Below are 57,671 nucleotides of genomic sequence, written 5' to 3' on the forward strand. Positions count from 1 at the left end.
CCATACCGAACAGAGAAGTTAAGCCCGCCAGAGCCGATGGTACTGCCGTAACAGGTGGGAGAGTAGGTCGGCGCCCAATCTTACAGGAACCCTGTCTCAATTACGAGACAGGGTTTTTTGCTTTTAGACCCTTTTTTGGTGCACATCAATGTCTGTTATGCATAGATCTTAATCTTGAAGAGATTTTAGAACTAAATGTATAATCTTACTCCTGTAAAGTTTTCTCTAAATTCTTTAGGTGTGCAACCCTTTTTCTTTTTAAAGACCCGGTTGAAATATGAAATGTTATTGAAACCACAGGAATAGGCAATCTCTGAAATGCTTTGTGTGGTATCAATAATTAGTCGACTTACCTGGCCAATGCGGATCTCGTTTAGACAGTCTACGAAGCTTTTTCCGGTACGTTTTTTTATAAACCTACTTAGAGAAACTTCGTGCATATTTACCAGACTAGAAATATCTTGAAGACTTATATCGTTTCTGAAGTTTTTGTTCATATAATCAAATACCAGCTTTATTCTTCGACTATTTGCATTCAATGAAGCCTCATGAAAGCCTTCATTGCATAAGGTTTTATAAGGTGAAAGTGATAAAAGGTGCAAAATCTGCATAAAGTTTAATACAGAGGTAAAGCCATGACTGTCTTTTAAAGTAAGAATCAGATTCTGCATATCAGTTATGGTTTCTAAAGGGAATAGAATTCCTTTTTTAGAGTCCTCAAAAAGCTTTCTTAAATAGCTCGATTGATTTTTGCTGAGGAATTGCGTGTTTAATATTTCATTATTAAATTGAATAGTGACTTCCTGAATTTCCTCACTTATACATTGATGGGTAAACCACGCGTGATATAGGTTTGGACCTATAAAGACTAATTCAGAGTCATCTATCGTCTCAACATGATCTCCTATAATTCTTCTCGCACCCTTTGCATTTAATATTAAATTCAATTCATATTCTTCGTGGAAGTGTAAGGGAAAATCAAACTCTGTCTTCTTACGTGAAAATAGGGTGAAGAAATCACTTTCAGTTAGGGGAGTGATTTCCCTAACAATTTTTTGATTCAATTTCATAAGTTTATATTGGCTGCGTGAATTTAACTAATTATTTTGATTTAGTTAAGGATGTGTTAAAATAGTATTACACAATTTGTTCTAATGAAATTAAGTTTGTTTAGCCAATTATAAAATTAATGTAGAGCTCTTACCGAAAGTGTTTTGCGAGTTATGCTCTAAAGGCCTAGCTTCAATATATTCTTTAGGATTGATTTGTATAAGTTAGATTAACAGAATTATATGGAACTTAAATCTTACAGTTGATATGAGCCTCTCGAATATTGATATAATTGTAGTTCTTGTTTATTTAATAACGATGATTCTTTTAGGATTCATCTTAAAAAAAAGAGCTCAGCGTAATAAAGAATCCTATCTCTTGGGTGGTAAGAAAATTCCTTGGTACATGTTAGGAATGTCTAACGCATCTGACATGTTTGATATATCCGGTACCATGTGGATGGTAACACTTGCTTTTGTTTATGGATTGAAGAGTATCTGGATTCCATGGTTGTGGCCTGTGTTTAATCAGATATTTTTAATGATGTACCTGTCCATCTGGTTAAGAAGGTCGAATGCTACTACTGGTGCCGAATGGCTTAGCACCCGTTTTGGTTTGATTGGACAGGGTGTCCGGGCATCGCATGCAATTGTTGTGATATTTGCCTTAATCAGCTGTCTTGGTTTTCTGGCATATGGGTTTATTGGGTTGGGGAAATTTGTTGAAATATTCGTGCCCTGGGAGAGTATCAGTCCATACATTCCATTTACTGTAGCACCTTCCTTTGTCCCTCATTTTTATGGAATTGTATTTTCAGTAATAACCATGATGTATGCAATTATGGGTGGAATGACAAGTATCGTAATCGGAGATGTTGTTAAATACGTCATCATGTCTGTTGCTGCTATTGTCATTGCAGGAATTGCTGCGGATCGTTTAGTTGGACAAGAATTGAGTGTTCCGGAGGGATGGTTAAATCCTTTTTTCGGCTGGAGATTAGATTTGGATTGGACAGCACATATTGCAGAAGTGAATCAGAAGATTAAGGATGATGGATTTACCTTGTTTGGTATTTTCTTTATGATGATGCTCTTTAAAGGTGTTTTTGCCTCTCTTGCTGGTCCGGCCCCAAATTATGATATGCAAAAGATACTTTCTACTAAATCTCCAAAAGATGCTGCAAAGATGAGTGGGTTGGTATCGGTTATTTTATTGCCCATTCGTTATTCAATGATCATGGGTTTTGCTGTTTTGGGAATATTGTATTATGACCAGCTCGATCTATCTTCAGCTACAGGAGTTGATTTTGAGAAAATTTTACCGGCTGCCATCGTGCAATTTGTTCCGGTCGGATTAACCGGGTTATTACTAGCGGGGTTATTAGCAGCTTTTATGGGAACTTTTGCAGGCACTTTAAATGCAGCTCAAGCTTACATCGTAAACGATATTTATCTTAAGTATTTTAAATCTGATGCTTCTAATATTGAGGTTCGAAATATGAATTACCTTTCAGGTATTGTAGTGGCTTTGATGGGTGTAGTTTTAGGTCTTTTTGTAAAGGATGTGAACTCTATTCTGCAATGGATCGTATCAGCCTTGTATGGAGGTTATATTGCAGCCAATGTGCTTAAGTGGCATTGGTGGCGATTTAATGCAAACGGCTTTTTTTGGGGTATGCTCGCTGGAATTGTTCCTGCATTAATATTTCCTGTATTCTTTGATACGCTGGATTTATATTATTTCCCCCTCTTATTTCTTATATCCTTCTTGGGTTGCATCATAGGAACTTATGCGGCTCCGCCTAGCGATATGGAAGTATTAAAGAATTTCTATAGAACTGTAAAGCCGTGGGGTTTATGGAAACCTATTCGCAAAGCTGTAGAAGAAGAAGATGGTATTGAGTTACGTAATAAGAATTTTGGAAGAGACATGTTTAATATAGTATTAGGAATAATAGGCCAATTGTGTTTGACTCTATTACCGATGTATTTGATCTTAAAAGCTCAGATACCTTTATACCTTACAGTATTGATTTTAGTTATAATCATTGCTGTTCTTAAAAAAACATGGTGGGAAAAATTGGAAAATTAGATAAGTTTTACTTTAAATATATATGATTGAAGTGTTTGTACGAAGAAAAGAAGCTATAGTAAACGAATATAAGGCTTTAATAGAAAGGGAAAACCAACCGATTTTGCCTGGAAATGGTATATATACCAGGTATGAAAATCCTGTTTTAACAGCCATGCATGTTCCATTGGAATGGCGTTATGACTTTTATGAAAAGTCTAATCCCTTTTTTATGGAACGTATTAGCGTTAATTCAACCTTTAATGCAGGTGCCATTCGGTGGAAAAATAAATATGTATTAATGGTGCGGGTAGAGGGGGTTGATCGTAAGTCGTTTTTTGCACTTGCAGAAAGTGAGAATGGCCTTGATAATTTTAAGTTTCGCAGTGAGCCAATTTCTTTGCCTCAATTAAGTGAACCTGATGTGAATGTATACGATATACGACTAACAGAACATGAGGATGGATGGATATATGGTATATTTTGTACGGAAAGAAAGGATACGACCGCGACATTAGAGAACCAATCAGCAGCTATTGCGCAATGCGGTATTATCCGTTCTAAGGATCTGGAGGTATGGGAACGATTACCAGATTTAATCACAAAATCTCCGCAACAGCGAAATGTTGTTTTGCATCCTGAATTTGTGAATGGAATGTATGGTTTTTATACCCGTCCACAAGATGGTTTTATCGAGACTGGAGAAGGAGGGGGGATTGCTTTCGGCCTGACAAAAGATATAATGAATGCGGTGATAGATGAAGAGAAAATTATTCATGCAAAAAAGTATCATACGATTTATGAGACTAAGAATGGACAAGGTCCGGCTCCATTGAAGACTCAGGAAGGTTGGTTACACTTGGCTCATGGTGTGCGCAATACTGCTGCAGGCTTGCGTTATGTATTGTATCTGTTTATGACAAGTTTGGAAGACTTGACGAAAATTATTTACCAACCAGCTGGATATTTTCTTGCGCCAGTGGGTGATGAGCTTGTCGGTGATGTCGGGAATGTTGTTTTTACAAACGGTTGGATTAAGGATGAAGACGGCCAAGTGTTTATTTATTATGCATCATCCGATACCAGGATGCATGTTGCTCTTACCTCAATTGACCAATTGCTTGATTATGTCAAGAATACACCTGCAGACGGTTATTATTCAAATCTTTCTGTTGAGAGAGTTAAAAGTCTGATCTCAAAGAATCTGACCTATCATGAATGAAGAAGCCTTAAATCAGGAATTAAATGATATTCTGGATTATTGGTCAAGTGTTTACGATGAGCAAACAGGTTTATTTGTAGGGCGGATTGATAATTCAGGAAGAGTTTATTCGGATGCACCTTTGGGTGGAGTATTATATGCTCGAATCCTTTGGTCCTTTTCAGCTGGGTATTTATATACAAAAAAACCGATCTATAAGGAGCGAGCCCTCCAGGCCTATAAAATAATGAAAGATTATTTTTTTGATAGAGAAGCAGGAGGAATTTATTGGTCGGTTTTACCTGGTGGTGAACCCTTGCAGATGAGGAAGCAAATTTATGCACAGGCTTTTGCAATGTATGGATTGGCAGAATTGTATAAAATTGAGCCCGATCAAAGAATAATAGATGAAGCATTGAGTTTGTTTTATTTAATAGAAAAGCATAGCCACGATCAAGAAAATGGAGGGTATTTAGAAGCATTCAATCAAGACTGGCAGCCTATAGAAGATATGCGCTTAAGTGAGAAAGATTTGAATGCAGTAAAGACGATGAATACCCATTTACATATATTGGAAGCCTATGCTAATTTATATGAGGTAACAAAAGAAAAGAAAATAGAAATATGCATTAAGAAATTGCTGGATGTTTTTGCGACTAAAATAGTTTGTTCAGAGAGCAAGCACCTTAAACTGTTCTTCAATGAAAATTGGGATTCTCTTTCTTCTATTCAGTCTTACGGCCATGATATAGAAGCTTCCTGGTTATTGATGGAAGCTTCAGAATTAGTTTATGGAAAGGAGGTACCCCAACCCCTTATTGAAGTATGTAATGATTTAGCATTAGCAACCGCTCAAGGGTTATTGTCTGATGGGAGTTTGGCAAATGAAAGACATGCTGATATAATAGACAAGCAACGTCATTGGTGGGTTCAGGCAGAAGCTATGGTTGGGTTTTATTATATGGCTTCTCGTACGAATAACCAACAATACTATCAAACTGCGGATCGTATTTGGAAGTATATATATAAAGAGATAAGAGATACAGTTAATGGAGAATGGTTTTGGGGAAGAGACGAAATAGGAAATATTCTTCAAGACGAAGATAAGGTAGGTTTTTGGAAGTGCCCCTATCATAACAGTAGGGCTTGTTTGGAGATACTAAAGAAATTACAAGCAAAACTATAGCTATAATAATTGTATAAAGAAGAAGCCCTACAATCAAAAGATTGTAGGGCTTCTTCTTTATTATGATGTTTTAAGTGCTAAGGTTAATTAGCTTTGAACACCCAGAACCATGCTGTTCCCCAAGCTCCTGCACCAGGTTCAGGATGGGATAACACCATTTTTTCATCGTCTAATGCTAGGATATCATATTCATAAATCTTAATACCGCCTTCGTTAGGTGATATACCATTCAGAATAGTTGTTCCTTTCAAAGTAAGTTTACCTTTGGCCCATACAGCTCCAGCTTCATCCATAGTTTTGCTATTCATATTAAATGAAAATGTACCTGTTTCTGTTGTGCCATCAGATTTTACTTTGGTAAATTTTGCTCCTCTTAATGAGAAGATCATTTTTGCACCGGGACCTTCATTGGCAGATTGTCCATTAATATCTGCTAGAGGAACTAGCCACCAGGCAGGCGCTACATTACCTAAATATCCTCCATTACCCCAAACAGCTGGTGCTGTATCATCCCATGCCCACTCTTTGTCAGTACCGCCAGTTAAGAAACCCCATTCTGGTGGTACAGGAAAACGCAGGTCTTCTACGTTCACTGTTAAGGTTTTAGTAATTTCTGAACCATCCGGGTTTCTACCGGTAAAAATGATTTCATTTTCTCCTTCAACAACCATAAGAACGGTATCTGTTTTCTTTTGGGTTTTGCCTGTTCCAAAATCCCAAGAAGATAGAACGGGACTTGAGTTATTTAGGATTACTTTGTTGGTGGCTTTTCCATCAACAATAACTGGAGTTGCTGTAATATCAAGCTGTTCTGCGCTAATAAAACCTCCAATATCCAACCTGTCTTCAACTGCTTCGCAACTAACTAATGCGAGAGTTGATAGCAGGATCATTATATATGCAGTAAATCGTTTCATAAGTATCTAATTAAATATTTACCATCCTGTGAATTCGGCAGCTGGAGTTCCCCAACCTGCGTTTTGAACTAATACTCCTTCAGAAAGAAGAATTTGAGACTCTGGAATTGGCCAAAATCCTCCTGTTGCTTCAAATCTGGCTTTGTAACCTCCGCCAAATGCTTTCATCTGAGTATCAATACCCTTATTCTTAATAGCAACTCCCTCTTGTGCTGCCAATGCATTAGCAGCATCTCCCCAACGCATTAAGTCAAAATAGCGCAATCCTTCAAATGCCAATTCCCAGCGACGCTCTCTTTTTAGCGCTGTTAATGAATAAGCTACAGATGGAAGATTTACACGTGCACGTACTTTGTTTAAGCCACTAGCATCTTCTTTTAATTCTGATTGCATTAATAATACATCTGCAAAGCGGATTAATACCAAATCTTGTGTATTGCCTAACTGCATATCATTGTTAGCATCATCGGATAGAACAGCATAAGATTTAAGTAAAGCGCCTGACTCGTCGTAAGCCGTTATTGGTATATATTTCTTTTGCCAGAAACCTGTTTCTTCCATTTGAGAATCAGCACCATATATGTAATTCTCTACATCTGTTTCAGCATTCATAATGGATCCTGTACGTCTGATATCATTAGGTTCTAATTGTTTCCAATCATCCCATAATTTACTATTTACCGGACCAGCTCCCCAGCCTTGACCGAATGGGAAAGTATTTTCTAAACCGTTGTTTGATCTTAAACCAAAATGAAGGTTGTATTGATTTGAGTATCCCAGTTGGAAGTTAGCTCCCCAATCCACAGAGGTACCGAACTTTACAGCAAATACTGTTTCCTTGTTACCGTCTCCAGCCCATTGCAATCCGTTGTCTTTAGCATAATCGTAATCTTTTGCTGTATACTGGTTGCTGTACGGCCAAAGGTTGCGGAAATCATCAACCAAACCATGTCCGCTATTTGTGACACATTCGTCTATCCAGGTAATAACCTGCGCTTTATTGATCGATCCACCTTCGTTTGCCACCGGTAATTCTGTTTTGTTATAATACCCGGTATAGAAAAGGAATACGCGAGCCATTAATGCCTGAGCAGCCCATTTGGTAGCATGACCCGACGCCACATTACTATAGGGAGTAGAAGGCATCAATGTAATTGCCTGATTCAGATCGTATGCGATTTGAGCATAGGTCTCATCTGCAGGAGATTTAGGCAAGTTTACTGCTTCTGTTGTAATTACTAAAGGAACTTCACCAAACATTTCTGAAAGTTCAAAGTAAAATAAAGCTCTTAAGAAATGTGCTTCACCTTTTAGCTGGTTCTTTTGAGCATCACTCTCCCAAGCAGTTACTTTGTCTAAATTTTCTAGAGCTGTATTTGCTCGGTATATTCCTTGATAGCGTGCTGTCCAGAATGTTTCGAAACGACTGCTTTTTGTATTCATAAGGTGATCCAGACCCTGCATATCCTTATCATTCTCTCCACCACCGCCAAAGCGATCATCTGAAGCAAGTTCAGCCATATAGAAACTCGTGTTGTGTGAGTTTGAAACGGCAGCACTTAAGGTAGAGTAAATTCCGGTAATCATCTGATTTGCATCAGCCACAGTGGAAGGAAAATTCCCTGTATTTTTCTTGGTATAGTTTTCTGAGTCCAGGTTCTTTTCACAAGCGGAAAAGAAGATAGCCAGGGCTGCTAAACTTAATATTTTTTTCATTTGTCTTCGTTTTAGAATGTAAGATTTAAACCAATCAGATAAGTTCTTGGGGTAGGGTAGAATCCTACATCAATTCCTGAAACCCAAGACTGATCATTACCATATCCAATTTCTGGATCCATTCCAGAGTATCCGGTTATAGTAAACAAGTTTTGACCTGTAACATATAACCTTGCTTGTCCGAAAGGCATTTTTGGAAGCCATGATTTAAGATCATATCCCAATGTAACATTCTGAATTTTCACATAATCACCATCCTCAATATAGATATCTGAGATATACTGGCTATTGGTATGACTTCCCATAGTTAGGCGTGGGAAACGGTTAGAAGTTCCCTCACCATGCCATCTTTGAAATACATCGGTGGTGTAATTCTGAAGAGGACTATCTGCAAAAGAACGGTATGATTTTGCAATCTGTTGGCCAAATGCACCTGTAGCGGTAACCGAAAGATCCAATCCTTTATAACCAAAAGTTAGGTTTAACCCACCGGTAATATCTGGATGAGGGTTACCAAGCATGGTTTTGTCATCATCTAAAATAACACCGTCTTTATTTCGGTCAACAAAAATAACATCTCCTGGCTGTGCGCTGGCTAATACACCAAGGCCTCTATTCCGGTAATCAGCAATCTGTTCTTCCGTTTGGAAAATACCGGCAGTTTCAAATCCGTAGAAATAGCCAATAGGGTAACCTACTTGTGCGCGGTACATTTCTTTTGTTCCCTGACTAAGCACATTTTCAGGTCCATGAATAATTCCTTCTGCATTTGCAATACGGGTTACTTTATTTTTGTTATAAGCGCCGTTTAAGCTGATTCCGTATCGGATATCGCCACGAGTCTCATTCCAGGTTAAACCAACCTCAAAACCTGTATTTTCAATATCTCCACCGTTAATGAAAGGAGCAGATGTTCCATAAGATGCCAATACAGGAGCCTGTACTAACCAGTCTTTTGTTGTTTTTTTATACCAGTCAAGGATTACTCCTAAGCGGTTTGAAGCAAATCTTGAATCTAAACCAATGTTTAATTGCTCAGAAGTTTCCCAAGTAATATTTGGGTTTGGCAAAATATCTGCATATGCGCCAGTTAATAAACTGTTTTTATTATTTCCGAAGTAGTAACCGTTTCTTGTATCAAAGGCAATGGTAGCTAAGTATTGGAAAGGGTCGATGCTTGCATTACCATTTTGTCCCCAACTTGCTCTTAGTTTCATGAAGTTCAACCAGCTGCTAGAGCTTTCCATGAAGGATTCGTTGGTTACTACCCAACCTGCTGCAACTGATGGGAAATAACCCCAACGGTTTCCTTTTGCAAAGTTAGATGACCCATCGGCACGCATAATCAAGGTGGCCATATAGGTTTCATTGTAGTTGTAATTTAATCTACCAAAGTAGGAAGAAAGACCTCCCTCGCCCCATGGTGATCCACCGATAACTGTATTGGTTCCAGATATAGCTGGTGTATTGGTTATCCAAGCATTTTTCCAAGAACCAGGGAATAGAGATCCTGAATTGCTTACATTTAAGCCCTCACCCATTCCCCATGTTTCCATAGATGCCCCAGCCAATGCGTCAAAGTTGTGTACTTCATTAATTGACCATAAATAAGACAAGGTATTTTCAAAAGTATAGCTATAACCACTTGCCTGATTTTGACTAACATCATCTTCTGCATTAGAAGAAGTTGTTGATAAAACAAAAGCAGGTGTATATTGTCTATACGATGATGCGTTCATTTTATATCCAAAGCTACTGCGGAATTTTAGATTCTTGATAGGTTGAACTTCAAGGTAAGCATTCGCAAGTAGTGAGTGATTTTTACTTAAGTTTTGACCACGGCTATAGTCCATACTAGCAATCGGGTTTGCCGTTGCTCCGTCAAATGCCCATCCGTCGGCAACTTTGCTTGCCTGATCGTAATAACCACCATTCTCATTATAAACCGGAAGTAGTGGATTTCCTATTATCATATTATGTATATCATTCCAATATAGGTTTCCAATACCGATACCTGATTTCTCGCTATAAGAATAGGTTAGGTTTTCACCAATTTTAATGATATCGAAATCATCGTTCTTTAAAAGAATATGATCAGAGTTTATGCGGAAGTTATTTCTTGTAAACTTCGGTTCAACCGGTTTTCCGAAGATTCCTTCCTGGTCTGATAACGAATAACTTAAAGAGAACTTCGATTGTTCGTTACCTCCACTTAGATTAAATGCATGGTTTTGTGTTAATGCATCATCGTTTTGAATCTCTTTTAGCCAGTTGGTACCATTCCAAGTACCTGCCTCAATTTGTGCATATTGCTTTGGAATTAAGTTTGCCCAATCGTAAGGAGTTTGTCCTTCATTGAAACGAACTTCGTTCATGATGGTCATATACTCTTTAGCATTTAACAAAGAAGGCAATTTGTAGGCATTCTGCCATCCTGCATAACCGTCGTAGGAAAGAGTTAATTTGCCAGATGTACCTTGTTTGGTAGTTACCAAAACAACACCGTTAGCTGCTCTAGATCCGTAAATAGCGGCCGATGCAGCATCTTTTAAAATGTCAACCGATTGAATATCAGAAGGATTTAATGTGTTGATATCACCTCCTGCAACTCCATCGATTACATATAATGGCGATGAATTTCCAATAGTTCCCAAACCGCGGATCGTTACTTTAAAACCTTCTCCCGGCATTCCTGAACTTTGAGTAATCTGCACACCTGGAGATTGACTCTGCAATGCACCTAATACACTTGATGTGCTTAGTTTCTGTAAGTCTTCTCCTTTTACTTGTACAGTTGCACCTGTGGTAAGCTTTTTCTTTTGAGTTCCATAACCTACAACTACTAGCTCTTCCAATGTATTTATATTCTCTACGAGAGTAACATTGATTGAACTTTGTGTTCCAACAGTAATACTTTGACTTGTATATCCAATAAAAGATATAGTTAGGGTAACGTTGGCATTGTTGGTGTTTAAAGAAAACCGACCGTTAGCATCGGTGCTTATTCCATTTGTTGTTCCTTGTTCAACAACATTTGCACCCTGTAAAGGTTCTCCATTTTCGTCAGAAACGGTACCTGTAATGGTTCTTTGCACGATTTCTGATCGCGCCCGTACATCATTTGCTATGCTCCGAGCATACATTTCGGGCGAAATAGACAAGAATATCAGCTGAATACCTAAGCATTTCAGCGCTAATCTTAAGGTCTTTCCACCGAATCTTTTGTAGAAATTTGATTCCATTTAGATTTAATTATGTTTGAAAATTAGTTTAATGGTGAGCAAAGCTAATGAAATAGTTTAATTTGTATTAGCATTTTTTTAACCGTGTTTAATACTTTCTTGAACAAACATCAAGATAAGGAGCATTTTATAATATAATATGCTGCGTAATAGTTTGCTGATTAGTCGTTTGTTTAAAGGTTGTCAAATTTTGAATTGTTTTTAATTCAGGTATATTTTGATTAAGAACTGCTGTTTTGAGATCTTTGGCATAGTCTTTTCTTAAAATGTCTATACTTGATTAATTAAAAATAAACAATGAATACTATCAGCATTATATACTTAAGCATCATCGGGTTATTTCTAATTTCTCCATTAGCTTGTGATGATGCCAATCCTCCTGCAAATGAAGAACAGAAAACTTTAACATTGACACCAGCAGAAGAGAAGAAAGTTAACCAGGATAATTCTTTTAGTATTGATCTTTTTAGAGCAGCAACTGAAGGGTTGGATCCGAATGATAATATATTGCTTTCTCCGATTAGTGCAAGTATTGCTTTAGCAATGCTTAATAATGGAGCTTTCGGACAAACAAAGGATTCAATAAATAAAGCATTGAAATTTAATGGATTCACTGAAGAGCAAATTAATACCTACTATAAAAAGATTATACAAACTCTGCCTAATCTGGATCCACAAACCAAATTAGAAATAGCTAATTCAATATGGTATCATGAAGGCTATGAAGTAAAACCATCGTTTCTGAAAGCTAATGAGAGTTTTTATCAGGCAAAAATTGGTGCGTTAGATTTTACATCTCAAAATGCTCCTGATGTAATTAATGATTGGGTGAGTGAAAATACTAATAAGAAAATCCCAACTATCGTTGATCAGATATCTCCAGATATGGTTATGTATCTTATCAATGCTATTTATTTTAAAGGTAGCTGGCAAGAAAAGTTTGATTCATCAAAAACAAGCGAAATGCCTTTTACAAAGAATGATGGGTCAGTTATCAATGCTAACTTCATGAATATTAGAAAAAGCTTTAATATAATTGATAATGAAAGACTACAAGGTATTGAATTGCCTTATGGAAACGGACAATTTAGTATGTTCATATTGCTCCCTGGCAAAGACCAATCGGCTACCGATTTTGTTAAAGGATTAAAGGAGCCTGATGACCTGGGCGAAATTTATAGTGAGTTTGTGAAAAGAGAAACCGAACTGTTTTTTCCTAAGTTTAAGTTTAGCTATCAGAATAGACTAAATGATGAATTAAGTAAATTAGGAATGAGGATTGCATTTACAGGACAAGCTGATTTTACTGGAATCTCCAATAATAATCTTCTGGTTGATGAGGTGAAGCAAAAGGCTTTTATTGAAGTAAATGAGGAAGGAACCGAAGCTGCTGCAGTTACATCAGTCGGAGTACGTGTTACCTCCATGCCTATGGTACATAGCTTAAAATTTGACCGACCTTTTGTGTTTTTTATTCGTGAGAATAATTGCGGTTTGATTTTGTTTACAGGTATGATTAATGATCCTATTAAAGAGGAGAGTGGGAGCTAGATCTTACTTGCTGGGCAATTCGTATTTCAGTATAACTATAGTCAGCGCCTAATTTATTTTTTATATCAGCTGTCTTATGAGTAGGATTTTTATGCATGTAATTTAATATTATTTCAAGCTTCCTGGCATCCATAAGCTGTTCCGGTTCTACTTGGGTGCCAATGAAAGATGCTAAATGGTTAACTATTGTTCCTTCAGTGAATCCACGTATTTCCGCAATCTCTTTAATATTTTTACCTTCTTGGAAAAATGCAAGACTAATGTTCTTGGTTTCCCCTTTGCTTGCTTTGGTAACTTTTTCAATCCCCTCGTCGATGGTGATACCAATAGAGTGAAATTCATTTGCCTGCTTTAAAATAGCTGAGATGTCGGCGTCTTTTGCTAAAGCCGTACTAATCTCTTTGCATTTCTTTAAGCGGCTTAGTTTTCTGTAATTGCCTACAAGTAAGCCTTTCAGGGTTTCTATATACTTCTTTGTTCGCTTTTTGGCTGCCCATAGTTTTATATGGTTTTCTAAAGGGTTAATTGTCTGAGATTCCAACTTTTCAATAAACCAATCTGCTGCTTTCTGAGTACGATCTTCAATTTGATTAAAATCGATAATAGTAGAATCTGTAATTAACTTCCGTAATTGATTCTTGAATTTATCAGCAACTTCCTGATGCATATTAATGGCAATTAGGAGCACTTTTAAAAATTCTGAAGCACTATCTTTTTCAGCTATATTACTTGCTTCTAATCCATCAAGAATTGTTCTCGTTTTTTCTACAAGTTCGCTCCAGTCAAAAGTTTCTAACAGCAAATTCATAAGGTAAGCTTGCTGCGACTCTCTGAGTAAACTATCGAACTTATTCTCCGGCAATATATTTTCAGAATAGACCAATACATCTTTATTCGTGAAGATGTTGTTAGCATTAATTCTGGACTTTAATACCAATCCATCGAGACTTCTTACACGACTTAAGGCCACATAAACTTGTCCGGGAGCAAATGCAGAACCTGCATCTATTATTGCGCGATCAAAAGTTAACCCTTGACTTTTATGAATGGTGACCGCCCATGCTAAGCGTAATGGGAATTGACTAAATGTACCTAGAGTCTCCTCCTTGATCTTGTCTTCCGCTGTATTGTAATTGTATTTAATGTTTTTCCATTCTTCCCTACTGACTTCCACATCCGCACTTCCATCGGTAAAACTGACATGAATTGTTTTTTTATCAGAGCTTATACTTTTTATATATCCTATCTTCCCATTGTAATAACGTCTGTCTAAACCTTTGTCGTTTTTTATAAACATTACCTGCGCTCCTTTTTTTAATTGCAAGATGTTTTCAGTTGGATAGGCTGACTCCGAATAGTCGCCCCTAACCAGCGCTTCTACTGCAATTGTACTTCCCGGTAATTCTTGAAGCTTTTTTCTATTAATCTGATCTGCTTGTGTATTGTGTGAACACAAAGTAATGTATGATTCTTGTTCCGTATATTGGAAATCAGGTTGATAGTGACTGTTTAAGAGAGACATTTGTTCATTAGAACAGCGATTGTTTCTGATGCTGTTTAGTAGATTGATGAAGGTATCATCGCTTTGGCGGTAAATCTTTTTAAGTTCAATTTGAATAAGCTGGAGCTCATTCATAACAAGTGCATCAAAGAAAAACGGGCTTCGATAAGCGCTTTGCATCAATGTCCATTCCGAAGGTTTGACTACCGGTGGGAGTTGATATAAGTCTCCAATAAATAAAACCTGTAAACCCCCAAAACGGACGCATATCACGCCTTACAGATTTTAGAATATCATCAATGGCATCTAGCATATCTGCACGCAGCATGGAAACTTCATCAATGATCAGCAAATCCAGTTCTTGGATAAGATTTCTCTTTTCCACAGAGAATTTTATTTTTGATAGTAATCGATGCCTGTTATATACATTGTTGTCACTTTCGTCCCAACGAAGGGCATAATCTTTTAAATAGGTACCAAACGGTAAGTGAAAAAGGGAGTGAAGTGTTGTTCCACCTGCGTTAATTGCTGCTACTCCGGTAGGTGCGGCAATTGCCAGCTTTTTTGGACAATTTTTTTGAATATATTTAAGAAAGGTTGTCTTTCCAGTTCCTGCTTTTCCTGTTAAGAATATCGGTCGGTCGGTATGAATTACGAAGGATGCAGCTTTTAAAAAAGTTTCATTTGGCTCAATATCAATTCTCATGCGGGGTTGTCTCGATGACCAAGCAAACGGTCAAGTATTTCGGATTTATTTTAAAAGTACGGTCTTTTTACCATAAGAAAAAATAACTCATTATCTTAGCACAAAAAACTAGTAACGCTCCGAAAGACAAGATATAATTTTAATAAACAACGCAATGGTAAGTACTTCAAAAGAAGATTTGTTTAAGAATGTTGAGAATACATTAGTGCATCAGGGTTTTGCAATTGTGCAACGAGATGACACAAGACCCTGGGGTGGTTTCTTTGTAATTGATGAAGAGCAAGCTCAACAGTTTGCAGATACTTTTTTCGATGGAATTAATGTTAAAAGCCTGAAAATTTCCGGTAAGCTGAGTCCCAAAATATTAATTGTGGCACCGCATAAAAGACTGTCCTGGCAATACCATAATCGCCGTGCAGAAATATGGCAGGTTTATAGAGGAGAGGTTGGCGTCATTTGCAGTGATACTGATGTTGAGGGCGATGTTGAAAAACTTACACCGGGGGATTTAATCCGATTGGAACAAGGTGAACGCCATCGTTTAGTAGGTCTTAATGACTGGAGCGTTTTAGCTGAAATATGGCAACATACAGATCCTGATCATCCTTCTGACGAAGATGATATTATACGTGTTCAGGATGATTTTGGAAGATAAAAAATAAGATGACAAATTATAACGAGGATAGCATTCGATCTCTTGATTGGAAGGAACATATACGGCTCAGACCTGGAATGTATATTGGAAAATTGGGTGATGGTGCAGCTTACGATGATGGTATTTACGTACTTTTAAAAGAGGTTGTCGATAACTGTATCGATGAGTTTGTGATGGGTGCAGGAAGGACGATTGATATCAATGTTACTGAATCGAAAGTATCAGTACGAGATTACGGTAGAGGAATTCCTCTCGGTAGTGTGGTAGACGTTGTTTCAAAAATAAATACAGGTGGTAAGTACGATAGCAAAGCCTTCCAGAAATCCGTAGGTTTAAATGGTGTTGGTTCAAAAGCAGTAAATGCCTTGTCAAATACGTTTATCGTTCAGTCTTATCGTGGAGGAAAAACCCGTACTGCAGAATTTAGTAAGGGGGTTTTATTGAGTGATCAGGAAAAGGAGACAACTCAAAGAAACGGAACAGCCATCACATTTATCCCCGATGAAAGCATTTTCCGTAACTATAAATACAGAACAGAATTTATAGAGAACATGATCTGGAATTATGTATTCCTTAATTCAGGTCTGACAATAAACTTTAATGGCACCAAGTTCTTTTCTGAGAACGGACTTCGTGATCTATTAGAAAGAAATGTAGAAACTGAGGCAATGCGTTATCCTATTATTCATTTAAAAGGTGAAGATATAGAAATCGCTCTTACACATGGCCAATCTTATGGTGAAGAATATTATTCATTCGTAAATGGCCAACATACCACACAAGGCGGTACCCATCAAGCTGCTTTCAGAGAGGCTGTTGTAAAAACAGTTCGTGAGTTTTTTAAGAAAGAATTTGATGCCTCAGATGTAAGAGCATCATTTATTGCTGCTATTGCAATTAAAGTTCAGGAGCCTGTTTTTGAGTCGCAAACAAAGACCAAACTGGGCTCTCAGAGCATGGGACCGGAAGGACCTACTGTTCGGACTTTTATTAATGACTTTGTAAAGAAGGCACTGGATGATTATTTGCATAAGAACCCAGATACTGCAGATGCTTTATTGAAAAGAATACTTCAGTCGGAGCGTGAGAGAAAAGATATTGCTGGTATTAAAAAGCTGGCAAATGAACGTGCAAAGAAAGCATCGCTTCATAACCGAAAACTAAGAGACTGCAAGATTCATTACGATGATAAGCATGAACGTAATCAGGAAACTACCTTGTTTATCACCGAAGGAGATTCTGCAAGTGGGTCAATCACAAAATCACGTGATGTTCATACGCAAGCGGTATTTAGCTTAAAAGGTAAGCCATTGAATGTATTTGGACTCACTAAAAAAGTGGTCTACGAAAACGAGGAGTTCAATTTGCTGCAGCATGCTATGAACATAGAAGACGGACTGGATGGTTTGCGCTACAATAATATCGTAGTTGCAACCGATGCAGATGTCGATGGTATGCACATTCGGTTACTATTGATGACTTTCTTTTTGCAGTTTTTTCCTGATTTGGTAAAGGCGGGACATGTATCCATCTTGCAAACACCTCTATTCCGCGTAAGAAATAAGAAAGAAACTATTTATTGCTATAGCGAAGAGGAGAGGTTAGATGCTATACAGAAGCTTGGAACAAAGCCAGAAATAACCCGGTTTAAAGGGTTAGGGGAAATTTCTCCTGAAGAGTTCGGCCTCTTTATAGGTAAAGACATCCGTTTAGAACCGGTGATGTTGCAAAAGGATAATAAGATACAGCAGATACTAGGCTACTACATGGGCAAAAATACACCCGACCGTCAGAAGCACATTGTTAATAACCTACGGGTTGAGTTGGATGTAGATTTAGTAAAAGAAGCAATCGTTTAATTACCTATTCTCTCCTGCTTCTTTAAATTCTGAACCATCTCTCCATTTGGGGAAAGTTGTTTCCATGCTTAAAGAATAGCCAATTTGGTAAAATAGCTTTATATCGTTTATAATGCCATCCAATTGCCAATATGCAGCATCGTATTCATCTTTTTGCGTATGGTATCTGCCTTCAAATTGATCTCTTTTACTTTGAGCTTCTGTACTGGTATCGACAAAATCAATTCCTCCGCCAGCATACAGAGCAGGTACTCCAACTTTTGCAAAGTTAAAATGATCCGATCTAAAGAATGAACCGGAAGAAGGGTGAGGGTCAGGCCTAATGGTTCGGTCTTGTAACTCTGCAGCATGCTCTACATAATCATCTAACTCAGATTGCCCATAACCAATAACTGTAATATCCTTTGTAGCACCAAATGCACTCATAGCATCAATATTGATATTGGCAACTGTTTTGGATAAAGGGTAAATAGGATTTTTGGCATAATACTCTGAGCCTAATAAGCCTTGCTCTTCTGCAGTTAGACCAACAAACAATATCGTTCTCTCTGGCGGAACTGTCGCATGTTTAAATGCTTTTGCAATCTCCATAATTGCTGCAATCCCGGTAGCATTGTCATTTGCTCCATTATAAATAGAATCTCCATCCAACGATTCTCCTACACCAAGATGATCCCAATGGCCTGCATAAATAATAACTTCATCCGGACGCTTTGTACCTTCCAGCTTCCCGATTACATTATTAGATGTTGCTTTTTTAATTTCATTTTTAATACTCACATTGGTTTGAAGACCTAAATCTACTGCCTTAAAACCGGGTTTTTTTGCAGATTCAATAACGCTGCTGTCAATACCAGCCAGGTTAAACATCTTTTTTGCCGCATCTGCACTGAGCCAACCTTCAAAGGCTGCCAGAGATGCACCATCATCGGCGGTCAGTAAATTCATTTGTGGTCCACTCCAGCCAGAACGAACTACGTTCCAGCCGTAACTAGCAGCTCCTGTATCGTGGATAATTAATACTCCACTCGCTCCTTGCCGCGCAGCTTCTTCATATTTGTAGGTCCAGCGCCCATAATAAGTCATGGTGCCTCCCTTAAATAGGCTTTTGTCATAATATCCCGGGTCGTTTACCATTACGACAACTGTTTTCCCTTTTACATCTAAATTTGCATAATCGTTCCAGTTATACTCTGGTGCAACAATTCCGAAACCGGCAAAGATAAGCTCACTATTATTCACGGTAACCGATTCTTTAACTTGTCGGCTGCCCATAACAAATTCTTCCAGAAGTTTGAAACTGACCTCTCCGCCTTTGCCTTTAAATACTAATTCTTTCATTGGGCTTGATGTAGTTTCAACCAATGGCACCTCTTGAAAGTAACTATCCCCATTGCCTGGCTCTAGTCCGATACTTTCAAACTGTTCCTTTATATAATTGATGGTTTTTGTTTCCCCCTCTGTAAAAGGCATCCTGCCTTCAAACTCATCAGATGATAGAGTTTTTACGGCATTAACGAAGCTTTCCTCACTAATGCTGTTAATTGCAGCAGAATCATTTGCATCCAGTTTGTTTTCTGTGTTATTACAAGCAGCCAAAGATGCTGCTGCGATTAAAAGGATAAAAGGAAGTTTTTTCATCAGATGATTTTTGCTTTTAAACGATCAATGATATATTCGGAGGCTTAAAATTACTATAAATATGGTGAATGCAATAGAAAACACGAATGTTTTATCATAAAAGGAAATTCATTTGTATTTTTACGCGAATTGATATTAAATAGCATATTAGAAACATATGAGTGAAGAAATAGATCAAAACAATGGATTGCCGGAAGGGGAAGATGAAGAATTAACAAGCAGTAGGGTAATTCCACTTTCAGGTTTATATGAGCGTTGGTTTCTAGATTATGCATCCTATGTTATTCTTGATCGGGCCGTTCCTTATATCAATGATGGGCTTAAACCCGTACAGCGCAGAATATTACATTCTCTAAAAGAATTGGATGATGGAAGATATAATAAGGCTGCAAATGTAATTGGAAACACCATGAAGTACCACCCACACGGGGATGCTTCTATTGGTGATGCCATGGTTCAGATTGGTCAGAAAAACCTGTTAATCGATACACAAGGAAACTGGGGAGATCCTATTACCGGCGATTCAGCCGCTGCCCCACGTTACATAGAAGCGCGTTTGTCGAAGTTCGCACTTGATGTGGTATTTAATCCGGATACCACGGTTTGGCAATTAAGCTACGATGGTAGAAACCGCGAGCCTGTAACACTTCCTGTTAAATTTCCTTTACTGTTAGCCCAAGGTGCAGAAGGTATAGCTGTAGGTTTGGCCACTAAAATTATGCCTCATAATTTTAATGAATTGATTGATGCATCAATTAAATGCCTGCAAGGAGAGCGACCTAATTTAATGCCTGATTTCCCTACAGGAGGTTTGGCAGATTGCTCTGCCTATAATGAAGGTATGCGAGGTGGGAGGGTTAAGATTAGAGCAAAGATTGAAGAACGCGATCGTAAAACCCTAGCCATAACAGAAATTCCCTATGGTACCACGACTGGTGGCATCATTGAAAATATTATTGCAGCCAATGATAAGGGGAAGATTAAAATTAAGAAGATTGAAGATAATACAGCTAAAGATGTCGAAATTATCATTCACTTAGCAACTGGTGTATCGCCAGATGTTACCATTGATGCTCTATACGCCTTTACAGACTGTGAGACTTCCATATCTCCCAATACCTGTGTGATAAAGGATGATAAGCCTTATTTCATGAGTGTTAACGATGTACTTATTGAAAACACAGAGATAACAAAAGGCCTGTTAAAGCAAGAGTTAGAAATACGATTGAATGAACTAATGGAGAAGATATTCTTCAGTTCATTGTTAAAGATATTTATCCAGGAAGGGATGTATAAGCATCCTGATTATGAAAATGCAGGTGAGTTTGAAGCGGTTGTATCGGTTTTAGATAGTTTATTTGAACCCTTCTTTCCTCAGTTTTATCGAACCATCCTTCCGGAAGACTATAAGAAGCTGATCGATAAACCTATGAGTAGCATCACGCGTTTTGATGTTAAGAAGGCCGATGAGCAAATGAAAGGGTATGAAAATGAAATCAAGCAGGTAAAATATCATCTTAAGCATTTAACAGATTATGCGATTGCCTGGTTTGAGAAGTTAAAAGAGAAATACGGAGCAGGCAGAGAGCGTGCAACAGAGCTCAGAACTTTTGATAAGGTTACTGCAGCCGAAGTTGCATTGGCCAACATCAAATTCTATGCAAATCGTGCCGATGGGTTTATTGGAACGGGATTGCGCAAAGATGAATATATCGGAGACTGTTCTGACCTGGATGAAATCATTGTTTTTAGAGAAGATGGCCAATTTGTTGTTACAAAAATTCAAGATAAGACCTTTGTTGGTAAAGGAATTATCCATGTCGCTGTTTTCCGAAAAGGAGATGACCGGACCGTTTATAATATGATTTACCGCGATGGAAAAACAGGCGTTTCTTATGTTAAGCGTTTTTCTATCTTAGGTGTTACAAGAGATAAGGAGTATGACCTTACAGGTGGCGCTAAAGGCTCCAAGGTATTGTACTTTACTGCAAACCCGAACGGTGAGGCAGAGTTAATCAATATTCAATTACGGCCTCATTCAAAACTTCGGAAGCTTCAATTCGATCTGGACTTTGCTGAGATCGTAATTAAAGGTAGGGGAGCTAAAGGTAATATCGTTACGAAATATCCGATAAAGAAAATAAGTTTAAAGGCTAAGGGAGTTTCTACACTTTCAGGCAGAAAAATCTGGTTTGATGAAATATTAAGCCGGTTAAATGTAGATGGCAGAGGGCTTTATTTGGGAGAATTTGATGGAGATGATAAAATACTGATTATCTTAAAAGATGGTAGCTATGAACTACGATCTTTCGATTTAAGCACTCATTTTGATAATGACTTATACCGAATTGAAAAGTACAATCCTGAGAAGGTGTATACACTGGTTCACCGTGATGGTAAGTCGGGTGTGTTTTTTGTAAAACGTTTTCTTATCGAATCAACTGCTATTGGAAGGCGCACTTCTTTAATAAACGAAGAGCCAGGTTCAAAAATGATCTTGGCAACGGCTGCTACTAAACCGCTTGTGAAGGTTGATATTACCAAAGGAAAAGCTAAAACGCCAGAGAGCTATGAAGAAGATTTAGCTGCATTTATCGATATTAAGGGAATGAAAGCACAAGGTAATCGTCTAAGTTCCTATGATATTGTAAAAGTTGAATTGCTTTCAGTGGAGGAGGACGATGATGCGGAAGAGACTAATGTTCCTTCTGATCCGAATCCTTCACCTCAGAATGGTCAACAAACTCCGACAGAGGAAGGAAAGGTTGCAGAAGAAAGGGAAGCGAAAGATTCAGATAGCATAGGAGAAAATGAAGAGAAAACAAAAGCGGATTCTAAAGATTCGTCCATTCCATCAGAGAAGAAAGTAAGCCCTAAATTAGATCTTGAAATCACCAACCCTGATGAAATTGAGATCGATAACAAAGGACAAATAAACTTATTCTAAAATAAATTCATAAAAGGCTTTCGATTTTACTCGAAGGCCTGTATGAATTTATCCACTTTGGGTTTAACAACTGCTACACAGTAAGGTTGGTTTGGGTTCCTAAGAAAGTAATTCGTGTGATAGTCTTCTGCTTCGTAGAACGTTTCTGCAGGAGAGATCTTCGTAACGATAGGTTTATCAAATACACCTTCCGCTGTTAAACCTGCAATAAAACGTTCTGCCTCTTCTTTTTGTAAATCGTTATGATAGAATATTTCAGAACGGTATTGCGTGCCAATGTCATTCCCTTGTCGGTTTAATGTAGTCGGATCGTGTGTTTTAAAGAAGACTCCTAACAAGTCCCGAAAACTTAATTCATCCTCATTATAATCAATTTGTATTACCTCAGCATGATTTGTTTTACCAGTACATACTTCTTCATAAGTTGGGTTTTCGGTATGTCCGCCCATATATCCGGGTAAAAGTGTATTAATCCCTTTTAGTCTTTGAAATACAGCTTCCGTACACCAAAAACATCCACCAGCCAATGTTGCTTTCATTTTAATTTATTTAAAAAATTGTTATTCACTGAAACTCTTATTAGAACGAAATTGTTCTGCTAGCATTATATTATTTTTATTTATTGATATTCAAACCACAATCTATTGGTATTGGATATAGATAGGGATAGGCTTTAATTTTAACAACTCTTCAGGAGTTAACATCCGGTTCGGAGGATTCTTAATATCATTTTTATAGAATAATTTAAAGCCTGTAAACTCTACCGGTTCTTTGTGAATAAAATGGCGATAGGTACCCTTCTTTAATTCTGGTGGTCCCCATCCGTCCATATCCATTACAAATTGAACTTCCGGACGAAGTTTTATATCGCTGTAGTTTTTAACCATCGCTTGAGTGAAACGATGTACTACCAAAACTTTTGGTGGTAAGTTGTTTTCTTGCACTAGTTTCTGTAGGTACTCAGTAGCATAATTAATATCATTGGCATTAAAAGAGCCAATCTTTTTACCTGGTTTTGAACCATCTTTCATTGAGAATTCAGGATCAATTCCCAAATGTACATGCGGCAATTTTAAGTATTTTTCCAGTCGCGGTAGTTCATCCTCAATGGTGCTCAGCGCTACCTGGATATCTAGAAATACCAGCGCATTCCGCATTTTTGCGATGCTTAAAACAGAGTCAATTTGTGAATCAGGCATCCTGTTGCGGTATTTACCGTCTCTGCCTTCAGATCCTTGAGCAACAACAGCAATATAATGCAATGCCGGAATAGCTTCAGTTGTACTGTCTGCTTCGTTCCATCTTTTTATTTCGGCATCTAAATGCTCCAACATCAGTTCTGGTGGGTGCTCTCCCAGAATACCCATTCGTTTAGAATAAAGATTCCCGTAATAAGCTATAATTCTTTTAGCAGGTAAGATAGCACCGGCAAGAGGTATCGGTTGATTTTTAACGGGCCATTTGCCAGTGGTGTCTCCATTTGCAAGTGCTAAAACCTGTTTGCGATACAAATTTGAATCAACAAAAGGGTTTTTCAAGATAGCTTCTTCCTCGGCCTTCTCAATAGAATCTAAACGGCTAAGTGAGTCCACTTCGGCAGTTTCGTTAGCAGCTTGTCCAATACTAGAGTTGCACGAAGAGTAAAAAATAAGAAAGAAGAACAATACAGGTGTGGCTTTCAACAGGCTTCTTTTTATCATAGAGTGTTATATTTATTCAAAATGGAAGATACGATAATTGTTTGTTCTTATGATATATTATAATGTTTTCTTAAACCTTCCAAAGGCACTGATTGGTAGCTTTTTTCCGGTAGTTGCGGGCAAGTATAATTCACCTGTCTCCAGGTTCTTAATCTGCGGCATAGATTCTCTTAACAGTGTTTCAATGTTCTTTGAAAAGAAACCCGAGGTATAGGTGTTTAGAATCAGAAAGTGTTCTTCTTTATCCAAAAGCTTAATAACGTCATGGATCATCTCTTCAATCTGGTTTTCTAATTTCCATTTCTCACCTTTCGGCCCATGTCCATAAGCAGGCGGATCTAGAATAATACCATTATAAGTATTTCCTCTTTTTATTTCGCGCTTAACAAATTTCAAAGCATCTTCTACCAACCATCGGATATCTTTTAAGCCGGATAGCTGCTGATTCTCATTTGCCCAGGTAATAACTTGCTTAATAGAGTCAACATGGGTGGTTTCTGCTCCATACGCTCTTGCAATCAGTGAAGCACCACCAGTATACGCAAATAGGTTTAATACTTTCGGTTGTGGCTTCTTAAAAGATCGAATTGTAGCGGCAATATAATCCCAATTTGCTGCCTGCTCAGGAAATATTCCGATATGTTTAAACGCAGTTAGAGCCAGACGAAATTTAAGATAGATATCTTTGTTTTGATAGTTGATGAACCATTCGTCAGGAATACTCTTATTTTTTTTTATCCACTCGCCTTTGGTTGCAGAGCGACTGATAAATCGAATGTCATGCTTTTTTATCCACTCTTCTTCTGACATCGTTTTCTGCCAGTGAGCAGCAGGTTCCGGACGGATTAAAATTCGGTCACCAAATCTTTCAAGCTTTTCTCCGCCGCCGCAGTCAATCAATTCATAATCCTTCCAAGTCTTAGGAATGGTTATGAAACTACCTCTATTCTGGTCCATTTAATATGAATCTTTACTTAAAAACTTTTCTTTGCTACTTTCATAAACGGACTTGCAAATACGAAGTCATTAAGCTCTTTAATGTCTGTATGTGCTATTTCTTTATTAGATCCTTCCCAGTTTTTCTTTCCCTGATAAAGGAATAAAATATAGTCGCCAATTCCCATTACAGAACTCATATCATGCGTAACCACAACAGTGGTTGTGTTGAATTCTTCCGTTAATTCTTGAATTAACTCATCAATAAGAATGGATGTTTGCGGATCGAGACCTGAGTTGGGCTCATCGCAAAAAAGATATTTAGGAGTCATGGTAATTGCTCGGGCAATCCCAACCCGTTTCTTCATTCCTCCTGAAAGTTCAGATGGGTACAGGTCATTTTTGCCAGCTAAATTCACGCGCTCCAAACAGAAATTTGCACGGTCAACCTTTTCACTTTTACTCATGTCTGTAAACATTTCAAGTGAAAAGATAATGTTCTGCTCAACAGTCATGGAATCAAAAAGAGCGGAATTCTGGAAAAGCATTCCTATTTCCTTTCGGATCGGAATTCTGTCCTCAAAAGACAACCTGGTAAACTCGGCCCCATCGTATATTACTCTGCCAGAATCTGGTTGATGCAGTCCTACCATACATTTTAAAAGCGTACTCTTGCCTGATCCTGAACCACCAATTATCAGACTGATTCTACCGGGTTCAAATGTTGCTGAAATGCCTTTTAAAACTTCATTTTCTCCAAAAGTCTTATAGATATCCGATACTTCAATCATTTAATTTTAATTTAATGAGACGCTTCACTATTTAAAGCATCAGGGCCGTAATAATATAATCGCAAACCAATATTGTTATACAGCTTACTACCACACTTTTCGTACTCGCTAATCCTACTTCTAAAGAACCTCCACGTACATAAAATCCTTGGTAGGCTGATATAGAGGTGATTACAAAGCCAAAAACGAAAGCTTTAACCATGGCAACTGCAACCGTATAACCGTTAAAGTCGCCCGTAATCCCCATAATATAATCTGCAGGAGTTACTGCACCTGACAGAGCACCACCGGCGAGACCACCAAAAAGGGCTAGAAAAATCGAAATGATAACCAATAATGGTACCATCGTTATTCCAGCGATTATTTTAGGTAAGATTAGGTAGCCCGGAGCATTGATTCCCATAATTTCCAGTGCGTCAATCTGTTCTGATACACGCATAGAGCCTATTTGAGATGAAATGGATGAGCCCACTTTTCCTGCAAGAACCAATGCTGTTATCGTCGGACTTAGTTCAAGAATACTTGAATCGCGGTTAATCTGTCCGATAATGGAAGAAGGTATTAAATCTGAAACTAATTGGAAGGCAATTTGCATGGTCATTACCGCCCCGATAAAAGTAGAGATGATGGCAACCAAGCTTAATGAACCAACTCCTATATTATCCATGCTCAGAAAAATTTCCTTCCAATAGATTCTCCATTTTTCTGGTTTCTTAAAAACTGATTTTATAAGAAGGAGGTATTTGCCGAAATCTGTAAAAAACATAAAATATGGATATGTCGTAAATATAACGTTTTTCTATAGCTGCCAAAACAATAATTTACGAAGCCGCCGGAGTTAACCTTTTTTATTTCGTATTTTCGTTAACAAATAAAACAGCAATGAGTTTGAATAAAAATAAGGTGGCGCTGGTAACCGGAGCTACCAAAGGCATGGGTAGGGCAATATCTTTTGCCTTGGTAAAGGAGGGTTATACTTTGTTAGCTTGCGCAAGAAGGCAAGATACATTAGAGCAGTTACAAAACGATATTAAAGATGTTTATCCCCATGCAGATGTTCATATTCATGTTAGTGATTTCTCAAAAGCTGCGCAAATAGAAGATTTATTCAACTGGGTTGATATCAGTTCCTTTCATGTAGATGTATTGGTAAACAATGTAGGCCTTTTTATTCCGGGATATCTTTTAAAAGAATCGCCGGATATGCTTGCAAAACATATGCAAGTAAATCTTTTCACACCACATTCCTTATCTGTTCACTTCGGACGCAAGATGCGTGAAAATAAAAGCGGACATATCTTTATGATCACATCTGTTGCTTCCCGAAGTGCCGTAGTTACAGCAGGCTCCTATTCTGTAACAAAATATGCTTTGGCAGGTCTAACAGCTGTATTACGTAAGGAGTTAAAAGATGACCATGTAAAGGTTACTGAGATTATTCCGGGCTCTACACTAACATCTTCCTGGGAAGGAACAAGCATTCCTGAAGAAGAATTTGTTCTGCCAGAAGATATCGCTCAAGCTTTGATATCAGCATTAAATATGAGTATTGGTGCCAATGTTGATGAAATAATTATTAAACCTGTAAAAGGTAATCTATGAAAATTAGAAATTGTAAAATGCTAGGTTATGAATATTAGAAGAATTAGCTGGGGCTTAATTGTATTGTTTATTGGTTTGATATTGCTTCTTACCAACCTGGACTATATTGATTTTAATTGGCTGGCAGTTTTTTCCCTATGGCCCGTTCTTTTAATACTATTAGGTTTAAGTTTTATGCTTCCATATAAGCCTGAAAGTAAGTATATTATGATAGTTGCCACCGTTGCTACGCTGGCTCTTTTTGCTTATAAAGGTTTGGAACCAAGGAATGAAACGCAAAATTTCCATTCAGATAGAAGAGGTGGCACTGCTGTTTTTTCGAGAGATTTAAGTCCTGAAATAAAGTATGGCAGGCTTAATATAGAAGGTGGAGCTATCAGTTATCGTATGAGTGGAAGCACCGATAAGCTTTTCTATGCTGAAACAAGAAGCAATGCCAGTAGTTTCTCGCTTTCTGAAAAAACGAAGGGAGAAAATACGACGATCGATTTTATAATGCGTGGTAAGGAAGGGATAGAGCTGAACGAAAACAACATCCGGAATAATGCCATTATGCGCTTGAATAAAGATTTAATTTGGGAAGTTGACCTGAAGATTGGCGCGGGTGCTGCCGATTTTGACCTAAGCAATTACAAGGTAAAGAAAGTGGAAGTTGATGGTGGAGTTTCCAGTATAAACATACGAATGGGAATGCCTTTTGAAAAGGAATCAACGATGGAACTTAAGGGAGGTTTGGCAAGCTTTGAACTTAATATTCCGGATGAAGCAGCTTGTAAAATTGTTACTAAATCTGCTTTGTCATCTCAGAATTTCGAAGGTTTTAATAAACAGGAAGATGGTTCTTATATCACCGATAATTATAATACTACCGATAAAAAGTTTCTTATAACGATGGAGAGCGGCCTCTCTAGTTTTAGTGTTAAACGATATTAAGCCTTGAGCAACCGAAAGTATTTTTATGTAAAAGAAGGGAAGCCAGAGGGTCCCTTTTCTTTGGAGGAGCTTAAATCATTCAACCTGAAGTCGAGTGATTTTGTGAAGGAAGTGGGTTCTGATGATTTTCATGAGATTCATGAATTATCCGAGCTAAGTAAATTGCTCTCCCTGAAACATGAGATCACCATACCTCAATATTTTGCCACCATGGATATTCGTTTATTGGCTTGGGCAATCGACTTTTTCTTTGCATTCGCACTGTATTGCATAGGTATTCTATTACCCATTCTGGCATTTACCACCGGTTCTACAAGAACCATGTATGTACTTATCGGTCTGCTGGCAATCTTTCCAATACAATTTATATCTTCTGTCTTTTTAGAAGCATCAAAATATCAGGGAACGATTGGCAAGCTGATTCTTAGAATTAAAGTTTGCAATACAAAAGGCTTGCCGATAGGCTTTGCCAGATCCTTGTGGAGGAATATCTGCAAAATCCTTGGTTTCTTTAGCTTAGGTATCGGTTTCTTCGCTGGCTTCTTTAGCCGTAAGCAACAATGTTGGCACGACAAGTTAGCCGATACACTAGTTGTTAAAGATCGTTTAACCTGATTTAGGCTGCGTCTTTGGTATTCCTGACTAAGCCAATTCCAGAAAAGAAGAATATAATTCCAATTACTCCAACAACAATTAATTCGCGATAAGATTCACTGTTTTGCACAAACTGAACTCCAGCATATATTAAACCAATAATGCCGAGTATAGTAAGGATTGTTCCAAATGTTCGTTTTACGTTCATGATTTATATTTTTTTTAATAACGATGATAAGGCAATTTCTATGCCTAATGTATAAACCATGTATTAGACTTGCTTTACATGCTTCCGTTATGTCGCGTTGTTCTTCCGTTGAGTCAGTGTTTTTTAGGCTCTTTTAACGCAGATACAACGAAGGAATCTTTATCTTGGGTTTCTGGAAGGTTAAACAAGTTGCTTGTTATCCCTTTATATTATTATATTGGATAAGCTAAAATTAAGTAATTTTATAGCTAGAATCAATTTCACCGCTTTGTATGAAAGTTTATTTTGCTCTTGTCGTTTTATTTCTTTCGTTTCATTTTAACGCTTTTTCTCAATCTTTAGCTGAAAAGATCGGTAAATCTTTTGCAGTTTTTGAGGCCGATCGTAATCTGAAATACGGCATTGCATCCTTAACAGTTATGAATGCCCGTACGGGTGAAATTATTTATTCTAAATATGAGAATTTGGGAATGGCGCCAGCTTCCACTTTAAAAGCAGTTACACTTGCTACTGCTTATCATGTTTTAGGTAAGGATTTTAGGTATAGAACTGATTTACTCTACAGCGGTGTGATAAATAATGGAATTCTGGAGGGTGATATTATCATTAAAGGTTCAGGTGATCCTTCTTTGGGAAGTGATCATTATAGGGAAACGAGAGCTGATGTTATTTTAAAAAGATGGACGGATGCCATTAAAGCAGCAGGTATTAAGAAAGTTGTCGGAAGGATCATTGCAGATGATTCAATGTTTAATGGCCAGATGGCTCCGGAAGGATGGATATGGACAGATATGGGACAGTATTATGGGGCGGGAGTTTCAGCATTGAACTGGCGGGAAAATAAGATGGGAGTTATTTTTTCTGCTAAAGGCAGAGTGGGGAACCCGGTTAGTCTTGTGAAGACTGTTTCGATAAGTTCGGATGTGGAAATTGTCAATGAAGTTAAAATAGGATCTGCAGGAAGCGGAGATCAGGTCTATGCATATTCTGCTCCTTACTCTAAAAAAATAATATTAAGGGGAACCTATGGTAGTGATCTTAACAAAGAAGTTGAAATATCTTTGCCGGATGGGGCTTATGAAGCAGCATCCAGTCTGAAGCTAGCATTGATAAAGCAAGGTATTGTCGTGGATGATAAGGTGACTACAGCCTTTTTATTGCAATCTGAAGGTAAAGATTTACCTGCAAATACGAAATTATTAGATCGTTACCTGTCTCCAAATCTAGATCAATTAGCTTATTGGTTTTTAAAGGAAAGCATTAATTTATATGGTGAAGCTCTTCTGAAAACATCTGCATTTCATGAGGGGATAGCTACCAAAACTTCGGATGCAGCGGCCTGGGAAAAAAAGTTCTGGGCAAATCAATTGGGAATTGATGAAGGTGCTTTAAAGATTATGGATGGAAGTGGACTTTCTCCCGAAAATAGGGTCAGCACCTTATCAATGGTCAAAGTTTTGAATGAAGCAAAAAAGCAGAGCTGGTTTGCCAGTTATTATGAGAACATCCCCTTAGTCAATAATATGAAAATGAAGAGCGGTACAATAGATGGGGTTCTGGGCTATGTTGGCTATCATACATCTAAGGGTGGAACACCTTTAATATTTGCTTTTTTAGTTAATAATCATGAGGGTAGGGCATCTTCTATGCGACAAAAAATGTTTAAGGTATTAGATTCTCTGAAATAGGCTGCATGTAAAAATTGATTTCAAATTTCATATCTTTGTATTAGCATGAAATACAATTTAGATGTATCAATAGATAAAGATTCCGGCTTCTGTTTTGGCGTTGTTTATGCCATTGAAATGGCAGAAGAGATACTGGAAGAGGATGGTTATTTATACTGTTTGGGAGATATTGTGCACAATGATGAAGAAGTTCTTCGCTTAAAAGAGAAAGGTCTTCGAATTATCGGACATGAAGAACTGCTTAACCTGCACCATGAAAAAGTTCTGATCAGAGCGCATGGGGAAGCTCCTGAAACCTATAAAATAGCCCTTGATAATGATATTACCCTGATTGATGCCTCTTGTCCGGTAGTTTTAAAACTACAGAACCGCATTAAAACTTCATACGACGTAAAAGAGAAGGTGCTTATCTTTGGAAAACACGGACATGCAGAAGTAATTGGCCTGCAGGGTCAGACCAACAATGAAGCCCTGGTTTTTCAAGATATCAGTGAACTGGACCATGTAGAATTACCACACGATATCACTTTATACAGCCAGACGACAAAGAGTACCGATAAGTTTTATGAGATTAAAAAAGAACTTATTAACCGCGGACATAATGTTCGTGCAAATGATACCATTTGCCGTCAGGTATCTAGTCGTTATGAAGACTTGGGAAGCTTTGCTGAGAAATTTGATAAAGTTGTGTTTGTTTCAGGTAAGAAGTCATCCAACGGTAAGGTTCTTTATGATGTCTGTGTGAAAAGTAATCCAAATACTTATTTTATCTCAGATCCTGTTGAATTAAAACCTGAACTGTTTCAGGAAAATGATAAAGTCGGTATCTGCGGAGCAACTTCTACACCCATGTGGTTGATGGAAAAAGTACGCGATATACTACAGGAATATTGATTTACCGTCATAAAATTTCTCCATCGGTATAATATTATCATGTACTATGCAAATTTAGCTAGCTTTGTATGTTTAAAATATTCTTCTGTAATCTGAATTAATGAAAAAAGGAATCTTACTTGTAAATCTTGGGACACCTGATAGTCCATCAGTACCTGATGTTCGTCGCTATCTTGATGAGTTTTTAATGGATGGTCGCGTTATTGACATTAAACCTATACCCAGAAATCTGTTGGTTAGAGGTTTGATTGTTCCTTTTCGTGCTCCTAAGTCTGCTAAAATATATAAAGAAGTTTGGACAGAGGAAGGCTCTCCCTTGCTTATTTATGGCATGGAAAACAAGAGATTATTGCAAGAAAGTCTGGGCGATGAATATGTGGTTGCATTTGGAATGCGGTATCAAAATCCGAGCATTCAGAGTGCCCTGGATGAACTAAGAGCTCAGAAAGTTAAATCTATTCAGGTAATTCCTTTGTTCCCTCAATATGCTTCAGCCTCTACCGGTTCGGTACATCAGAAGGTGATGGAGATTGTAAGCAAATGGTTGGTTATTCCGGAAATTAGTTTCATTAACTCGTTCCATAACAACCCGGATATGATTCAAATATTTGCTGACAATGGTCGTAAACACGGCATTGAAAACTATGATCACATCATCTTTAGTTTTCATGGATTACCTCAGCGCCAGCTAATAAAGGCAGATGACTCAAAAACACATTGTTTACAGGATAAATCTTGTTGTCAGACCTATAATGATAAGAATTACTTCTGCTACTCCGCACAATCCTATGACACTGCAAAGCTGATTGCTGAGAATTTAGGATTAAGTCGGGATCAATATACCATTAGTTTTCAATCTCGTTTGGGAAAAGAACCTTGGTTAGTGCCTTCTACTAGTGATATTATTCATGAAAAGGCCAAAGAGGGTAAAAAGCGCTTGTTGGTTTTTTGTCCGGCTTTTGTTGCCGATTGCCTTGAAACTCTTTATGAAATCACCGTAGAATACCATGAAGAATTTGTTGAAGCAGGAGGAGAGAAGGTTCAATTGGTGGAAAGTTTAAATAACGATCCTCGTTGGATAGAAGTTCTAAAAGGTTTTATTGAGAAGGGTGAGAATAAAGTGCTTATTCCCAACTAGAACACATCTGGCATTTCTTTTGTAACATTCCCTGGTACGATCTATCTAAAATAAGATAAAGATTTCTAAAAAGAAAGATGCGGATGAGTCCTATTATTTTAAGTTCTGTTATACTCATTTTACTTGATGTATACATCTACACTGCTTTAAGAGCTACTAAGATTAAATGGGCAAGAAGCAAAATCTTTACTGTTTTATGGTGGGGTTATTCTGCGGTGTTATTTTTAGGAATACTTGGTACTATCTATCTTGATCTACGCCTGGATATTCGATCTATTATCTTAGTTGCACTTTTTATAACCTTTGCTACCAAGTTTGTTTTTGCATTGATTATGATCATCGATGACATTCGAAGAGGTGGTGTTTGGTTAAGCAGAAAGGTTCTTCCGGGGAAGAATGTCCAGAATGAAGTGGTTGTTGAAAAAGGAAAGAGTAAAATATCCCGATCTGACTTTTTAGCTAAATCCGGAATTGTATTGGCAGCTGTGCCCTTTACTACCTTAAGCTGGGGCATTGTCTCAGGAGCTTATGATTATCGCATCCGCAGACAAAAACTATACCTGCCGAATTTACCAAAAGCTTTTCATGGAATGAAGATTGGTCAGATATCCGATATTCATTCCGGAAGTTTCTATAATAAAACAGCGGTTCAAGGTGGCGTAGATATGCTATTAGCAGAAAAACCCGATGTGATATTTTTCACAGGAGATCTGGTGAATAACCTGGCATCTGAATTGAAAGATTATAAAGATATATTTAGTAAAGTGAAAGCTCCTTTGGGCGTATATTCTATCTTGGGGAATCACGATTATGGTGAATATCATTTTGGGTTGGAGCCATCTGCGGCTAAGGCCAGAAATTTGGAATTATTAAAGCAAAGCCATCATGAAATGGACTGGGATTTGCTTCTTAATGAGAATAGAAAGATCAAAGTAGATAATGAAGAGATTGGAATTATCGGGATTGAGAACTGGGGAGCAGGATTTCGTTTTCCCAAGTATGGCGATTTGGATAAAGCACTTAAGGGGAGTGAAGATGTGCCTGTAAAGCTGTTGCTTTCTCATGATCCTTCTCATTGGCGCGCTCAGGTTCTTGCTCGTCCTGAAATTGATGTCATGTTCAGCGGACATACTCATGGAATGCAATTTGGAGTGCGATTTAAGAGTTTTCAATGGAGCCCCGTGCAGTACATTTACAAAGAATGGGCGGGTTTATATCAAGAGAATAAACAACAGCTTTATGTTAATACCGGCTATGGGTTTCTAGGTTATCCTGGTCGGGTAGGGATTTTGCCTGAGATAACTATCTTTGAATTAATGAGTGGAGATAAACCATCCTAAGAAATACGATTGGGGCCTTCTTTAATCTGTAACATTTCTTAATTACATCTGTCTAAGATAAAACAACGATTATTATGTCGGTAAAGATGTCTCAGCGTGAAACTATCAAGCTTTCACTGCAATCTATTAGTGCGAATCGCTTACGTACCTTTCTAACAGCTCTGATTATTTCTATTGGAATTACTGCGTTGGTAGGTATTTTGACATCTATTGATGCTATACAAACATCCTTAACAGAATCCTTTTCTGCTTTAGGATCTAATTCTTTTACCATTCAGAACCGGGGTTTAAATATTCGTATTGGCGGACAAGGTACGCGCCCGAAAGACTATCCGAATATTACTTACCAAGATGCTGTTGATTTTACTGAGCGATTTGATTTTCCGGCTATTGTTTCTGTTAATGTTCGTGTGAGTAGCGGAGCTACTGTTAAGTTTGAAAGTAAAAAAACAAATCCGAATGTTGGTGTTCAGGGATCTGATATCAATTTCTTAGAAACAGGTGGTTATAAACTTGGGCTTGGTCGGAATTTTACTGAACGAGAGCTTGAGCTGGGAAGTAATGTTGTAATTATTGGAGCAAAAATTCAGGAGAGTTTATTTTCGGAAAATGAAGACCCTGTTAATAAGATTATAACTATTGGTGGTACGCGGTTTACTGTTATAGGTGTACTGGAAAGTAAAGGAGCCAGTTCTGGACTTGGTGGTGATAATACTACGATTATACCGCTTGTGAAAGGACGATCGTTAATAACTGCTGGTAATCCTTCTTATGTTATTACAGTGATGAACACTTTGCCTAATATGACAGAGGCAACTATTGGCGAGGCAACTGCCTTGTTCAGGAAGATACGTAACTTGAGTGCTACCGAAGAAAGTAATTTTGAAATCACTAAAAGTGATGCAATTGCTCAGGTGCTACTAAGCAACCTAACCTATGTTACTTTAGGAGCTGTTGTTATTGGTTTAATCACTTTGATAGGAGCTTCGATTGGCTTGATGAATATTATGCTCGTTTCGGTAACTGAGCGTACACGAGAAATCGGTTTAAGGAAAGCTATTGGTGCAACACCTCAACTTATAAGACAACAATTTTTAACAGAAGCAATTGTAATCTGTATGATGGGCGGGATAGCAGGTATTGTGCTGGGATTAATTATCGGAAATGGAGTCGCTTTATTATTGGGTGCAAGCTTCCTGGTTCCATGGTTATGGATGGTAATGGGAATTGTAGTTTGTATTCTCGTTGGGGTGATATCAGGATATTACCCAGCATCTAAGGCTTCAAGCTTGGATCCGGTTGAAGCCTTAAGATACGAGTAAAGGTTGTTATTCGCTATATTGTTTCTTGTAGTAGGCTAGGTAATTTCCACTTGTAACATTGTCTAGCCATTCTTCATTTTCTAAGAACCAATCGACTGTCTTCTCAAGACCTTCTTCAAAGGTTATGCTGGGTTTCCAGCCTAAATCACGTTGTAATTTACTTGAATCAATCGCATAGCGAAGGTCATGTCCAGCACGGTCTTGAACAAAAGTGATTAGAGAAGCCGATTCTCCTTCTTCACGACCTAGCTTTTTATCCATTATTGAACATAGGAGGTGAATCAGGTCAATATTTGTCCATTCGTTATTACCGCCAATGTTGTAAGTGGTACCTGTTTCAGCTTTATGAAAGATTACGTCAATAGCACGTGCATGATCTTCTACCCATAGCCAGTCGCGAACATTCTCACCTTTTCCGTAGATAGGGATGGATCTTCTGTGTTTGATATTATTGATGGATAATGGAATTAGCTTTTCGGGGAAATGGTGTGATCCGTAATTGTTTGAACAATTTGAGATTACGATATTCATTCCATACGTATCGTGATAAGCTCTTACAAAATGATCTGAGCTTGCTTTTGAAGCCGAATAAGGAGAGTGTGGGTCGTAGCTAGTTTCTTCTGTAAATAAACCGCTATCACCTAGAGCCCCATATACCTCATCTGTTGAAACATGGTAAAAACGATGTTTCTCATAATTGCCTTTCCATGCATTACGTGCAGCGTTTAATAGATTGACTGTCCCAATAACGTTGGTCATTACAAATTCAATGGGGTTGCTGATGGAGCGGTCTACATGAGATTCAGCCGCCAAGTGGATAACACCATATGGGTTCTCTTCAGCGAAGAGTTTTTCAATAAAGTCGGCATCTACGATGTCTCCCTTTATAAAACGATAATTGGGTTTATCTTCAATGTCCTTTAAGTTTTCAAGATTTCCGGCATACGTTAGCAGATCCAAGTTTATTATTTCATAGTCAGGATAGGTATTAACCATTCTTCTAACAACATGTGATCCTATAAACCCGGCACCACCAGTAACAATAATTTTTTTCATTTTTTTATAATTCAAATGGATTTTCATCCCTTAAGTAAACTTCCCATGCCCAGGCAGAACGCATCATTTCTTCAACTCCTAAATTGGCTGTCCAGCCAAGTTTTTGGGTAGATTTTGCTATATCACCCCAAACCTGTTCGATGTCGCCATTTCTTCTATGGCCAATTTCGTAATTAAGTTTCACATTCGTTGCCTTTTCAAAGGCCCGGATAACTTCCAGTACAGAATAGCCCTTTCCCGTTCCAATATTAAAAACATCGTAATGATTGTCGATGGTATTTTCGTTTAAAAATTGAAGAGCCGCAACATGTGCTTTTGCCAAATCAACAACATGAATGTAATCGCGGATGGCCGAACCGTCTGCAGTATTATAGTCATCTCCATAAACTGTGATCTTCTCTCTTTTACCAATGGCAGTTTGGGTAATAAAAGGTACAAGGTTCTGAGGCACTCCTAATGGTAATTCGCCTATTAAGGCAGATTTATGGGCTCCTACCGGATTGAAATAACGTAAAGAAAGAATATTGAAATTTGGATTGCTGTTGGCTGTTTCCTGTAAAATTTCTTCCGCTATTTGCTTCGTGTTTCCATAAGGAGATTCTGCTTTTTTAACTTCTGCTTTTTCTGTAACAGGCAATTCATCGGGCTGACCATATACAGTGCAGCTGGATGAGAACACGAAATTAGTTTTACGAGCAGAAAAAGCTTTCAGTAAATTTATAAGTGAGAATAGATTGTTATGATAGTATTTTAAAGGTTTTTCTACCGATTCGCCAACGGCTTTGGATGCCGCAAAATGGATAACACCTTCAATATCAAGATTCTTGTTTACGAATTCTTTCACGTCTTTTTCATCGCAGAGATCGAGCTTATGGAATTCTGGTTTTATGCCTGTAATCTTCTTGATTTGATTTAAGACGCCAATATTTGAGTTGGATAGGTTGTCGATAATGATTGGAGTATAGCCGGCTTCGAAGAGTTCAACCACGGTATGTGATCCAATATATCCCGTTCCGCCGGTAACTAAAATTTTCTTCATGTCTGTGTAGCTGCTTTTATTTATTATAATAGGTAAAATCTTTGTGGTTAATTTCTCCTTGAGGGAGTGATTTGAAATACTCATAGGTGATTTTCAAGCCCTCTTCTCTGTTTACTTTTGGAGACCAGCCTAAAAGTTCCTTTGCTTTGCTAATATCTGGCCGGCGTTGTTTTGGGTCGTCAATAGGCAGGTCTTTATGAACAACCTTCTGCTTTGTTCCTGTTAATTTAATAATCTCTTCCGCAAATTGGTTAATGGTTATTTCGTCGGGATTACCGATGTTTACAGGATAGGAGTAATCGCTCATTAGAAGACGAAATATTCCTTCTACCTGATCATCGACATAACAGAAGGATCTTGTTTGGTTGCCATCTCCAAATATGGTAAGATCTTCGCCTCTTAAGGCCTGGCCAATAAAAGCAGGTAGTACCCGTCCATCATTTAAGCGCATTCTCGGACCATACGTATTGAAAATGCGGACAATTCTGGTTTCTAATTTATGAAAGGTGTGGTAGGCCATTGTAATGGCTTCCTGGAAACGTTTAGCTTCGTCGTATACGCCTCTTGGGCCTACCGGATTTACATTTCCCCAGTAATCTTCATTTTGTGGGCTGACCGTTGGATCGCCATATACTTCAGAAGTAGATGCCACGAGAATTCGTGCCTTTTTTGCACGGGCTAATCCTAAAAGGTTGTGTGTTCCTAAAGAACCAACCTTTAATGTTTGAATTGGTATTTTTAGGTAATCAATCGGACTTGCCGGAGATGCAAAGTGCAATATATAATCCAGTTCACCGGGTACGTGTACAAATGTCGATACATCGTGTTTGTAAAATTCAAAATTTTCAAGAGGGAATAGGTGTTCAATATTTCGGATATCTCCGGTGATTAGATTGTCCATTCCTATTACGTGGAAATCTTCCTTTATAAATCGATCGCATAGATGTGAGCCCAAAAAGCCAGCAGCACCGGTTATAAGTATACGTTTCCTTCCCATTCTGTTTTTAATTTAAGAATACCATTGACGAAGGTAATTAATTTGCTAAAAACAAATGAGAAATATTTAGAAACAAGCTATATTCTAGATAATATAGCTGAGAAATGTATTCAGAATAAAAAATTAAATTTGTAGTTTCAACTTGACATTTCATTTAAGCTGTTTTTATGACTCTTATTTATAGCATTGGCATTTATCTATTTCATCTACTTATTCGGGTCGCTGCAATTTTTGGTGGAAAAGCAAGAAAATGGGTAGATGGCCGTAAAGATCTTTTGAAAAGAATAAAAAGTGAGGTTGATTCAACGAAGAAACATACTTGGTTTCATTTCGCTTCATTGGGTGAGTTTGAGCAGGGACGATCTGTACTAGAAGCGTACAAAAGTACTTATCCAGATAGATTGATTCTTATTACATTTTTTTCTCCATCGGGGTATGAAACCCGTAAGAATTTTTCTTTAGCGGATCATGTTTTTTATTTGCCGGCAGATTCTGCTTTTAATGCAAAAAGCTTTATAAAGTTAATTAATCCAGACCTTGTTTTTTTTACGAAATATGATTTTTGGTATTTCTATTTTCGCGAGTTAAAACAAAGAAATATTCCCTTATTAATGGTGTCTTCTATTTTTAGGGCGGATCAGGTGTTTTTTAAATGGTATGGCGGAATCTTTCGAAAGATGCTTTCTTGTGTAACACATTTCTTTGTTCAGAATCAGGAAAGTGTTGTATTGCTTCGGTCTATTGGGTTTGATAATGTGACTCTATCAGGTGATACGCGTTTTGATAGGGTGGTGGAGATTGCGAAGAACGTGCGCGAATTGCCGGTTATATCTTATTTCGCTACCGGGAACCGGGTTTTGGTAGCTGGTAGTACCTGGCCTGAGGATCTGGAACGTTTGTTGACTTTTCAACAGGTATTTCCTGAATGGAAAATGATTATTGCTCCTCATGATATTAATCCTCAGAGTATTAAACATACATGTGATGTTTTCTCTTCGGGTATTTTATTTTCTGATTTAAGCGATTATAAGCATAAACGACACTTGGAAAGCGATCATCAGAAGAAAAGGAATATTGATATGGATTTAGCCTATCAGGATACGGATACCGAGGCTGATTTGATTCCGGAACATAAATCGCCGGTGTTGATAATTGATAATATGGGCATGCTGTCTTCTTTATATGGATATGGAGATATTGCCTATATTGGAGGAGGGTTTGGTGCAGGTATTCACAATACACTAGAAGCTGCTGCCTATGGGATGCCAGTTATATTTGGTCCGAATTTTCATAAGTTTCAAGAGGCAAAGGATTTGCTACAAGCCAAAGCTGCTTTCTTTATTACAAATGGTAGAGAATTGATTTCTGTGGTAGAAGAGTTGATGGATTATCAGGTTCGTTTAGAAGCGGGAAACCGCGCTGTTGGATATGTTCAGCAGCAGGCCGGAGCAACTGATCGGATTATGGACTACGTTAAGGAGCACTTTCAATAATAAGTCTGAGGATTTATTTCGTCAAACGAAGAACAGCCTGCATTTGCAGGCTGTTCTTCGTTAAATTCTGTTAAAGAGATTGTCTTCTAACCTAATTTTGTACTAAAGTGTTATTACTTCTATCAATTTCGCTTTGCGGTATTGGCCAGTATTCATTGTTTGAATTAAATACTAAGTCATCATAAGCCGGAAGCAAATTGCCTTCGAATGCTGAGTAGCTTTCAAGGGTCTGTTTAGCATCTCCCCATCTTACCAAATCGAAGAAACGGTGTCCTTCCATAGCTAATTCCAACCTTCTCTCAAAATGTACAGCTTTACGAGCATAGTCTTGATTAGGGAACGATGGGTATGGTTTTACTGAATAATTAGCAGCATTTTTTCCATCGGCTGTCTTTTTCGGAGCAAGTTTAGCTGCACGATTACGGATGCTATTCACCAAGGTTAAAGCTGCAGGCAAATTGCCAAGCTCTACATTACATTCAGCAGCCATAAGTACCACATCAGCTAAACGAATAAGGTTTACATCTAAGTCTGTAACATAGTTTTGCCCTGGAACTGCGTGGGAAGCAAACTGACTTTGTGGAATCATTGTTTTCATTCCAACAAACGGACCTGCATAAGTGGCATCACGAATCCATGCGTCACCAGGCATAACACCATAATCTAAATATACTACACCTCTTCTTCCAACAGTATAATCTAATCTAGGATCAAAAGATAGAGTAACATCTAGTTCGTAATTTGTTTTTGCTGCTCCGGTCAATCCTAAATCTGACTTGTATTCATTGGTTCTGTAAGATTTATCTAGTAATGGTAAGCCTTGGGCGTCAACTTTGTAGGCATTTACCAAATCAATAGTAGGTTGATAAAATCCACAACAACCTACTGGAGAACTACCATATAGACCACCCAACATATCACCGACATTGGCATTATCTGCAGCACCATTTGAATTGATTGCATGTTTTGAAACCATTAAAGCTTCGGGTCCATCTTCTTTAGTTGGGTCAAAGTTGTTTTCAAAAGGCATCGTTGTGATATCTTTGCCGGCTAACACGTCTGTAAACAGTGGTAATGCATCAGCCCATTTCTTTTGGTAAACATATACCTTACCTAAATAAGCTTTTGCGATATCTTTGGTCATACGCCCTGCCTCTCCGTTAATCTTCTCAACAGGTAGATTATCTATAGCAAATTTTAAATCATCAATAATTTTCGGTATAACATCTTCATTGTTTGGTTTTACCTTTGCCTCGTCTAGCGTGGTGTTTTCATCGATATAAGGAATGTTTTTGAAAATGCGCCACAGAAAGAAGTAATAATGTGCTCTAAGCATTCTAGCCTCACCTTGAATCTGAGTTGCTCTTGTTGCCGAGATTTGTTTTGCACCTTCTTGATCTCCTTTTAGTAATTTGAGCGTACTATTAGCTCTCAGCACACCTTCATAATAAACTTGCCACATGGTGCTAAGATTATCATTCGCACTGTTACTAGTATAGTTTTCGATCATGTTCATGTTGGGCTGATCAGATTGTTCTGAACCTTTATGAGCATTATCAGAAGCTACCTCGCCAAAAAGCCATTGGCTAGGAGCGGAAGCATAGTTTCCCCAAGAGCCGCTAATGTTTCCGTTTAGAATACCGTAAGCTCCTAATAATTCGGCTTCCACTCCATCTTTATTTGCAACCTGAGGTTCGGATAGTTGTCCTTGCGGCAGCTTTTGTAAAAACTCCTTGCCACAAGAAGTTGCTACCAGCATCCCGGCCGCAATAATGGATAATATATGTATCTTTTTCATTTTCTTTTTTCTAGAATTAAAAATCATGTTTCTCTTAAAACCCTAAGCTTAAACCAAGCATATATTGTCTAGCTTGTGGGTAGATACCAAAATCTACTCCTAAGGCTGGATAATCTGAGCTTGTTGCTGAAATCTCCGGATCTAAGCCTTCATATTTGGTTATGGTAAATACATTCGTTACTCCCATATAAACTCTTAGTTTTTTAAAGGAATTAGCTCCAAATATCTTTTCAGTTGGAAGGTTATAACCCACTTGTATGTTTTTTAATTTCAGAAAGCTGCCATCTTGGATATAATAGCTTGAAGAAGCATATTCATACGCTGCTGCATCATTGGTAATTGAAGGTGTAGAGCTTCCAGTATTAGTAGGGCTCCATGCATCCAATAACCGAGTGCTTTTCTGTCCTTTAAACACACCGAAATCTGTGAAATACCGTGTAGCTTCATATAAGTCATTGCCTTGTGATCCATACAGATACATCATTAAGTCAAAGTTCTTATAAGAAGTGTTAATGTTAAATGAATATACAAAATCAGGATGCGGATTACCAATAATGGTTCTATCTGCTGCATCAATAACACCATCTGGTTTGCCATTTGGCCCACTTATATCAGCATATTTCAAACCTCCGGGTCTGGCACCAGGATACGATGGATTATTTGTAATGTCACTTGCATCTTGGTAAATGCCAACTGTTTTATATCCAAAAAAGGACGCATAAGGTTGGCCTACTTTTAGAATGGATGTTTCCATACTTCTAAATGCTCCAAAAATCTGTTGATCGACAGAAGGTGCTAATGAGACAATCTTGTTGTTGTTTTTTGATATGTTAGCAGATACATCTAATGTGAAAGGAGTGTTTTGGCGATGTCCGTAATGATAGCCTATAGAGAATTCCACACCTTTGTTATTCATGCTACCAATATTCACATATGGCGATTCAGCACGACCTACTGCGATTGCTGGTAATGGCAAGCGATACAACATATCATCGGTTGTTTTATCATACCAATCGATGGATCCATCAACATCTCCATCTAAAATGGTAAAGTCGAGTCCTAAGTTTAACGATTTAACTTGTTCCCATTTTACATCTTCATTAGCATAAGAGCTTTGCCAGATTCCTGACTGTGTTGTTCCGTTTATTGGATATGAAGACGATGTTAAAGAAGAAGCATATCGGTTCAGATATTGATATCCAGGAATACGTTGGTTACCCGTAATACCGTATCCCGCACGTATTTTTAAATCTGTTAACCAACTTGCATCTTGCATGAAATCTTCTTGGGAGATACGCCAAGCACCACTTACTCCTGGGAAAGTTCCGTATAGGTTATTAGAACCAAAGTTTGAAGAACCATCACGTCTGACTGTAACGCTTAATAGATAGCGATCCATGAATGAGTAATCTGCTTTTCCGAAAATTGAGAACATAGAACCTACAGATCCTGAACTCGCATTTCCAATACTGGATGTACCAGAGTTTAGGTAGAAGTAATCTAAGCTGCTTAAGGTGAAATAGGCGTTTCTGCTACCAGAAAGATCTCTGCCTCGACTCTTAATAGCTTCTGTACCTGCTAAAATACTCAAATTGTGATCCTCTCCTAAATCAGGTCTATATGTTAAAGTATTTGTCCAAGTCCATTCAGTAAAATATCCTTGGTATTCGCTCATGCCATTATTGAAACTTCCTTCAGAAAATTCCGGATTAGGATAGTTTAAATTGATGCCGTTATAGTTTTCATAGCGCATCCCGAAATTACTTCTCAATGTAAGTGTAGGGATAAGATCGTATTCTGCAAATGCATTTCCAAAGAAGAAATTACTTCTGTTTTTATCATCTTTTGCACGATAGGCTATAGCAACCGGGTTTTCACCGTTACCCCAACCACCATAAGATCCTGCGAAATGACCGCCTTCATCATATACTGGTATGATGTTTTGGATACGATAAGCAAATCCTAACACACTACCTTCACCTTGATAATCACCGGCGACATTTGGATTAACTCCCATACCGAATCCTTCAGTATAACTGTATTGCAAGTTTTCGCCAATTCTAAGTTTGCCATCAAAGGCTTTGAATTGTGTATTGGTACGAACATTGAATTTCTCAAATCCTGTATGAATTATAGAACCTTTTTGACCTAAATAGCCTCCAGACATTGCATAAGTAGCATTTTCGCTTCCGCCGGTGGCGCTAATTTGATAGGATTGGGTAGGAGCTGTCTGAGATAATTCGTCAAACCAATTTGTACCTGCACGATTAGCTTTTGTTATCTGGTAAAAAGTTGATCTGTCTTTTCCATCGTAATTGTACTTCGACATATCAGCATCGGATGAGGTAATGTTATTTCCTGAGATTCCTCCTGCCAATAAATATTCAGGCAAGGTTTCGTTCGTTCCACTTAGTTGATTATCCAAATCCAATACCTGTTGAGGGGTCATCATTTTTGGATATGAACCGGTTTTAGGAACCTGGACACCGTAATAAGCGTCAAAACTAAGTTGTGCCGGACCAATTTTTCCTGATTTCGTAGTGATTATGACTACACCGTTATTTGCACGTGCACCATAAATTGAGGCAGCGGATGCATCTTTTAGAACTTGCATCGACTCTACATCATTCTGGTTCAGCCAGCTTAATTTGCCCTCGAAAGGAACTCCATCAATAATATAAAGAGGTTCGTTGTTGTTAATTGTACTGAATCCCCGAATTTTGATTTGTGGAGTGGAACCTGGTGCACCATCGGTTACAACCTGCACACCTGTGGCACGTCCTTGCAGAGATTCAACAGCACTGGCTGCCGGAGTGCTTTTCAATTGAGCAACATCAACGACTGCAACAGAACCCGTTAAATCTTTTTTCCGTTGTGTGCTATAGCCTGTTACAACTATTTCTTCCAGATTGTTGATGTCTTCCGTTAAATTAACGGTAAGGGCACTGGTAGTTGAAGTAACTGTAACTTCAGTTTTTAAATAACCGATATAACTAACTTCCAAAACATCATTTACAGAAGCGCTGATTTCGAAGGCACCAGATTCATTGGTTGAGGTAACCGCAGACTTTCCTATTACTCTAATGGTAGCACCAGCTAAAGGAGTGTTCGAGTTTGCGTCCCTAACGGTTCCTTTGATTACTCTTTCTTGATTTTTGAAAGTGAGAGACTCCACAGAATGGAGTGTGTTTGAGGTTGGATGTGGTATTGCTAGTGTAGTATTACTCACAAGTAATAAGGCACTAAGAATCCACACCGATTGCTTCAACGTAGATCTTTTACTAAAAGAGCTAACGTTAGAAAACTGTTTGGTTTTCTTCATGATTATTGATTAAAAGGTTAATTGATTTAAAAAAAATAAATGGAGGGAAGTATAAGTCTACTCATGCATTATAGTTTAGTTTCGAATTTTGGTTAATTGTATCACCTAAGTTACGCAAACGGTTGATAATGTCAAGTTATTTTAAAATTATTTTTATGGAACCGTGGTATTTCTAAAGTTTTTTAGTGTTGGGTTAGGCATAAAAAACTGTGAAATAGTTCGTTATAAGATGGTTTTAGCCATTTGTTCAATTTCAATTGGCAGATTAGACAAATCTAAATATTTAATCTTGAGTTAATGTAAAAGTAACAGTTTCAGCACTACGAAAGGTAGGTGAGCTTGGTTTGGAGATTAGTTGGATGCGGGTAACCTATTATAAAAATGCAGTGATTTTAATGAGTTGTAAAAAACTCGGAAGCTATTTGGTCTGCCAAGAGCTTACCTTTTTGGGTTAAAGTATAAATATTTTTCTCTTGTTTTATTTTCTTTTCTTCCTGGTATTTTGGCAGACATTCATTCATGGCTTGCATAAATTCTGAAGGAAAGTTTTGGTTTAAGTAATTGATATCAATTCCCCATTTTGTGCGTAAAGAGGTCATGACATATTCATTGAATTTGTCTGATTCTGTAAGCACTTCCATCTCCATCGGAATCTCATTCTTTATGATAGATTGGATGTATTTCGAGTTGTTGGCGATATTCCATTGACGGCTTGTGCCATTGAATGAATGAGCAGATGGCCCGATTCCTAAATAAGGAACACCTTTCCAATAGTTGGTGTTATGCTTGGAGTAACGTTCATTCTTTGCATAGTTTGATATCTCATATTGTTCAAAACCAACTTTAGTGATCATTTCTGTTAATATAAGGAATTGATCAGCACTTTGACCTTCGTTCATAGGCTTTTGAATTCCTTTATTGATGAAACTGGCTAAAGCTGTTTGTGGTTCGATGGTCATGCTATAGGCGGAGAGGTGGGGTATGCCTAAATTGATGATCTGTTGAATATTGTTTATCCATTTAAGGTCGCTCAACAAGGGATACCCATAAATTAGGTCGGCGGTAATATCCTCAAAGCCGGCGTCCTGAACTCTTTTTATAGCAGAATCTGCCTCTTGAGCATTGTGCGCACGATTCATCCAGCGGAGGTCTTCCTCGTAAAAAGATTGCACTCCTATGCTGAAGCGATTGATAAGTGACTCTCTTAATTCTCGTACTTTTTCCTTTGTTAGATCATCTGGATTAGCTTCTATGGTAATTTCCGGATTAGATGCAATGCTGAAGTGAGTATATATTGTATCTAATAAATAATTGATTTCTTGAGCAGAAAGGAGGGAAGGAGTGCCGCCACCTAAATAAATACTTTCTATGGTTTGTTCTTGAAGATAGCCTTTACTTATAATTAGCTCTTTTTGCAAAGCTGAAAGAAGTTCTTCCTTATATTTTAAAGAGGTTGTAAAATGGAAATCACAATAATGACATGCTTGCTTGCAAAAAGGAATGTGGATGTAAATACCGGCCATTTTTTGAATTAGTGATAAATAATGATAATAATTTAAGTGGAAGTTATATTATCTATCTGATCGTCTTGTATTATGCTGTTTTATATCTTATACTAAACAGTTAAAGCAAAGATAGGCGAAATTATGATTTTCTAAGAATCTGTGTTCTTACCTAATAAAAGAAAGAATAAGTATAAATATAATGCGTATCTTTTCGATGTGGATTGTCCGGTTTCTTCTTGAGTCTGTGGTTACGTTGGATCAAATCAAAACGGTTTAAGGACTTGAAAAAATAAATAATAGAGTCATCTGCCAACAAAGATGAACAAAAAACAAACGACAAGCGCGAAGATATTTCCTGAAAGCAGAGCAAATGTACAATGATTGGATATTGTCTACTTGGGTACCTGAACCGGAAGATTCCTAGAATGGGTGATCACATGGAAAACCGATATGGACAACGAAAAATGCCTAGTTCTAACGGACTAACTGTTATTATTTTAGCATGTGTTTATACCATGTATGACGAAATCGTTGATCCGGGAAAGAAGTATATTAAGCGGTGCAACAGTTATAGCCGAAAATGGAATAAATTATGCTCTATGGTGATAAATGGTGGTCTGTTCCTATGTAAATCGAGGTAATAGCCTTAACCGCTCATTTTCAGGTTGTATGGTGATGGAGGTAATGTGCGTTCTTGAACCCTGCCAAGTTTTTAGGAAGGAAAAGTAGAATTTATAATCTTATATCGTTTGACATCCTTGAAAACTTATTTCTGTACTTGATGGGAGTAAGGTCGGTAATCTAGTTGGCCAAGCTTGTAGAGCCTGAAATTCCTGATGCTACGATCTAATTAAAAGCTATTATACAGGCTGTATCTTTGTGCAATTTAAATAACAAATATCAGGCATATAGAAGTGCTATAATTATGTGCTTTTCTTAATCTCCTCTTCAACTAATTTAAAAACATTTAAGAAATCGTAGTTGAGATTTTCGATCGCATTTTCTAACACAATTAGTGCAGTTTCAGTTTCTTTGGCACTGAACTCCTCAACCCATACTCTTCGGCCAATACGGTCAAGTGCATGTACTAAGCTAACAGGTTTATTATAGGTTTCTAAGTAACGGCTTTCAATAAAGTTATTTAGAAACCTATAAAAACCATTTGTTTCCATGATGCCAAGTTTGTGCATAAAGTCATCCAGTATCTTTGGTTCGCATGCATCTAAGTTTCTATAAAACTGATTTGTGTCTACTATATTATTACGAATCAGGAGGGAGTCTAATATTAATTCATAAGCCACATGGGCTAAGAAAAAGGGACGCTTGGGCAAATCAGTAAATACTGTTGCTAACTCTTGTCGTAATTGCGAGCTATGTATTTTGAAAGGCACCGAATTATGAAAGATTGCATCTACCTGGACATGATGTTTCCATCCTTCGAAGAGAAGATTGATGTCTGAATTATCGTTAAAAAGTAAATTTTCTTTTTCGGGTCGGAATTTCCAATTATAATGATGGTTTCTGAATAAATCAGGAAGAATTGCTCCTATGGTGTAATAGGGGTTGTTGATAGATTGAACAAAGTAATAATGCGATAGAAAGTTCAATTTCTTTTTTTTGTAAGGTAATAAAAAGCATGCGATTTCTGCATAGTGGGAAAATAGAAAATTATTTTGTTATTTGTAATAAATGACTCCTTACAAAGAACGTGTGTTTTCAGAGCTGAAATTATGGCGAATAAAGATGAGAAAGAAAGCATCTTTAAGTAACCGCTTAGCAAAGAAGGTTCAGGTGAGATTAAATGGTATGATTCCTGAAAAAATTCATCAAGCCATTACATTTACTATTGAAAAGATGGTGAGTGGAGTTTTGTTTGGCACTAAATTTATTACCCCCAAGCGCAAAGAAAATGCTTCTTTTCAGTTAAGGGAAGCTTATGTAAAAAAACAAATAACGTTTTACCAGAAAACAGCTTCAGTTGAAGGTGCAGTTACTGGGGCTGGTGGCATCATTATGGGTTTTGTTGATTTTCCGGCATTTTTGACCATCAAAATGAAGATGCTTTTTGAAATTGCTTCGCTTTATGGGTTTGATGTAAAAGACTATAAAGAAAGGCTGTTTATTCTGCATATTTTTCAATTAGCTTTTTCAAGTCAGGAAGGACGAAATGAAGTGTTTGAGGTAATTGATAATTGGGAGAATTATATTAGCACGTTGCCTTCTGATGTAGAGCAGTTCGATTGGCGTACTTTTCAGCAAGAATATCGTGATTATATTGATTTGGCTAAATTGGCTCAGTTAATTCCTGTAATTGGTGCAGCAGTTGGAGCAATAGCCAATTATCAGTTAGTGAAATTACTTGGGGAAACTGCCATGAATTGCTATCGGATGCGATTGATACATAAAGGGGAATTAGAAACTATTGATTAAAACTAGCTTAGTGGGCTATCGGGTATTTTTATAACTTTGTATTATAAAATTAATTAGGAGTAGAACAGATGAGTACAACAGTTAGTAAGATACTTTCGGGTGGATATTGTAATTCTCTTTCTCATTATTCCAGGTATTTAACTCGCGAGGTTACTATTGGCGATATACCAATGGGTGCGAATAACCCAATCCGTATTCAAAGTATGACTACGGTAGATACGATGGATACGTTGGGTTCAGTTGAGCAAACAATTCGGATGGTGGATGCCGGTTGTGACTATGTGCGAATAACTGCACCAAGTATTAAGGAAGCTAGAAATTTAGCAGAAATAAAGAAACAATTACGGTTAAGGGGCTATAATGTTCCTTTGATTGCAGATATCCATTTTACCCCGAATGCTGCAGAAGCAGCTGCAAGGATTGTTGAAAAGGTCCGAATTAACCCGGGCAATTATGCAGATAAAAAGAAATTCAGTGAATTAACCTATACAGATTCAGAGTATCAGAATGAGCTGGAGCGCATTTATAAAAAGTTTGCACCACTTGTGAAGATTTGTAAGGAATATGGTACTGCCATGCGGATTGGAACAAACCATGGATCACTGTCAGATAGGATAATGAGCCAGTATGGTGATACACCTAAAGGTATGGTTGAGTCTGCAATGGAGTTTATCCGGATGTGTGAAGACTTAAAATACTATAATCTTGTTATTTCCATGAAGTCCAGCAATCCGCAGGTAATGATACAAGCCTATCGTTTGCTGGTAGAGAAGATGACTGAGGAGGGAATGAATTATCCTTTGCATTTAGGGGTTACTGAAGCAGGTGATGGGGAAGATGGTCGTATAAAATCTGCTGTTGGCATTGGTACTCTGTTAGAAGACGGGCTAGGCGATACCGTGCGGGTTTCATTAACGGAAGAACCTGAATTTGAAGCACCCGTTGCCTCGGCTTTGATTAATCGTTATAAGAAGCGTGCTGAAAACAACATGCCTACTGAAGTTTATTCAGAAAAAGAGAGCTTTATTCTGCCATACGCAACATATTTTAAGCGCGAGACAAAAGAGGTCAATAACTTTATTGGTGGAAGTATGGTGCCCAGAGTACTTGTAGATATTTCCAGAGAAAATTTAAAAGACCCTTATACGCTGATGAGTGTTGGCTATAGATATGATATGCTGCTTGATAAATATCATATGGGAGATCAGTCTGTTGATTTTGTGTACCTGGCAGATTCTCTGCCGTCATTTACAATGCCGGCTAATTTGAAACAAGTATATAATTATAGAACCTGGATTGGGCTAAAGGATAAAACGAATATTCATCCTTTATTTAGTCTTGAGGAATATGTATCAACTTCTGAGCATGATTCATCGATTAACTTGGTTGTAATTAATAATTCTGATCTGACAGGAGAAGTATTTGGCTCGCTGGAAATTGATAAAAGCATCGTTTTTATTTTAGAAACGAATGAGGAACACGGAATGGCTGACCAAAGGCAGTTTTTCTGTAAGCTTATAGAACTGGGGATTCAAATACCGGTAGTGATTAAGAGAACTTATAATCCCGCTGATTTTAATGGCCCTATTGGTGATTTGATGAGTGTCGAGGAGCCTGTTTCAAAGCTTCAGCTATATGCCGGAACAGATTTTGGAGGCTTGCTGACTTCAGGTTTAGGAGATGGAATATGGATAGATTCTGAAGCAACGGATCTTGATAAAATTGTTTCTACATCTTTTGGTATTTTACAGGCAACTCGTTCTCGGATTTCTAAGACAGAATATATATCATGTCCAAGCTGTGGTCGAACACTTTTTGACTTGCAGGAAACCACTCAACTCATTAGAACCAGGACCAATCATTTGAAAGGATTGAAGATTGGTATCATGGGTTGTATTGTAAATGGACCTGGAGAAATGGCTGATGCTGATTATGGATATGTGGGTGCAGGACCGGGAAAAATCACACTTTATCGCGGAAAACAGGTTGTTAAGAAAAATGTTGACACCAAAAATGCCTTAGATGAATTGATAGAAATCATTCGAGAGGATGGCAAATGGGTTGATATTGAGGATGTTTAGTCTTTCAGTCTATTTATAAGCATTCTAAATGTTTCTGTTTTACAAAGTCTTGACAATGAACAGCCTCCTTATTTTGTACTTTTGTGGTCAGTTAAGCACGATCCTATAATCTTGAAAAATCTTAAAGTAATTGCATTTACACATAAAAATGTGGACCTAAAGGACTTGGGGAATTTGGTAATTTGTGATGAGGAGTTGGAGTCTAGGTTGCTGCGATTAAAAGCTATATTCAACACCTCAGAGATATTCTATATCGGAACTTGTAACCGGGTTGAATTTGTATTCTATGGCGAACAAGATCTCAATGATGAGTTTGTAAATAGCTTTGTGGATACATTAAACCTTAATGTTTCAGAGAACCAACGTCTTTCTATTTTAAATCAGGTTAATACCTATGACGGAAGGGAAGCAATCAATCACCTTTTCAGGATATCATGCTCTCTTGAGAGTTTGGTAGTTGGTGAAAAGGAAATCCTTTCGCAAGTACGTAAAGCCTATGAACGTTGTCGCTGTGCCGGTTTCACTGGTGATTTTATGCGCATGTTGATGAGCAGTTTGGTAAAAACAGCAAAAGAGGTTTATACTTTAACAGATATTTCACGGAAACCTGTCTCAGTGGTTTCATTGGCCTATCGCAGTTTACGCGATTCCGGATTAGGAACCAGCCCGCGCTTTTTGATTATAGGTGCCGGAGAAACGAATCAAAACATAGCTAAATATATTCAGAAACATAAAGATTCTAATTTTGTGGTTTTTAACCGTACTTTAGAAAAGGCAGAAAGTTTAGCAAAGGAACTGAATGGTAAAGCCTATCCTTTATCAGAACTTGAAAACTATACAGAAGGTTTTGATGTATTAATTACTTGTACCGGCTCAACTGCCCCTTTAATTGATAATGAATTATATCGGAAGCTATTAAATGGAGATAACTCTAAGAAGACGATTGTCGATTTAGCCATCCCGAATGATACTGCTGAAGAAGTTATAAAAAACAACTCTATTAATTATATTGAAGTGAGCAGCTTGCAGGCAATTGCGAATAAAAATATTCAAGATCGATATGAAGAGCTAGTTCATGCTGAACGTATAATAGAAGAAAATATTGAAGAATTTATACCTCTTTTAAAACAGCGTAAGGTTGAAATTGCAATGCGGGAAGTTCCTCAGAAAGTGAAAGAAATAAAATCTTTTGCTTTGAATACTGTATTCGCTCAAGAGGTAAACTCAATGGACGAAGATTCCCGGGCAGTTTTAGAAAAAGTGATAAACTATATGGAGAAAAAATATATTAGTGTTCCTATGGTTATGGCAAAAGAGATTTTAGTAAAAAACAGTGGGTTGCAGTAACTTTTTATAAGTTTGAATCCATTTATTTAAGAAAGAATTATTGTGAATAGGAAGCTTATAATTGGAACTCGAGGTAGTGAATTAGCCCTTTGGCAAGCCAATCATATTAAAGATTGCTTAGAAAAGTCAGGTTTTGAGACTGATCTTAAAATTATAAAAACACAAGGGGATAATATCCAACATATGCGATTGGATAAGCTGGAAGGAAAAGGATTCTTTACAAAAGAATTGGAAGAAGAACTTTTAGCCGGTACCATTGATATCGCTGTTCATTCACATAAAGATTTACCTACCATAAACCCTCCTGGTTTAATTATCGCTGCAGTATCTGAACGCGAAGATCCATCTGAATTACTTCTTATTCTAAAAGATTGTGTGGATACTAAAAAGAAGCTGAATGTTAAGCATAACGCGATTGTAGGTACATCGTCTAATCGTCGCAAAGCACAATTACTATCATTGCGACCTGATTTAGAGATTGAAGACTTAAGAGGAAATATCAATACACGCATACAAAAGCTTCGGGATGAACAGTACGATGCGATTATGATTGCGAAAGCAGGAGTAGAGCGTATTAATATTGATATCAGTGATTTCCATGTTGTAGAAATTAATCCTACAGAAATTATACCTGCTCCTGCTCAAGGAGTTTTAGCTGTTCAGATCCGTGAAGGTAATGACGAATTAAAGCAAATCCTACAAGGTATAAATAACGAGGAAGTTGCTAAAGCAATAGCTGTTGAACGTACTGTTCTGAATCTTTTTGAAGGTGGCTGCCACATGCCTTTAGGCTGTTACTGCCGTTTTGAAGAAGGACAATATGAAGTGTGGACGTCGAAAGCAGAAACAGGAGATGATTTTCCTGATCGTGTTTTCCTCTCTGCAAAAACAACAGAAGGATTAGCCGAAAGGATAGTAGCTCTTTATAAAAATAAACATTCGTATCCTCAGACTGTCTTTATCAGTCGGGATATTACAGAAAATAGTTACCTATACCGCGCACTAGAAAAACATTCAATTAAATTAGAAGGAGAATCTTTAATTAGGATTTATCCTACTATTAATAAGCTTGATCCATTTATACTGAAACATCTGGATTGGATATTTTTCAGCAGCAAAAATGGAATTGAGAATTTCTTTAAACTGGAACCTCGCTTGAGTAAGAAAACAAAGTTTGCTGTGGTTGGAAGAGGTTCCGAAGATATGTTAAGGCAATACGGTTATACTGCTTCTTTTACCGGACAGGATGAAGGTATTGATACAGAAGAAATCGGAAAAATATTTGCTCAGGAAAATCCAAATACAACGGTGTTATTCCCTCGCGCCAAGGGTTCTCTGCAAACAATTCAGAATCAAATGTCTGAGAACATTAAAGTAATTGATTTGCCGGTATACGAAACTGTTTTGGTTGATAATGTATCCAAATCAAATGCAGAAGTGCTGATATTTACGAGCCCAAGTAATGTGGATGCCTATTTCGCAAACAATCTCATTGATCCGGAACAGCAGGTTATTAGCATTGGTTATTCTACCGGCCGTAAATTGGAAGAGTACGGAGTTAGCTATACACTTCCTTATTCACCGGATGAATTAGGTTTGTCAGAAGCAGTATTTGCTTTAGGTTTGTAGAACAGTTCCCTTATAGATCAGAATAATCTTAAATAGATAATATAATGATACTAAGACCACGTCGATTACGGAAAAATGCCATTGTGCGAAATATGGTGGCTGAAACACGCTTATCGAAAGATATGTTTGTTTACCCCTATTTTGTAGTACCCGGAAATGGTATTAAACATGAGATTGATGCAATGCCTGGAATCCATCATTTCTCGGTTGATACACTTATAAAAGATACCGAACTTTCTTTAAAATCAGGCATTAATAAAGTTTTATTGTTTGGTGTAGGAGAAGATAAAACCGAAGATGCTTCTTCGTGTTACCATAATAACTCTATTGTTGTAAAGGCTATCGAGGCTTTAAAGAAGGAGTTTTCAGATGATTTATATATCGTAACAGATGTCTGTGCGTGTGCTTATACCACTCACGGACATTGCGGAATTTTAAAGGACGGGTATGTTCAAAATGATGAAACTGTAGAGGTTTTATCAAAGATGGCATTGTCTCATGCAGCAGCAGGTGCTGATATGGTCGCTCCTTCTGATATGATGGATGGCCGGGTGGCTGGCATCCGTCAGAAGTTAGATTCAAATGGTTTCGTGAATACAGGCATTATGAGCTACAGCGTGAAATTCGCATCTGCTTATTATGGACCTTTTCGCGAGGCTGCTGATTCATCTCCATCAAGTGGTGATAGAAAAGCTTATCAAATGGACTTCAGAAATTCTCGTGAATCTATTAAGGAAGCTTTATTGGATGAGCAGGAGGGAGCCGATATATTAATGGTTAAACCTGCATTGGCTTACTTAGATTTGATTAAAGAGGTTAAAGCAAGTTCGAATCTGCCTTTAGCTTGTTATAATGTATCCGGAGAGTACTCCATGGTGAAAGCAGCAGCCCAGGCTGGCTGGATCAATGAGCAACAAATCGTTGTCGAAAATATGTATGCGTTTGCAAGATCCGGTGCAGATATAATTATTACCTACCACGCCCGCGATTTAGTAGAAAAAAATTGGATTTAAGTAAATAAGGAGATTTAATAATGATTGGTTCTATAAAAAAGATGTTTTCTTCAGCAGATCAGGAGTCTTTTTCTGGTCCGTCGAAACCTGATATTTCTAGAGAGAAATCGGCTCAGTTATATGAAAAAGCCAAACAATATTTTCCAGGTGGAGTAAACTCTCCGGTGCGCGCATTCAAGTCTGTCCACGGAGTTCCTTTATTTATTGAAAAGGGGGATGGTTGTTTAATTTGGGATGCTGATGGAAATGAATTTATTGATTTCTGTTGCTCTTGGGGACCGCTTATTTTAGGTCACAATAACGAAAAAGTACGCGAAGGTGTTACTGCTGCATTGCAGAACGGTATGAGTTTCGGGGCTCCTACAGCTTTAGAGAATGAACTAGCCGAGTTGATCTTAAAAAACAATCGTTTTATAGAGAAAATAAGATTTGTTAGTTCGGGTACTGAGGCGGTAATGTCTGCTATTCGATTGGCGCGTGGCTATACGAATAAAGATAAGATCATTAAATTTGAAGGCTGCTATCATGGTCATTCAGATTCTCTATTGGTAAAAGCAGGTTCAGGTTTAGTAACCTTTGGTGAAACTTCTTCTGCTGGGGTTCCAAAAAGCTTTGCCGAAGAAACTATTGTTATTCCATTGAATGATAGAAAAGCTGTTGAAGAAGCTTTTGCACAATTCAAAGACCAGGTAGCTGCCGTAATTATTGAAGGAATTCCGGCTAATAATGGTTTATTAATTCAAGAAAAAGAATACATTCATTTCCTGCGTGAAATCACTCAGCAAAATAATGCTTTATTGATATTCGATGAAGTTATTACAGGCTTTAGATTAGGGTTTGAAGGTGCTGCTGCCTATTACGATGTACATCCTGATATTATTACCTATGGTAAGATTATAGGAGGTGGTATGCCTGTAGGTGCTTATGGTGCTTCCAGTGAGATTATGAGCCGCATCTCTCCAGACGGAAATGTTTATCAGGCAGGAACCTTATCAGGAAATCCAATAGCGATGGCTGCCGGTATCGCACAATTAACCGTGCTGAAAAGCGGAGTTTATAAATCGTTAAATAGCAAGGCTACCTCATTTGTAGAGGCTTTACAGCGTTTTGTTTCTGCAAAGAATTATAAGGTGAAAATATTTTCAGTGGGTTCAATTTTTTGGATGGCATTTACTGATAAAGACCATATCCGCACTGCTTCAGATATTGATCCTCAAAGTATGGAGAAATACAAAGTGATGCATCGGGAGTTATTGAACCGGGGAATATACTTTGGCCCTTCAGGCTATGAAGTAGGTTTTGTATCACATGCGCATACGAAAACTGATTTGGAAAAAGCAAAACGAGCTATTTTTGAAAGTTTGGAAGTTGTTTTTAGACACGGCAATTAATTAGCTACTTGTTATACTACACAAAAGGGGCATTAATGATAAATTAATGCCCCTTTCTTAGCTAGAAATATTCAGGTCCTTTTAGAAGCCTAAACGATCTTCAATTGTCTCTTCTTCTTGTTCCCCTTGATAGTACTGCATGTTATACTGGCTGCAGTCGAGGGTAACCTGTAAGCCGCCCTTCGGTAACTCAAACTCTCCCTGTGTATAGTTAAGTGTTTTATCCGCATAAACCTTCTGCAGATATAATCCGTATACAGGTAAGGCTGCGTTTGCCCCCTGCCCAAGAGCGGTAGAGCTAAAGCTGATGGCTCTGTTTTCTGCACCGGTCCATACTCCGGTTACAAGATCAGGAGTTATTCCTATAAACCATGCATCTGAGTTATTATTAGTTGTTCCCGTCTTACCACCCATTGGGTTCTTGAAGTTGAACATCCAGCGTAATCGATTTCCACTTCCGGCATCCACCACACTTTTTAACATATCAACCATTACATAAGCAGTTTGCTCATTCAGAACAACAGATATTTTAGGATTATGCTCATAAATAACTGCTCCGTTTCTGTCTTCTACCCTTAAAACATAGGTTGGTTCTGTCCATACTCCATGGTTTACAAATGCAGAATAAGCACCTACCATATCGTATAGAGAAGCATCAAAAGAACCTAGACTGATGGAGGGCAGGGGTTGCAGATCCGGACTTGTTATTCCCATATTTTTTATGAGATTGGCAACAGCAACCGGGCCAACTTGCTGCATAATATCAACCGTTGCAAAGTTCTGTGAATTTGCAAGTGCAGCTCTTAAAGTAATAGGGCTGCCAATAGACGTACCCCGAGGGGTCCAATTGCCAATTGTTATTGGTTGGTTGGGAACCTGGTAACACGGAGAGTATCCATTGTCAATCGCCACTGCATAGGTAAAGGGCTTGGCCGTTGACCCAACCTGGCGAGTACCCACTTTAACCTGGTCATATTTAAAATGTTCAAAGTCAATTCCTCCCACCCAGGCTCTTACAAATCCTGTTTTAGGTTCCATCGACATTACCGAGTTGCGAAGAATTAATTTGTGATAGCGAATGGAATCCAAAGGAGACATCACCGTATCAATCACCCCTTTCCAACTAAAAATGGATAGTTTGGTGGGTTCTGTAAAGTTTTTCTGAATTTCATCCTCAGACAA

44 protein-coding genes and 1 rRNA gene (1 of these 45 running past the window's edge) are annotated in these 57,671 nt (G+C 37.8%); 24 read left to right on the top strand and 21 right to left on the bottom strand.

Annotated features, from left to right (window positions below):
- A 5S ribosomal RNA gene (gene rrf / locus VL047_RS13580) occupies window positions 1-79 on the top strand; the annotation flags it as partial.
- 112 nt (window positions 80-191) lie between these two features.
- On the opposite strand, the gene VL047_RS00705 is transcribed toward rrf, so the two are convergent.
- Entirely contained in the window at window positions 192-1,070 is an 879-nt protein-coding gene (locus VL047_RS00705) for an AraC family transcriptional regulator (RefSeq protein ID WP_325357491.1), read from the bottom strand.
- 247 nt (window positions 1,071-1,317) lie between these two features.
- Between VL047_RS00705 and VL047_RS00710 the strand changes: the two genes are divergently transcribed.
- From VL047_RS00710 to VL047_RS00720, 3 genes are read left to right on the top strand one after another with little or no spacing between them, the layout of a single operon-like run.
- Window positions 1,318-3,141, top strand: a complete 1,824-nt coding sequence (locus VL047_RS00710) for a sodium:solute symporter family protein (protein ID WP_325357493.1) — start codon at window positions 1,318-1,320, stop codon at window positions 3,139-3,141.
- Between the two features lie 22 nt (window positions 3,142-3,163).
- Entirely contained in the window at window positions 3,164-4,342 is a 1,179-nt protein-coding gene (locus VL047_RS00715; protein WP_325357495.1) for a glycosidase, read from the top strand.
- Window positions 4,335-5,507, top strand: coding sequence for an AGE family epimerase/isomerase (locus VL047_RS00720; protein ID WP_325357497.1), 1,173 nt, complete (start codon window positions 4,335-4,337; stop codon window positions 5,505-5,507). The genes VL047_RS00715 and VL047_RS00720 overlap by 8 nt, the downstream gene beginning before the upstream one ends.
- 83 nt (window positions 5,508-5,590) lie before the next feature.
- On the opposite strand, the gene VL047_RS00725 is transcribed toward VL047_RS00720, so the two are convergent.
- From VL047_RS00725 to VL047_RS00735, 3 genes are read right to left on the bottom strand one after another with little or no spacing between them, the layout of a single operon-like run.
- Complete coding sequence (locus VL047_RS00725; protein WP_325357499.1) at window positions 5,591-6,424, bottom strand: hypothetical protein; 834 nt, start codon at window positions 6,422-6,424, stop codon at window positions 5,591-5,593.
- Window positions 6,425-6,442: 18 nt separating this feature from the next.
- Window positions 6,443-8,140, bottom strand: a complete 1,698-nt coding sequence (locus VL047_RS00730; RefSeq protein ID WP_325357501.1) for a RagB/SusD family nutrient uptake outer membrane protein — start codon at window positions 8,138-8,140, stop codon at window positions 6,443-6,445.
- An 11-nt stretch (window positions 8,141-8,151) separates the two neighbouring features.
- Window positions 8,152-11,382: a TonB-dependent receptor gene (locus VL047_RS00735; protein ID WP_325357503.1), complete on the bottom strand. Its 3,231-nt coding sequence runs from the start codon at window positions 11,380-11,382 to the stop codon at window positions 8,152-8,154.
- A 297-nt stretch (window positions 11,383-11,679) separates the two neighbouring features.
- Between VL047_RS00735 and VL047_RS00740 the strand changes: the two genes are divergently transcribed.
- Window positions 11,680-12,933, top strand: a complete 1,254-nt coding sequence (locus VL047_RS00740; protein ID WP_325357505.1) for a serpin family protein — start codon at window positions 11,680-11,682, stop codon at window positions 12,931-12,933.
- On the opposite strand, the gene VL047_RS00745 is transcribed toward VL047_RS00740, so the two are convergent.
- Window positions 12,911-14,569: a helix-turn-helix domain-containing protein gene (locus VL047_RS00745; RefSeq protein WP_325357507.1), complete on the bottom strand. Its 1,659-nt coding sequence runs from the start codon at window positions 14,567-14,569 to the stop codon at window positions 12,911-12,913. The two genes, VL047_RS00740 and VL047_RS00745, sit on opposite strands and share 23 nt — an antisense overlap.
- A gap of 10 nt (window positions 14,570-14,579) precedes the next feature.
- Window positions 14,580-15,140, bottom strand: a complete 561-nt coding sequence (locus tag VL047_RS00750; RefSeq protein ID WP_325357509.1) for an AAA family ATPase — start codon at window positions 15,138-15,140, stop codon at window positions 14,580-14,582.
- Between the two features lie 154 nt (window positions 15,141-15,294).
- On the opposite strand from VL047_RS00750, the gene VL047_RS00755 reads away from it, so the two are divergent.
- Window positions 15,295-15,795, top strand: coding sequence for a phosphoheptose isomerase (locus VL047_RS00755; RefSeq protein ID WP_325357511.1), 501 nt, complete (start codon window positions 15,295-15,297; stop codon window positions 15,793-15,795).
- Window positions 15,796-15,803: 8 nt separating this feature from the next.
- The gene (locus VL047_RS00760; RefSeq protein ID WP_325357513.1) at window positions 15,804-17,654 is read left to right on the top strand and encodes a DNA topoisomerase IV subunit B; all 1,851 of its coding nucleotides are present in this window, start codon (window positions 15,804-15,806) and stop codon (window positions 17,652-17,654) included.
- Here the strand turns inward: VL047_RS00760 and VL047_RS00765 are convergent, their stop codons facing one another.
- Window positions 17,655-19,295: a M28 family metallopeptidase gene (locus VL047_RS00765; RefSeq protein ID WP_325357515.1), complete on the bottom strand. Its 1,641-nt coding sequence runs from the start codon at window positions 19,293-19,295 to the stop codon at window positions 17,655-17,657. It abuts the gene before it with no gap.
- 157 nt (window positions 19,296-19,452) lie between these two features.
- Here VL047_RS00765 and VL047_RS00770 point away from each other — a divergent pair, with 157 nt between their 5' ends.
- Window positions 19,453-22,242 (top strand): DNA gyrase/topoisomerase IV subunit A, encoded by a 2,790-nt coding sequence (locus VL047_RS00770; protein WP_325357517.1) that lies wholly within the window; start codon window positions 19,453-19,455, stop codon window positions 22,240-22,242.
- Between the two features lie 26 nt (window positions 22,243-22,268).
- Here the strand turns inward: VL047_RS00770 and msrA are convergent, their stop codons facing one another.
- The 5 genes from msrA to VL047_RS00795 form a co-directional block, all read right to left on the bottom strand.
- Window positions 22,269-22,781 (bottom strand): peptide-methionine (S)-S-oxide reductase MsrA, encoded by a 513-nt coding sequence (gene msrA, locus VL047_RS00775; protein ID WP_325357519.1) that lies wholly within the window; start codon window positions 22,779-22,781, stop codon window positions 22,269-22,271.
- Window positions 22,782-22,883: 102 nt separating this feature from the next.
- A complete protein-coding gene (locus VL047_RS00780; protein WP_325357521.1) occupies window positions 22,884-23,942 on the bottom strand; it encodes a hypothetical protein in 1,059 nt (352 codons plus the stop codon).
- A gap of 57 nt (window positions 23,943-23,999) precedes the next feature.
- Window positions 24,000-24,899, bottom strand: a complete 900-nt coding sequence (locus VL047_RS00785) for a class I SAM-dependent methyltransferase (RefSeq protein WP_325357523.1) — start codon at window positions 24,897-24,899, stop codon at window positions 24,000-24,002.
- A 17-nt stretch (window positions 24,900-24,916) separates the two neighbouring features.
- Window positions 24,917-25,669: an ABC transporter ATP-binding protein gene (locus VL047_RS00790; RefSeq protein ID WP_325357525.1), complete on the bottom strand. Its 753-nt coding sequence runs from the start codon at window positions 25,667-25,669 to the stop codon at window positions 24,917-24,919.
- A 31-nt stretch (window positions 25,670-25,700) separates the two neighbouring features.
- Window positions 25,701-26,435: an ABC transporter permease gene (locus VL047_RS00795; protein ID WP_325357527.1), complete on the bottom strand. Its 735-nt coding sequence runs from the start codon at window positions 26,433-26,435 to the stop codon at window positions 25,701-25,703.
- 116 nt (window positions 26,436-26,551) lie between these two features.
- On the opposite strand from VL047_RS00795, the gene VL047_RS00800 reads away from it, so the two are divergent.
- From VL047_RS00800 to VL047_RS00810, 3 genes are read left to right on the top strand one after another with little or no spacing between them, the layout of a single operon-like run.
- Complete coding sequence (locus VL047_RS00800) at window positions 26,552-27,271, top strand: SDR family oxidoreductase (protein WP_325357529.1); 720 nt, start codon at window positions 26,552-26,554, stop codon at window positions 27,269-27,271.
- 27 nt (window positions 27,272-27,298) lie between these two features.
- Complete coding sequence (locus VL047_RS00805; protein ID WP_325357531.1) at window positions 27,299-28,204, top strand: LiaF transmembrane domain-containing protein; 906 nt, start codon at window positions 27,299-27,301, stop codon at window positions 28,202-28,204.
- Window positions 28,205-28,207: 3 nt separating this feature from the next.
- Window positions 28,208-28,819 (top strand): RDD family protein, encoded by a 612-nt coding sequence (locus VL047_RS00810; protein ID WP_325357534.1) that lies wholly within the window; start codon window positions 28,208-28,210, stop codon window positions 28,817-28,819.
- Window position 28,820: 1 nt separating this feature from the next.
- On the opposite strand, the gene VL047_RS00815 is transcribed toward VL047_RS00810, so the two are convergent.
- Window positions 28,821-29,006, bottom strand: a complete 186-nt coding sequence (locus VL047_RS00815; RefSeq protein ID WP_325357536.1) for a hypothetical protein — start codon at window positions 29,004-29,006, stop codon at window positions 28,821-28,823.
- A 272-nt stretch (window positions 29,007-29,278) separates the two neighbouring features.
- Between VL047_RS00815 and dacB the strand changes: the two genes are divergently transcribed.
- The 5 genes from dacB to VL047_RS00840 all read left to right on the top strand — a co-directional run bounded on the left by dacB (window position 29,279) and on the right by VL047_RS00840 (window position 35,388).
- On the top strand, window positions 29,279-30,694 hold the full coding sequence (gene dacB / locus VL047_RS00820) for a D-alanyl-D-alanine carboxypeptidase/D-alanyl-D-alanine endopeptidase (RefSeq protein ID WP_325357538.1): 1,416 nt from the start codon (window positions 29,279-29,281) through the stop codon (window positions 30,692-30,694).
- A gap of 45 nt (window positions 30,695-30,739) precedes the next feature.
- Window positions 30,740-31,588 (top strand): 4-hydroxy-3-methylbut-2-enyl diphosphate reductase, encoded by an 849-nt coding sequence (locus VL047_RS00825; RefSeq protein ID WP_325357540.1) that lies wholly within the window; start codon window positions 30,740-30,742, stop codon window positions 31,586-31,588.
- A gap of 100 nt (window positions 31,589-31,688) precedes the next feature.
- A complete protein-coding gene (gene hemH, locus VL047_RS00830) occupies window positions 31,689-32,726 on the top strand; it encodes a ferrochelatase (RefSeq protein ID WP_325357542.1) in 1,038 nt (345 codons plus the stop codon).
- An 83-nt stretch (window positions 32,727-32,809) separates the two neighbouring features.
- Window positions 32,810-34,066: a metallophosphoesterase gene (locus tag VL047_RS00835; protein ID WP_414635295.1), complete on the top strand. Its 1,257-nt coding sequence runs from the start codon at window positions 32,810-32,812 to the stop codon at window positions 34,064-34,066.
- Between the two features lie 74 nt (window positions 34,067-34,140).
- Window positions 34,141-35,388 (top strand): ABC transporter permease, encoded by a 1,248-nt coding sequence (locus VL047_RS00840; RefSeq protein ID WP_325357546.1) that lies wholly within the window; start codon window positions 34,141-34,143, stop codon window positions 35,386-35,388.
- A gap of 6 nt (window positions 35,389-35,394) precedes the next feature.
- Here VL047_RS00840 and rfbB read toward each other — a convergent pair whose 3' ends face one another.
- The 3 genes from rfbB to VL047_RS00855 are packed head-to-tail and all read right to left on the bottom strand — an operon-like array spanning window position 35,395 to window position 38,480.
- Window positions 35,395-36,444 (bottom strand): dTDP-glucose 4,6-dehydratase, encoded by a 1,050-nt coding sequence (gene rfbB, locus VL047_RS00845; protein ID WP_325357548.1) that lies wholly within the window; start codon window positions 36,442-36,444, stop codon window positions 35,395-35,397.
- 4 nt (window positions 36,445-36,448) lie between these two features.
- Window positions 36,449-37,483 (bottom strand): UDP-glucose 4-epimerase GalE, encoded by a 1,035-nt coding sequence (galE, locus tag VL047_RS00850; protein WP_325357550.1) that lies wholly within the window; start codon window positions 37,481-37,483, stop codon window positions 36,449-36,451.
- Between the two features lie 16 nt (window positions 37,484-37,499).
- Entirely contained in the window at window positions 37,500-38,480 is a 981-nt protein-coding gene (locus VL047_RS00855) for a UDP-glucuronic acid decarboxylase family protein (protein WP_325357552.1), read from the bottom strand.
- A gap of 167 nt (window positions 38,481-38,647) precedes the next feature.
- Here VL047_RS00855 and VL047_RS00860 point away from each other — a divergent pair, with 167 nt between their 5' ends.
- Window positions 38,648-39,973 (top strand): 3-deoxy-D-manno-octulosonic acid transferase, encoded by a 1,326-nt coding sequence (locus VL047_RS00860; protein WP_325357554.1) that lies wholly within the window; start codon window positions 38,648-38,650, stop codon window positions 39,971-39,973.
- 91 nt (window positions 39,974-40,064) lie between these two features.
- On the opposite strand, the gene VL047_RS00865 is transcribed toward VL047_RS00860, so the two are convergent.
- The 3 genes from VL047_RS00865 to hemW form a co-directional block, all read right to left on the bottom strand.
- Complete coding sequence (locus VL047_RS00865) at window positions 40,065-41,771, bottom strand: RagB/SusD family nutrient uptake outer membrane protein (RefSeq protein WP_325357556.1); 1,707 nt, start codon at window positions 41,769-41,771, stop codon at window positions 40,065-40,067.
- Between the two features lie 34 nt (window positions 41,772-41,805).
- Window positions 41,806-45,093 carry a TonB-dependent receptor gene (locus VL047_RS00870; RefSeq protein WP_325357558.1) on the bottom strand — a complete coding sequence of 1,096 codons (3,288 nt, stop codon included), beginning with the start codon at window positions 45,091-45,093 and terminating at the stop codon, window positions 41,806-41,808.
- A gap of 392 nt (window positions 45,094-45,485) precedes the next feature.
- Complete coding sequence (gene hemW / locus VL047_RS00875; protein ID WP_325357560.1) at window positions 45,486-46,616, bottom strand: radical SAM family heme chaperone HemW; 1,131 nt, start codon at window positions 46,614-46,616, stop codon at window positions 45,486-45,488.
- 359 nt (window positions 46,617-46,975) lie between these two features.
- Between hemW and VL047_RS00880 the strand changes: the two genes are divergently transcribed.
- Window positions 46,976-47,239 (top strand): hypothetical protein, encoded by a 264-nt coding sequence (locus VL047_RS00880; protein ID WP_325357562.1) that lies wholly within the window; start codon window positions 46,976-46,978, stop codon window positions 47,237-47,239.
- A 282-nt stretch (window positions 47,240-47,521) separates the two neighbouring features.
- Here VL047_RS00880 and VL047_RS00885 read toward each other — a convergent pair whose 3' ends face one another.
- Window positions 47,522-48,205: a hypothetical protein gene (locus VL047_RS00885; RefSeq protein ID WP_325357564.1), complete on the bottom strand. Its 684-nt coding sequence runs from the start codon at window positions 48,203-48,205 to the stop codon at window positions 47,522-47,524.
- A gap of 82 nt (window positions 48,206-48,287) precedes the next feature.
- On the opposite strand from VL047_RS00885, the gene VL047_RS00890 reads away from it, so the two are divergent.
- From VL047_RS00890 to hemL, 6 genes are all read left to right on the top strand, one after another.
- Complete coding sequence (locus VL047_RS00890) at window positions 48,288-49,028, top strand: EcsC family protein (protein WP_325357566.1); 741 nt, start codon at window positions 48,288-48,290, stop codon at window positions 49,026-49,028.
- A gap of 68 nt (window positions 49,029-49,096) precedes the next feature.
- The gene (gene ispG / locus VL047_RS00895; RefSeq protein WP_325357568.1) at window positions 49,097-51,109 is read left to right on the top strand and encodes a (E)-4-hydroxy-3-methylbut-2-enyl-diphosphate synthase; all 2,013 of its coding nucleotides are present in this window, start codon (window positions 49,097-49,099) and stop codon (window positions 51,107-51,109) included.
- Window positions 51,110-51,220: 111 nt separating this feature from the next.
- The gene (gene hemA, locus VL047_RS00900) at window positions 51,221-52,456 is read left to right on the top strand and encodes a glutamyl-tRNA reductase (protein ID WP_325357570.1); all 1,236 of its coding nucleotides are present in this window, start codon (window positions 51,221-51,223) and stop codon (window positions 52,454-52,456) included.
- A 42-nt stretch (window positions 52,457-52,498) separates the two neighbouring features.
- The gene (hemC, locus tag VL047_RS00905; RefSeq protein WP_325357572.1) at window positions 52,499-54,085 is read left to right on the top strand and encodes a hydroxymethylbilane synthase; all 1,587 of its coding nucleotides are present in this window, start codon (window positions 52,499-52,501) and stop codon (window positions 54,083-54,085) included.
- 44 nt (window positions 54,086-54,129) lie between these two features.
- On the top strand, window positions 54,130-55,098 hold the full coding sequence (gene hemB, locus VL047_RS00910) for a porphobilinogen synthase (protein ID WP_325357574.1): 969 nt from the start codon (window positions 54,130-54,132) through the stop codon (window positions 55,096-55,098).
- A 20-nt stretch (window positions 55,099-55,118) separates the two neighbouring features.
- On the top strand, window positions 55,119-56,489 hold the full coding sequence (gene hemL, locus VL047_RS00915) for a glutamate-1-semialdehyde 2,1-aminomutase (RefSeq protein WP_325357576.1): 1,371 nt from the start codon (window positions 55,119-55,121) through the stop codon (window positions 56,487-56,489).
- 81 nt (window positions 56,490-56,570) lie between these two features.
- Here the strand turns inward: hemL and VL047_RS00920 are convergent, their stop codons facing one another.
- On the bottom strand, window positions 56,571-57,671 hold the final stretch of the coding sequence (locus tag VL047_RS00920; protein WP_325357578.1) for a penicillin-binding protein 1A. Its footprint extends 1,137 nt past the window's final position; only the last 1,101 of its 2,238 coding nucleotides appear in the window; its start codon lies beyond the right edge, outside the window; the stop codon is at window positions 56,571-56,573.

The organism is Albibacterium sp., from assembly GCF_035514885.1.
Classification (GTDB): domain Bacteria; phylum Bacteroidota; class Bacteroidia; order Sphingobacteriales; family Sphingobacteriaceae; genus Albibacterium.

Bases quoted from the DNA above. Each gene is read 5' to 3' on its own strand.
- VL047_RS00705 (WP_325357491.1), bottom strand. From the start codon at position 1,070: ATGAAATTGAATCAAAAAATTGTTAGGGAAATCACTCCCCTAACTGAA.
- VL047_RS00710 (WP_325357493.1), top strand. From the start codon at position 1,318: ATGAGCCTCTCGAATATTGATATAATTGTAGTTCTTGTTTATTTAATA.
- VL047_RS00715 (WP_325357495.1), top strand. From the start codon at position 3,164: ATGATTGAAGTGTTTGTACGAAGAAAAGAAGCTATAGTAAACGAATAT.
- VL047_RS00720 (WP_325357497.1), top strand. From the start codon at position 4,335: ATGAATGAAGAAGCCTTAAATCAGGAATTAAATGATATTCTGGATTAT.
- VL047_RS00725 (WP_325357499.1), bottom strand. From the start codon at position 6,424: ATGAAACGATTTACTGCATATATAATGATCCTGCTATCAACTCTCGCA.
- VL047_RS00730 (WP_325357501.1), bottom strand. From the start codon at position 8,140: ATGAAAAAAATATTAAGTTTAGCAGCCCTGGCTATCTTCTTTTCCGCT.
- VL047_RS00735 (WP_325357503.1), bottom strand. From the start codon at position 11,382: ATGGAATCAAATTTCTACAAAAGATTCGGTGGAAAGACCTTAAGATTA.
- VL047_RS00740 (WP_325357505.1), top strand. From the start codon at position 11,680: ATGAATACTATCAGCATTATATACTTAAGCATCATCGGGTTATTTCTA.
- VL047_RS00745 (WP_325357507.1), bottom strand. From the start codon at position 14,569: ATGAATGAGCTCCAGCTTATTCAAATTGAACTTAAAAAGATTTACCGC.
- VL047_RS00750 (WP_325357509.1), bottom strand. From the start codon at position 15,140: ATGAGAATTGATATTGAGCCAAATGAAACTTTTTTAAAAGCTGCATCC.
- VL047_RS00755 (WP_325357511.1), top strand. From the start codon at position 15,295: ATGGTAAGTACTTCAAAAGAAGATTTGTTTAAGAATGTTGAGAATACA.
- VL047_RS00760 (WP_325357513.1), top strand. From the start codon at position 15,804: ATGACAAATTATAACGAGGATAGCATTCGATCTCTTGATTGGAAGGAA.
- VL047_RS00765 (WP_325357515.1), bottom strand. From the start codon at position 19,295: ATGAAAAAACTTCCTTTTATCCTTTTAATCGCAGCAGCATCTTTGGCT.
- VL047_RS00770 (WP_325357517.1), top strand. From the start codon at position 19,453: ATGAGTGAAGAAATAGATCAAAACAATGGATTGCCGGAAGGGGAAGAT.
- msrA (WP_325357519.1), bottom strand. From the start codon at position 22,781: ATGAAAGCAACATTGGCTGGTGGATGTTTTTGGTGTACGGAAGCTGTA.
- VL047_RS00780 (WP_325357521.1), bottom strand. From the start codon at position 23,942: ATGATAAAAAGAAGCCTGTTGAAAGCCACACCTGTATTGTTCTTCTTT.
- VL047_RS00785 (WP_325357523.1), bottom strand. From the start codon at position 24,899: ATGGACCAGAATAGAGGTAGTTTCATAACCATTCCTAAGACTTGGAAG.
- VL047_RS00790 (WP_325357525.1), bottom strand. From the start codon at position 25,669: ATGATTGAAGTATCGGATATCTATAAGACTTTTGGAGAAAATGAAGTT.
- VL047_RS00795 (WP_325357527.1), bottom strand. From the start codon at position 26,435: ATGTTTTTTACAGATTTCGGCAAATACCTCCTTCTTATAAAATCAGTT.
- VL047_RS00800 (WP_325357529.1), top strand. From the start codon at position 26,552: ATGAGTTTGAATAAAAATAAGGTGGCGCTGGTAACCGGAGCTACCAAA.
- VL047_RS00805 (WP_325357531.1), top strand. From the start codon at position 27,299: ATGAATATTAGAAGAATTAGCTGGGGCTTAATTGTATTGTTTATTGGT.
- VL047_RS00815 (WP_325357536.1), bottom strand. From the start codon at position 29,006: ATGAACGTAAAACGAACATTTGGAACAATCCTTACTATACTCGGCATT.
- dacB (WP_325357538.1), top strand. From the start codon at position 29,279: ATGAAAGTTTATTTTGCTCTTGTCGTTTTATTTCTTTCGTTTCATTTT.
- VL047_RS00825 (WP_325357540.1), top strand. From the start codon at position 30,740: ATGAAATACAATTTAGATGTATCAATAGATAAAGATTCCGGCTTCTGT.
- hemH (WP_325357542.1), top strand. From the start codon at position 31,689: ATGAAAAAAGGAATCTTACTTGTAAATCTTGGGACACCTGATAGTCCA.
- VL047_RS00835 (WP_414635295.1), top strand. From the start codon at position 32,810: ATGAGTCCTATTATTTTAAGTTCTGTTATACTCATTTTACTTGATGTA.
- VL047_RS00840 (WP_325357546.1), top strand. From the start codon at position 34,141: ATGTCGGTAAAGATGTCTCAGCGTGAAACTATCAAGCTTTCACTGCAA.
- rfbB (WP_325357548.1), bottom strand. From the start codon at position 36,444: ATGAAAAAAATTATTGTTACTGGTGGTGCCGGGTTTATAGGATCACAT.
- galE (WP_325357550.1), bottom strand. From the start codon at position 37,483: ATGAAGAAAATTTTAGTTACCGGCGGAACGGGATATATTGGATCACAT.
- VL047_RS00855 (WP_325357552.1), bottom strand. From the start codon at position 38,480: ATGGGAAGGAAACGTATACTTATAACCGGTGCTGCTGGCTTTTTGGGC.
- VL047_RS00860 (WP_325357554.1), top strand. From the start codon at position 38,648: ATGACTCTTATTTATAGCATTGGCATTTATCTATTTCATCTACTTATT.
- VL047_RS00865 (WP_325357556.1), bottom strand. From the start codon at position 41,771: ATGAAAAAGATACATATATTATCCATTATTGCGGCCGGGATGCTGGTA.
- VL047_RS00870 (WP_325357558.1), bottom strand. From the start codon at position 45,093: ATGAAGAAAACCAAACAGTTTTCTAACGTTAGCTCTTTTAGTAAAAGA.
- hemW (WP_325357560.1), bottom strand. From the start codon at position 46,616: ATGGCCGGTATTTACATCCACATTCCTTTTTGCAAGCAAGCATGTCAT.
- VL047_RS00880 (WP_325357562.1), top strand. From the start codon at position 46,976: ATGATTGGATATTGTCTACTTGGGTACCTGAACCGGAAGATTCCTAGA.
- VL047_RS00890 (WP_325357566.1), top strand. From the start codon at position 48,288: ATGACTCCTTACAAAGAACGTGTGTTTTCAGAGCTGAAATTATGGCGA.
- ispG (WP_325357568.1), top strand. From the start codon at position 49,097: ATGAGTACAACAGTTAGTAAGATACTTTCGGGTGGATATTGTAATTCT.
- hemB (WP_325357574.1), top strand. From the start codon at position 54,130: ATGATACTAAGACCACGTCGATTACGGAAAAATGCCATTGTGCGAAAT.
- hemL (WP_325357576.1), top strand. From the start codon at position 55,119: ATGATTGGTTCTATAAAAAAGATGTTTTCTTCAGCAGATCAGGAGTCT.